Origin of the sequence: Bacillus massilinigeriensis, assembly GCF_900111815.1 — a bacterium.
Lineage (GTDB): Bacteria > Bacillota > Bacilli > Bacillales > Cytobacillaceae > Mesobacillus_C > Mesobacillus_C mediterraneensis.
Window position 1 is genome coordinate 2,867,579 of sequence record NZ_LT630004.1, and the last position, 57,671, is coordinate 2,925,249.

Consider the following 57,671-nt stretch of genomic DNA (forward strand, 5'->3'; position numbering starts at 1 on the left):
TGGTCCTATCAAACTCATATCTCCTTTTAGTACATTAAGGAATTGGAGTACTTCATCAAGAGATGTTTTTCTTAAGAAATGCCCAACTTTTGTTACTCGAGGATCATTATCACTGTTAAATGTTGAAGAATCTTCATTTCTCAAATCTGGTGCGTTAACATGCATAGACCTAAATTTGTACATCTTGAATGCTTTACCATTTCGGCCACGCCTTTTCGCATTGTAGAAAATCGGCCCACGATCTTCTAAATAAATAAATGGCGCAATAACCAAAATCAATAGTACCACAAAGGGTAGTGCTACTAATGCAACTAATATATCCAAAAATCTTTTAATGAATTTTTTATACATTTTTTTCCTCCCGATTTAATAATGTTAATAATAAAGAAAGGATTAACTGTATAGCTTCTAATTCGTTTAATATGCAAAAGATTTAATCTCCTCTTTTTTTACAGTTAAATAGATGTTATATAAATTTCTATTGTTTAATTTCAAAATTCTATGTTTAAAGACTTTGTTTAACATATAATCCTTCAAGCATAATTTTTTTAAAGTTCTCAACCACATATTTTACATCTTCATCACTCAATAGAGTATGAAGAGGAAGCGTGACTTCATTTGCATATTGCTTATAAGCATTTGGGTAATCGTGAATATCAAATCCTAAATTCTTATACGCCGTAAACATTGGTAAAGGCTTGTAATGGACGTTACACGCAACTCCAGCTTCAGCCATTTTAACAACAATTTCATTTCTCTGGTTTTCACTAATTCCAGGTATTCTAACTAAATAAAGATGACCTGAAGAAGAAAAATTTTCTCCGTAATGTTGCAAGCTTATGATGCCTAATGGTAAGAGAGCTCTATCATACGTCTCAATAATCTCTTTTCTTCTTTGCAACAGTCCTTCATATCTATCTAACTGGATTAGGCCTATACTAGCCATAATATCCGTCATATTGCATTTATAGGCAGGATAAACAATATCATATTCCCATGCGCCTTTTTGAACTTTAGCAAGTGCATCTTTTGATTGACCATGAAGGCTGTACAGCATAAATTGCTTATAAAGCCATTCATCATCTAATCCTTGGTTATTACGCCATACAACAGCTCCCCCTTCAGCTGTTGTGAGGTTCTTTACAGCATGGAAAGAAAAGCAAGTGAAATCAGCAACTTGTCCACATTTCATACCATTTCTAATAGCCCCAAATGCATGCGCTCCATCAGTCATAACAATTACTCTATTAAATAACGACTGAAGATCGTTTTTGGGGTTGAATATTTTCTTTTTGCTTTCTACTATTTCATATATAGTATCGTAATCACACATCTTTCCTGCAATATCTACAGGTATTATCACTTTAGTCTTTTCAGTTATTGCTTCTGCTAATTTGGAGTAATCCATTTCAAATGAATCGGGTGCGGTATCAACAAGGACAATTTTTGCTCCCACATGTTCTATTATGGAAGCAGATGCAGTATAAGTATATGCGGAAGTAATTACCTCATCACCGGGACCTATTCCCAAGATACGAAGAGTGAGTTCCATAGCTGCAGTAGCAGAATTTAAGCAAACAGCTCTATTGATTCCAACATACTGGGCTATCTTCTTTTCAAATGCTTTTGTTCTAGGGCCTGTTGTAATCCAGCCGGATTTTAATGCTTTAACCACCTCCTGTATTTCTGTCTCAGATATATCGGGTGGGGAAAATGGGATAGTTCTACCTGCTGTATCGATCATTTAACCTTCCTCGCTTTACGGTTTATTTACACACAAATTTTTAATTTTAGTAGTTTAGTACTTAACTGGATAACGGTAATCCCTCCAACTAACTACTAATCCACTAAATATTAATAACAAAATTCAGCTCCTTTTTTATGAAGTAAATTCATAAAAAAGGAGCTAGTAAAGCCATTATTTTGATTTGACTCTTTTCGAATTTAAAATATCATCAAGGTAAGCCATTAACTCATCCTTAATTTCCGCATTTTGCAAGGCAAACTCTATCGTTGTCTTTACAAAGCCAAATTTCTCTCCTACATCATATCGCTGTCCTTCAAAGTCATAAGCGAAGACGCGTTGAATTTGATTTAGTTTTTGGATTGCATCAGTTAGTTGGATTTCACCGCCGGCACCTTTTTCCTGCTGATCAAGGAACATAAATATTTCCGGAGTCAGGATATACCTGCCCATGATCGCGAGGTTAGAAGGGGCCGTCCCTTTTGCTGGTTTTTCGACAAAGTTTTCCACTTGATACTTCCGGCCTTCCTGCACGGACGGTTCGACTATACCATAACGGTGGGTCTCATCATCCGGCACAGTTTGTACGCCGATTACGGACGACCGAGTTTCTTCGTATACATGAATGAGTTGTTTCAAACAAGGAGTTTCACTTTGGACAATATCATCGCCTAACAGCACTGCAAACGGCTCGTCACCGATGAAGTTCCTTGCACACCATACTGCATGGCCAAGACCCTTTGGCTGTTTCTGACGAATATAATGAATATCGGCAAGATTAGAAGAGTAACGCACTTTCTCGAGAAGATCCAATTTGCCTTTTTCTTCTAGACTCTGCTCCAACTCTGACGCAAAGTCAAAGTGGTCTTCAATCGCCCGCTTGCCTTTGCCCGTTACAATGATAATATCTTCAATTCCTGACTGAACTGCCTCTTCTACTATATATTGAATCGTAGGCTTGTCCACGATTGGGAGCATCTCTTTCGGCATTGCTTTTGTCGCCGGCAGGAACCTTGTCCCAAGCCCTGCTGCAGGTATGATAGCTTTACGGATTTTCTTCAATTTCTCTACCTCCCAATATTAATCTGCCACCAAAAGCATGTCATTTTCTCTTTTGTTCGCAAGGTTAATGACATACGTCTTTAATTGTTCCTGTGTAAAGTGTTCAAATTGATTTATTAAATATTCTACTTCTCTGTCCTGGTCATGCATTGCCTTACCGATAAAAATGCTCGGATAGATTGGCTCTGGATGAACTTCTCTTTCATTGAGGAGCTCTTCAAACATTTTTTCCCCTGGTCGGATTCCCGTGTAATGAATTCCGATTTCCTCAATGGAATATCCCGAAAGCCTAATCAAGTTTTTCGCTAAGTCGACGATCTTGACTGGCTCTCCCATATCAAGGACAAAGACTTCTCCTCCGCGTGCCAGCGATCCCGCCTGGATGACGAGCCGCGATGCTTCTGGAATCGTCATGAAGTAGCGGGTCATTTCCGGATGGGTAACCGTTACCGGTCCACCGGCCTTGATTTGTTTTTTGAAAAGCGGGATGACGCTCCCTCGGCTTCCAAGGACATTTCCGAACCGGACTGCCACAAATTTTGTTTTGCTTTCCTGATCCAGCTTTTGGATGACCATTTCTGCAACTCGCTTTGTCGAGCCCATCACATTCGTTGGATTTACTGCTTTATCGGAAGAAATCATCACAAATGTCTTTACACCAAACGTATCCGCAGCTTCTGCAACGTTTTTTGTTCCGAACACGTTGTTCTTGACTGCTTCTCTCGGATTGCACTCCATCAGCGGCACATGCTTATGAGCTGCAGCATGGTACACAACATCCGGCCTGTGCGCGTTCATCACTTCAAAAATGCGATTGCGGTCTTGGATATCTCCAATAACCGGCACGATATCGATTACATTTCCATAAGAATTCCGAAGCTCCATATCAATTAAATAGATGGAGTTTTCTCCATGCCCTAAAAGGACAATCTTTCCCGGATTGAATTCGCAGATCTGACGGCAAATTTCTGATCCAATGGAACCGCCGGCTCCTGTCACCATCACTGTTTTACCGGATACGTATTCGGATATTCCTTCAATATCAAGTTCAACTTGTTCGCGTCCTAACAGGTCTTCCACTTGAACGTCCCTGAAGGCACTAACCGAAACGCGGCCAAGCATGACGTCTTCGATCTTTGGCATGATCTGCGTTTTCACTTTTATCTCGGAACATTCCTTGAAAATGCGGTTTAATTCCTTCGTATTTAGAGAAGGGATAGCGATGACAATCAAATCAATATTAAACTTTCTTGCACATGCACCGATATCTTGGGTTGCTCCAGCTACGGGGATACCATGAATCTGAAGCCTTTGTTTATACTTGTCATCATCAATGTAAGCGACAGGTTTCAATCCCAGTTCCGGATTATTATGGAGCTGCCTTGCGACTAAAGAGCCGCCTTGACCGGCGCCAATGATTAGCACTTTCTTCATTTCTTTAGTCGGTTTCATATATTGATCTCTATATGCTCTCCAAGAAAACCTGGAGCCACCAATCATGAGAAGCAGCAGCATCCAGATAGAAGCCATTCCTCTTGCGTACAATTCAAGATCCGCGAAATATTGAAATACAGCTGTTCCAATGACTGATAGCGTTACTGTTTTAATGATTCCAAGAAGTTCTCCAATGCTGGCATATTCCCAAGCCTTATTATAAAGCAGGAACACCGACGCCAAAACTTGGTAGCATCCAATCATCACGAGCGCGCTTATTACAATATCCCTTTCGTAAAAAGATATTATGGACGGATGCAGCACTTTATAGCTTAAATAGACTGCAGACCATATAAAAAGCGAATCTAAAGCTGCTAGGAACAGTAGCCTGTAACGAAATCTCATTTCTTTCCCCCTGTAATTATTTCCTGGTTTTTGGTAAAAATAAATATCTAACGAAAATCTACGTCTTGACATCCATTTTCGTTAGATATTTATAAATAATCTCGCATATTTATAGACTATTTCGTAGGATAAAAATGGGCATCTAACCCGCCCTCACATCACGCTATTGACAACTAGTACGTGTCTAAGGACTGCATGTCGCATCCCACAGCATGATCGAGTGCCTCCATGGGTAACGGACAGGAGGCATCGCCGGCCAGAAACGGATCTGACACCTATTTATTTACCGTTCTCCATCTCTATTTCTAAAATAAACCAAGAAACTTCTTTTTCTTCACTCTTTCAGGGATTTCTTTATAAACATTGCTGCCTTCAGCAAGCAGTTCGGCGTTTTCTTTCAATAGATAGACCATGTCAGATCCATAGCTGCTTTCGATAACCTCGAAGGCCTCTCGCATGCGGAAACTTCGCTTTTCGAGATCGTGTACATCGGATGCAATGAAGTGGACAAGGTTCGCTTCCAGTAATTGCGCTGAGAACGCCTTTACTCTTTTGCCAAACTTCCCTGCAATGGACGTGGCTGTGAGCTGAGCCAAGGCTCCCTTTTCTACTAGATTATAAAGAATGTCTGGTCTTTCCTGAATCTCTGCATTCCGCTCTGGATGCACGATAATCGGTATGAGTCCCTTTACCTGCAAATCGAATAGCAGCCTTTCTGTATAACGCGGCACATGGCCGGCTGGCAGTTCTAGAAAAAGGTACGAGGTGCCGTTCAGCGTCATGATTTCGCCTTTCTCATAATCTTCGACAATCTCTCCATAGATCGCTGTTTCTTGACCAGGAAGTACCTTTAAAGGGATACCTTCTTTTTTCAGTACCTCGTCCAGCATCTCGACAGCTGAAGCGATTTTTTGCTTTGAATTTTCATAACGATTGTTTCGATGATGGGGTGTCGCAATGATAGCAGAAATTCCTTCCTTCACTGCAGCCCTTGCCAACAATAGGCTGTCTTCCACCGTTTTGGCACCATCATCGATTCCTGGTAGTATATGAGAATGTATGTCGATCACAGACTTATCCTCTTTCCAATAAAATGTATATTTACTAGTTCTTTCGTTTTAATCACCATAATATAGTAACACCTACCCATAGAGTGGTAAAGGGTGTATTTCGTCTATTTTTGTCGAATCGCGTCGATCATTTATTGTTGTAGTAATAATAATAATCTGTACTTTTAATACTTTTGTTGTTAAGCACTGCGCCCAGCAGCTTAGCCTTGGCATTTGCAAGGATTTCCTTCGCCTTTTTAGCACCCTCGATATCGGTCTTTCCGCTTGATGTGACAAGAATAGAGCCGTCTGCTTTGTTCGCAAGGATTTGCGGATCTGCCACAACAAGTACTGGAGGCGTATCGAATATGATAATATCAAACATCGACTTCGCTTCTTCCAGTAATGCATCCATGCTCTCTGAGCCTAGCACTTCAGAGGGATTTGGCGGAATAGGACCGCTGGAAAGAATGAAAAGATTTTGAACATCGGTTTTCCTGTAGGCATCATCAAGAGTCGTCTGCTTCGTCAAAACAGAGGTTAAACCAAAAGTATTTGGTACATTAAAGGTGAAATGAGCTGTAGGCTTTCTTAAATCGCCATCTACCATCAGCACTTTATTGCCTGCTTGGGCAAAAGCAACAGCAAGATTAGCGGCTGTTGTCGATTTTCCTTCTCCTGGCCCCGCTGAGGTGACAAGAATGACTTTAATCTCACGATCCACCGAAGCGTATTGGATGTTTGTCCTGATGGTGCGATATTGTTCTGATACAGGGGATTTAGGGTCGTATGCTGTAATGAGTATTCTCCGCTGTCCACCCATAGATTTTGGATGTTTCTTCTTTCTAAGCCCCAAGCTGCTCGCCCCTTCCGCGTTTAACTTTCATATCCATTTTTGATCCTTCCATTACAGAGATAGAACCAAGAATCGGCAGACCAATCAGGTTTTCAATATCTTGTTCATTTTTAATCGTCGTATCAAAGTACTCGAGCAAGAAGGCTAGTCCCACTCCTGCCATCAACCCGACAACAAGCGCAATCGCAATATTCATATATGGCTTTGGCGCGATCGGTGTCTTGCTTTCTTCAAGAGAAGCTTTGTTCATGACTTGAACATTATTAAGCTTCATCAAATCAGCAATCTTCTTCTCCGATACAGAAGCTATTGTATTGGCAATTTCCATCGCTTTTTTTGGATCTTCATCCTTTACGGAAATGGTAAGGATTTGTGTTTCATTTTGACTTTCTACTGACACCTTTCCTTTCAACTCGGAAACAGACATATCGAGATTCATTTGTTCAATCACCGGCTTGAGGACGGCTGTATTTTTAATAATCCCGCTATACGTATTGATGAGCTGGATATTTGTCTGAATGACATTCGAATTGTACATCGCCTCTTGATTTCCATCCTTTTGGTTCACGATGATATCTGCACTAGACTGGTAAACAGGATTTAATACAAAAAAGCTCACAACGGCACTTGCAGTCACTGCTGTAAGCGTAATGGCAATAATGAGAGCCAAGCGCTTCTTTAAGGTAGCCAGCAAGTCTTTAAGGCTAATAGTTTCTTCCATATAATCTTTGATCCTCCATCTATAAAGTAACAATCTCTTGGTATTATAGCATAAACTATTGTAAAAATTGTCTACTCTTGTCATAATTTTAACATAGAAGAATATATCCCTAATTTTAATTAAACAAAAATCCCAGAGAAATGGAATAGGTAATTTGTCGATTATTTTGTCCAAAAGGAGAAGCCACCATGAAAAAACTGTCTATCGTACTACTTTTCATTATTTGCATATCAACACTGATCTTAGGAACAATGGAATGGAAACAAAAAACAAACAGTTCTTCCATTCCAGCTGCAAGTAAAAAAGTGGGTTCAAAAGCTGTGTCCACTATTGATAGCGATGCATTGGTAAATTATGCCGCCAACTGGCCCCAACCAGCACTAGACGGTTTTTCCAAATCGTTAAAAACGAAGAAGCCTTTCGTCATTCTCCTTGCCGGCTCACCTGCCCTTGGAAAGGAAGAGGGATGGGCATCGTCAGTAAGCAAGAATCTTAAAGAGACTTACGAATCTGCTGTTGTGGTGGAAACCCGCGAGTATGATATGACATCTTCCGAGTTTCTATCCCAGAATAAAGCGGACGAGCTTGCTTCATTAAAACCAGATATGACGATTTTAGAGCCGCTCACCCTCAAGGACAATGGTATTGTCCGGATTGAAGAATCTCACAGCAATATTGACGCAATAAGGGAGAAACTTCAGGAAGCAAATCCGGGAAGCACGTTGATTCTTCAACCGCCAAATCCGCTATTTGATGCGAGCTATTATCCTTTCCAAGTGGAAGCATTGAAAAAGTACGCAACTGAGAATAACATTCCATACATTGATCATTGGGCAGCATGGCCTGAAATGAAAAATGAAGAACTAAAAGAGTATATTGAAGAAGATGGTAGTTTACCAAGCTCTGAAGGTCATAAATTATGGGCGCAATATTTGACAGACTACCTCATTTCAAAATAACAATATAACAAGGAAAGGAGCCCCGCAAAATGCGATGGCTCCTTTCCTATTCGCCGCTAAGACTACATTGATCCTACCAATAAAGTCATTACAGTCGTAATTACTATCGTTAATAGAATAAAAGAGAAATACATCAATACTTTTTTCTGTTTTCTCTTCCTTTCTTTTGCCTCTGGAGTAAGATAAGCATAGTTTGACATCATTTTTTCTCCTCTCATGATGGCAGCTGGCTGGCTTTGCGCTTCGGCAGAGGCCCCTATAGCTTTGCGTCACCATTTTTCAATGATTTTGCCTTAAAAATCCTTAGGCTTTATATCGACAAATTGGAAGATTTCTTTATCATAAATTTGACAGAAAGTTGTACATTTCCCAAGATTTACGAGTGTATTGTTTTTCTCTTATTTTATCCCGCCTTTGCATATCATTTATAAGAATTTTATTACAGGAACTTTAGACTTGCTATGCTCCAAAACTCCCCTTCTTAATAGTTGCGGCTTTGTAACCAATAGCCTTTATACCCCAAACGCGCCGTCCCTAAACCAATTTTTATTGTAAATTTTTTTACCAAAACAAACAAAAACAGCACCCGCGCCTTTTTTAGCAGAGGGTGCTGTTCATTGTTAACATTATTCGTTGTCATTCATTATGTTTCGCAAGCCGGATTCTAATTCTTCCATGACACGGTCGAATGTAATATTATTGTCCGACGTGCCTGTTTCATACACTTTCCTCATCATATCGTAAAATTGGTCTTGGTCAAACCCCATCTTCCCCTGATAGTGTTCCATTGACAAAATCCTCCCTGAATCACCAATATATACATTTTAATGCACTTTTTTTGAATTGTAAATACCATTCCAGCTAAACAATTGAACTATATGTGTCGATATAAAGAAAAGCAGGCTTATTTGCTGCACCCAAATTATATGGTTCTATTTGCCTATCTGATAATGATTTAATAGTACCATAAATTCATTGAAAAGGAGCGTGATTGTCACATTATGAAGAAGAAAGTCACATCCTTGGCCGCATTCGCCATTCTTTCTTCCGCCGCATTCGCCGCCAGCACTGCCAGTGCTTCTACCGATAAATATATCGTTCAAAAAGGCGACACCCTTAGTCATATTGCGAAAAAATTCCATACAAACGTAAGCAACTTGAAGCGCCTGAATGGCCTCTCCAATGATTTAATTTATGTACGCCAAACATTAAAGGTCACTGGTAAAGCGCCTTCTGGGCAGAAGCCCACCCGTCAATCAAGAAGCGGGAGCAGCAGCAAAGTTTATACTGTTGCAAAAGGAGACACGCTTGGCAAGATTGCCGGTAAGTATCGCGTGACCGTCCGGCAGCTGATGGAGTGGAACAGACTCCGGAATACTGTCATTTATCCTGGCCAAAGACTTTCGGTTTCCGGAAGAGGGTCTGCTGCGTCTAATTCGAATCCAAGCCCGCCAGCAAGACCTGTGACCCCTCCTGTTAACGCAAAGGTGCATATCGTTGTAAAAGGCGATACGCTCGGAAAGATCGCGGGCAAGTATCGCATAACCGTCCGGCAGCTGATGGAATGGAACAGGCTGAACAACCACATTATTTTTCCTGGTCAAAGGCTTTCTGTCACTGGAAAGAGCTCCGAATCAGCGGCTCCAGCGCCAAAGCCGCCAGTTCCTCCTGCAGCACCTCCAGCAGGAACAGCCACTTACAAAGTAAAGGCTGGCGACAGCCTTAGCCGTATTGCCATCCAGTTCAATGTCACAGTTGGCGAATTAAAAGCATGGAACGGGCTGAAAAGCAATACCATCTATGTCGGGCAAACATTGAAAGTTTCAGCTGCCGGCGCCGTTGTTCCACAGCCGAACAAGCCTTCCCAGCCAGCAGGCGGAAATGTTGGAGCAGCTGCGATTTCTCATGCGAAAGCCGTTATGGGCACACCGTACGTTTGGGGCGGCAGCCAGCCAGGCGGGTTCGATTGCAGCGGGCTAATTTACTATGCATTCAGCAAAGCCGGGAAAAACATCGGCCGATTGTCTGCAGCAGGCTATTATAACCGCAGCTACTATGTAAACTCCCCGCAGCCTGGTGACCTTGTATTTTTCGAGAATACTTATAAACCAGGAATCTCGCATATCGGCATCTATCTCGGCAATAACGAGTTCATTCATGCCAACACCGGAATCGGCGTAGCAGTTTCGAGCTTGAACTCTTCCTACTATAAAAGGCATTTCGAAGGATTTAAGCGATTCTATTAATTTCTTACTTTTATCCTGAGTGCGGAGAAGTAAACATGGAAAGTCTGGCCAGTTTTTTGGGCCAGGCTATTTTTTTAGGTTTGGAGAGTTTTTTAGAAGACGAAAATGGAACAAGGAAATATTGGAGATTACAAGGATTAATCTTTTAAGATATAGTTGAAATGGGAGTATTTTTCCTGTTATGATAGCCCACATTTTAATCAACATTAAATCCAGTCTTACACTATGATTGATTTTATAAAAGTAAATAAATCCGCTTAAAGGAACGTTTGTTAAAGAGGAAAGGACATAACATATCCGTTACAAAAAATATGTTGTGTCCTTTAATCTTTCTGCCTATTCAATTTAACTACTGTTAATATAGTGAATGAGATTCATAAGGGAACGTCTTCGTTTTACTGGACATCCCTCCCTATCTTTTCGAAAATCCGACCAGGATGTATTTGATAATGGACTTTTTCCGCTCTTCTTTGAATGCTTTTTTCTCGACTTTTTTTGCCTTGAATGGTGTGAAGAAGGTGTCTCCCGCCTTTTTGATATTGTCAGGGTTCTTCGCAACGTACTCTTTCTTTTTCACGCCGCGTTCTGCCTCTGCCCTCCCATTCAGTTCGAGACCCAGCTTCAGCTTGCGCTTCTCAATTCTTCCCGTTTCGTTCAGGACATAAGCATAGCTTTTCTTGCCTTTTTTCTCGACGGCCTCCGCGGATAGCGTCGCTGCATCAAGAACCTTTTCGGTCACGACTGCAACACCCACATGCGCGCCCTTCACGAGCTTTTCGTTTTCCTCACTTAGCTCGATTTCATAAGGGAACCGGCTTTTCTTTTTCACAGAAGGATTGCTTTCCGGGTAAGAAGAAATCTTTGTCAGCGTACCAGGGAGCTTCTCTTTAAAAAGAGGGGAAGTCACTATCACTTCCATGCCCTCCTCGACCTTCTGCAGCTCGCTTTCCGCGAAGGTTCCCTCCACTTTCGGTTTGTCGGAAATGATGGTCATAATCGGATTCTTAAGGTCGTAGTTCACGTCCTTCACGACTCCAGCTACCTCGCTGTTAATGCCGAGCCCGTCGCCGCTCGTGCTATCCTCGAGCACCTCGGCATACTTCTGGATTTCTTCTTGGATGCGGGCCTTATCCGTCTCTTTGTCATAAATCTCTTTTTCGATCGAAGCACTCACGACTTCACTCGAATTCGACGACGGCATTCCTGTTGTTCCATCGCCTGTTACGGCAGTCGATCCGCCGGATTGGGTAGAGACAGATTTTAAGTAGTTCAGCTGCTGAATTTGCTCCTCTATCAAGGCAACCTCACGCTCGAGCTTGCTCTTTTCGTTTTCCGCCTTCAGCCGCTCTGCGTCTCCCTCATCGGACGCATACTGGTACAGCGGCGTTCCCTCGTCCACCTTATCGCCTTTTTTTACAAGAAATTCCTTGAAACCGCCAGGCTTTTCGCTATAGTACACATGATGCTCTTCAAATGGCGTCACCACACCCTCGCTGGCGAAAGTCGATTTCATCTGTTCCGACTTTACTTTTTCCCACGAAGCAAGATAGGAAGAGCGGTGTACTTTGTCGTTACTTTTCAGCGCCAGGTACATATTGCATGAAACGAAGAGCACCCCCGCCGCCAGCATAATCGCCGTCTTTTTGTTCAACATCCCCGCCCCCTCTACACTAGCTTCTCAAACTTAATGATAGAAAATAATGCTGACAAGAGCCAAAGCGCGATATTTAGCCCCACGACCATTGTGAGGACCGACGTTCTGCTTCGGCCTGTGAAAATTTTTACATAGCGGTACTGCACAGCCATGATCCACAGCTTGAACAGTGTGACGCAGGCCAGAAAAGAAATGATAAAACTATTGTTTGTGAGATACTGGCCAAGAATACCGAGTGAAAAAGGCGACGAAATATCCGGCAGTCCAAATGAGACTGCAAGGATTACTTCGACAATTTTTTCCACAAGCAAGATGGCCAGCACAAGGAACTGCAAATAAAGGAACTTATTGAGGCTGACATTGCTGAGCGACCAGAAATACAGGGCCGGGACGAGCAAGATACACGTTCCATAAAAAAGTCCCCACAGTGCCTGCCCGACGATAAACAGGGCTTTATGCATTTCGTACTCCGCTCCCGATACGCTTGTCAGCTTTCGCGACAGGTACTCTGAACCCACGCCAAACCAGGCTGACGCAGCAAAAACGATGGTGCTCGCAAGTACCATCAGCGCCGCATTCCACCATAGCCCCCTTATCCTTTCACTGTCCCGAATAATCGTTGATTGGTATTTCGGATTCTTGAGGCCCTCCAACAGCATCATGTTTATCTTCCCCCACGTTGTCTCTATGTTTTGATGCCTCTATTTTAGCAAAAAAAGAATCCAGGCAATTGTAATTTGTATGCAAAGATTGTAGATGGTGCCTGAGGGCATACTTCACTTACAGAATAATTCCGTAAAAGTGGTGTGAAATCCTGCTTTTTTTCGGGGAATCTGTCTAGCTTTCCTGTTTTTTGGGTGTGGGGGCGAATGCACGTATGCCGCACATTGGGAAATAACATGATTCGACGATGAATTCGAATGACTCGAGCCTCTTTTCGAACGATGCAACCAACCATTTGTCGAATTCGACATTGATTATTTAGAAAGGCGATTTTGTAAAAATTAACAAATTCAACACTTACCGAAGACTCTCCTGTTCCCCTCCAAAAAGCATTTCCTGATTTCACTTTTCCGATCTTGCGTTATAATAAAAGAATATGGTTTTTTACTTGTTGTTTTTTCCAATAATGTCTTATATATAGGAACAAAGTGGGCGCCCGTAGAAGTGGGGCCTTGGATGAGGAGGAATGGCATCTTGAGTATGATACCGGAAAACATGCATGGACAGCTGCTTGAGACGAGCCGGAAGCTGATTGAGCTTTTGCGGCCGGAGTCAGAGGAGGATGTGCGGATCGTTCAGAAAGGGCTGATGCTGTACCAGCAGGGGATGGTGCGGAACAGGAAGCTTGTGGGCGGATCGATATGGGCGACGGTGCAGGACGTGACTCCTGTGCGCATCTATATTTCGCTGAGCGCTCCTGCCGACAGCAGCTGTACTTGTCCTGAGGAAGCCTTTTGCCGCCACCGGATGGCAGCGTTTCTCCATGCATACAGTGAAATCGGCAGCCCAACAAACTGGGTGGAGGACTGGTGCGGACCGCTCCGCGAGCGGGCAGCAGCTGGGAAGGCCGGATTGCAGCGGGCAAAGGAACTGATGAAAACAGGGGGGATCCCTGCTCTTGACTATGACAGCTGGACCCAATCGTTTCAGGAGACTTTTCGCTCCGTTCTGTCCTCCTATGGCAGGCCAACCCCATATATCATCTCGCAGCTCGTGCAAGTCTACTTCCGGCAGGTAGAAGCGTCGATCCCCTTCAAATCGGAGTACAGCGAGCTGTACGAGCTAGTAAGCGCGATTGAAGCGTTCCACTTGTTGACGGACTTAGGCGAGGAACAAGGCTTTGCGAATGAGATGGTGGAACGATTTTACGGCTATGTGTTCGACAATCTTGAGGATAAAATCGAGGAATCGGCCTACCATTTGGCACAGCGCAGCATGCCTTTTGAGTTCGATCCATTCCTGGAACGCCTCGCAGAAGACTCCGGGCGGTTTCTGCTGCATCCAGACTTATTCAGCCATGCATGCATTAACATTTACCGCTCTCTATGGTCAACTCTATTCCGCAAGACAAGCTGGCGCGAGAAGGAACGGGATAGATTAGAAAAACTGATGGAAGGGAAAACTGGTTTTCCCGAAGAACTGGCGCTCGCCCATCATTATTTTTTGCAGCGGCGTGACCAGGAAGCTATCGAAGTCATCCGGAAAGCGGAACAGCCAGCGCTGCACTACCTTTTATACTGGCTGAAAGAACTGAAGATTTCCGATACGAAAAGGATGGGTCCCTACATCGAATATCTTGTCCAGCAGAACAAATCCTACATGAACAACTTGCACGACTTCATTGCGGTTCGCTTCTATGTGAGCCACGCCTTTTCCCTCGTCTCCTACTATTGCAACGAGACGGGCCGGGTCGAGCTGCTTGAGCGGATGCTCGTCCAATCGCTTCCTTACAGCTTCAATGAATATGAATACTATGTTTTTGAAAAAGGCGATTTCGAGAAATGGGTAGAATTGTACAGCTATGCGAATTTCGATGAGCAGGCATTACCCACTGATAAGCTGAAAATTTTGCAAAAAGAAAATCCTGCTGCGATGCTGCCGATTTTGCATCGGGCAGTCGATGTTCTTATCTCTCAAAAAAATCGCTCAAGCTACCGTCTGGCTGTGCGCCATTTGAAAAAGCTGCGCACTGTTTATAAAAAGCTGAAGCGCGTCTCGGAATGGGAAAAATTCTTCGGAATGCTTCTAACAAGAAACAAGCGGCTGCGTGCCTTCCATGAAGAATGCGTCCGCGGCAAGCTGATTCATGCGGAATAATCTCAACAGGAAGGAGCATGCATCCATGTATAAGCTGAACGAAACGGAAATTCATTTGCATCCTCAGGGCAACGGGAGTTATTTCCTATACGCGCAGGATAACCGAGGACTCGTCTTGGATCCGATGCGCTGGAAACACCTCCTCTTCAACCGGCATCAGGAGAGTTTTTATGGAACGATGCTGGAGGTGAGCAGCCATCAAGGCATTCCAGGCATCGTGTTAAGCGGCTGGCAGCTTGTCACGCTTTTTGCCGAGGAAAGCTTCAACCGCATGGTGGACTGGCAATGGAACGACCTTTCAGAGCTCTGCCTTGCCTCCTCCCATGCGATTCATGGAGCCATCCTTGAAAAAGACTGGCATCCCGACTTTTCATCGCTGGAGGATGGCGATTTCCGCTGGATTTTGCCGCAGCAGATTCTCGATGAGTTTCATGAAGATTTCTGGAACGACACCATTCGGGAATACGGCGAGGATTGGCCTGTGGAGAAATTCGTTTCTGATTTGTTTCACGATGCGCTCGAAGCTTATTTTCATGAGAACGAAAGCTTGAAATACCTTTTTGGCGAAAAAATGGAGCTTCTTCACAACAAGTCGCTGTCCGCATCGCAGCTGCGTGCGTATTTTGACGAAGCGCGCTGGCTCGAGTGGATTGGGATTAAGGAAGATCCTGCGCCATTCACGCTTGGACTTCGCCTTGAGGAACCGTTGGATGATGATGGCGATTGGGAGCTAAGGCTTTTCCTCCGCGGGAAAAAACGGCCGGATATGCTGATCGAGGCACGCGACTATGCGTCGTATCCTGCAGGTTGGGAGAGCTTTTTAGAAAAAATAGAAAATGAAGAGGCGAGACTCACTGCAGTTTTTCCATGGTTGGAAAGCGAGGAGCCTGGACGCCTCCGTTCTGAGCTGACGGAAGAAGACGCGTGGTTATTTTTAACAGAAGCAAGCGAAACGCTGATGTCGCTCGGCATTGAAATCTTGCTGCCATCATGGTGGGAAGCTGTCAAAAACGCGAATCTTCGGGTGAAGGCGAAACTGAAGACAAGCGGCTATCGCAGGTCGTTCGTCGGGCTGAACGCGCTCGTCGATTATGACTGGCGATTCTCGATGAACGGTGTCGATTTAACAGAGGAAGAATTCCAGCGGCTTGTCGAGGAAAAAAGACGGCTCGTGTATTTGCGCGGGAAGTGGATTAAGCTTGACCACGGCTTCATCCGCCAGATTCAAAGTTTGATGGTGAAAGCTGACAAAGAAGGCTTGCATATCCGCGACCTCTTGCAGCAGGAGCTTACGGAGAAAGAGGCGGAAGCAGGCGAAGCAACGGACGATCCGCGCGCGTTTGCAAAAATCCAAATCGAGCTCAACCGCCATTGGAAGCAGATGATCCGCCAGCTGAAGGAGACGAAGGAAATTCCGGATGTGCCGCTGCCTCAAGGGTTGAAGGGCGAGCTGCGTCCATACCAGAAGCTCGGCATGAACTGGATGCTGTTTTTGCGGAAGTACGGCTTTGGCGCGGTGCTTGCTGATGATATGGGGCTTGGCAAGACCGTCCAGCTTCTCTCTTACCTTCTTAGCGTAAAAGAGAACGAGGATGAGAGTGAGGGTGCACCTTCGCTTATCATCTGCCCGACATCGGTGCTCGGCAACTGGCAAAAAGAGATCGAGCGATTTGCACCGAGCATGAACGTATATCTCCATTACGGGCAATCGCGGGCGAAAGGCGAAAAACTCGCAGAAATCGTGAAGAACAGTGACATTGTGCTTACATCATACGGGTTGACACATCTCGATTCCGAGGAACTGGAGCAGGTGGAATGGAGCACTGTGGCGATCGATGAGGCGCAAAATATTAAAAATGCGGAAACGAAGCAGTCGCGTGCAGTACGGAAGCTGAAGGGCCGCCACCATATCGCGCTAACCGGGACGCCGATGGAAAACCGTTTGTCGGAGCTATGGTCGATTTTTGACTTCACAAACAAAGGCTACCTTGGCAGCGGCGGGCAGTTCCAAAAGAAATTTGTCCTTCCGATTGAAAAAGACGGCGACAAGAGCAAAATTTCTGAGCTGCAGGGGCTGATTCGTCCATTCTTGCTGCGGCGGACGAAGAAGGACAAGGAAGTAGCGCTGAATCTGCCAGACAAGCTGGAGCAGAAGGAATACTGCCCGCTTTCCGCGGAGCAGGCGTCGCTTTATGAGCAGCTCGTCAAGGACACCTTCGCGAAAATAGAGGAACTATCGGCGTTCGAGCGGAAAGGCTTGATACTGCAGATGCTTGGCAAGCTAAAGCAGCTTTGCAACCACCCTGCTCTCTATTTAAAAGAGGAGCAGCCGGATGGGCTCGTCTCGCGCTCTGCCAAGATGGAGAAGCTTATCGACCTGACGGGCAGTGTTCTCGAGCAGGAAGAAAGCTGCATTATTTTTACCCAATATATCGGAATGGGTGAAATGATCCGCAATGCGCTGTTGGAGGCATACGGCGTCGAGGTGCCATTCCTGCATGGCAGCATGCCGAAAGCAAAGCGCGATAGCTTGATCAGCGACTTCCAAGAGCGGAAATTCCCGATCTTCCTGCTGTCGCTGAAAGCGGGTGGCACCGGACTCAACCTGACAGCAGCCAACCACGTCATCCATTACGACCGCTGGTGGAATCCCGCTGTCGAGAACCAAGCCACCGACCGCGCTTACCGAATCGGCCAGGACCGCTTCGTCCATGTGCACAAGCTCATCAGCACAGGCACGCTCGAAGAAAAAATCGACGACATGCTCGAGAAGAAGCAGTCGCTCAACGACCAAATCATCCAAAGCGAAAACTGGATCACCGAACTCTCCACCGCCGACTTGCACGCGCTCGTGAATCTGGCTTAAAGGCGGGTTTGGGTTATATAGAATATAAGGTCGCCGGGACAGGAGTTGTCTCGGCGGTTTTTTGTGTGGGGTGAGTTGGAGGTGAGGGCGAGTCATGGTGGGGGCGCGTGGGGGAATGCTGTTGGTTGCGAGCAATTAACATGGAAGGCGCGCGGGGACTGCGTTTGGTTGCGAGCAATTAACATGGAAGGCGCGCGGGGACTGCGTTTGGTTGACCGCCTAGGGAGAAGTCATCATGGAAACCGCGCAGGGACTGCGTTTGGTAAATCGCACCGAGAGCGATTCTCATGCAAAGGGCGGCGGGACAGCGGTTGGTTGATTCTTGCGCAAAGTTGGTTGATTTCTTTTCGAATGTGGTTGATTCCGCGCCAAGGTTGGTTGATAACTCGCCAAGGTTGAGCGATTCTTCCTCAAACTTGGTTGATTACACTCTCCAGCAGCGAGAACTCCCACCCTTGAGTGCCTGCAAAACATCAAAAATTGTCGCTTGCAGTTGATCAAGCGACTATTTTAATGGATAAGTGCTTCGGCGGGTGGAGATTGTCATAGGGAAGGAGCCGGGAGCCCATCCCCTTTCATCAGAAACAGCGTCGGGACTGCGTTTGGTTGATTCTTGCGCAAAGTTGGTTGATTTCTCTTGGATTGTGGTTGATTACGCGCCAAGGTTGGGTGATAACTCGCCAAGGTTGAGCGATTCTTCACCAAACTTGGTTGATTACGCTCTCCAGCAGCGAGAACTCCCACCCTTGAGTGCCTGCAAAACATCAAAAATTGTCGCTTGCAGTTGAGAAAGCGACTTTTTTAATGGATTGGTGCTTCAGCGGGTGGAGATTGTCATAGGGAAGGAGCCGGGAGCCTATCCACTTTCGTCAGAAACCGCGCCAGAACTGCTGTTGGTTGATTCTTGCGCAAAGTTGGTTGATTTCTCTTCGAATGTGGTTGATTCCGCGCCAAGGTTGGGCGATTCTTCCCCAAACTTGGTTGATTACGCTCTCCAGCAGCGAGAACTCCCACCCTTGAGTGCCTGCAAAACATAAAAAATTGTCGCTTGCAGTTGATCAAGCGACTTTTTTAATGGATTGGTGCTTCGGCAGATGGAGATTGTCATAGGGAAGGAGCCGGGAGCCCATCCCCTTTCATCAGAAACTGCGCCAGAACTGCTGTTGGTTGATTCTTGCGCAAAGTTGGTTGATTTCTCTCGAGATGTGGTTGATTCCGCGCCAAGGTTGGTTGATAACTCGGCAAGGTTGAGCGATTCTTCCCCAAACTTGGTTGATTCCGCTCTCCAGCAGCGAGAACTCCCACCCTTGAGTGCCTGCAAAACATAAAAAATTGTCGCTTGGAGTTAATCAAGCGACTTTTTTAATGGATTGGTGCTTCAGCGGGTGGAGATTGTCATAGGGAAGGAGCCGAGAGCCTATCCACTATCATCAGAAACCGCGCCAGGGCGGCGTTTGGTTGATTCTTGGGCAAAGTTGGTTGATTTCTCTTCGAATGTGGTTGATTCCGCGCCAAGGTTGGTTGATAACTCGCCAAGGTTGAGCGATTCTTCCCCAAACTTGGTTGATTCCGCTCTCCAGCAGCGAGAACTCCCACCCTTGAGTGCCTGCAAAACATAAAAAATTGTCGCTTGCAGTTGGGAAAGCGACTTTTTTTATGGAAAAGTGCTTCGGCGGATGGAGATTCTCATAGCGTGGCACCCGATACCCCATCCTTTTTCTCCAGAAACCGCGCCAGGGCGGCGTTTGGTTGATTCTTGCGCAAAGTTGGTTGATTTCTCTTCGAATGTGGTTGATTCCGCGGCAAGGTTGGGTGATAACTCGCCAAGGTTGAGCGATTCTTCCTCAAACTTGGTTGATTACGCTCTCCAGCAGCGAGAACTCCCACCCTTGAGTGCCTGCAAAACATAAAAAATTGTCGCTTGCAGTTGGGAAAGCGACTTTTTTTATGGAAAAGTGCTTCGGCGGATGGAGATTATCATAGGGAAGGAGCCGGGAGCCTATCCACTTTCGTCAGAAACCGCGCCGGGGCGGCGTTTGGTTGATTCTTGCGCAAGTTGGTTGATTTCTCTTCGAATGTGGTTGATTCCGCGCCAAGGTTGGGTGATAACTCGCCAAGGTTGAGCGATTCTTCCTCAAACTTGGTTGATTACGCTCTCCAGCAGTGAGAACTCCCACCCTTGTTGCCTGCAAAATATAAAAAATTGTCGCTTGGAGTTAACCCCAGCGACATTTTTTACTTTTTACGGCATAAACAGGATTGCATCTGCAATCGGACGCTCACCCGCTTTGTCGGACGGATGGTTCACTACGTTATTGCCGATTGTCATGGTGGTCGAGCCGCCGCCGTCAAGGTTTAGCGCATTGACTGCCCCTAAGGATTTCATTAGGAGGGCACTTTCCTTAAAGTTCGTACCAACGCTCAGTCCCGGAGCCCGGCCATCAACGGTAACAAATAACAGCGTTCCATCGGCCTTCACCCCTGTGAGGGTTCTTGGGTTGCGGCGCTCTCCAAATCGATAATAAAATTCCGGGTCCTCTACACGATGAAACCCTTCTGCCATCGCAGGAATGGTATTATTTCCGTTATCTATCAAACGGGGACCGCCATTAATGATGCCTGAAACTTGTTCGAGTGGCAGCGGCTCTCCATCCGCAAATACTTCGTTTTTCACCGTCAATTTCATGCCTACTTGGGCGTGGAGTTCAAGCCACTGCGCTGCCTCTCCTGTACCGCTTAGGACACTGCCGTTTTTAGGAATTGTCACACCTCGCTGTTTCCGAAGCTCTACTACTTCCCCGTACTCATTGAGGACAGCCTCAACACCTTCTCCTGCATCAGTTCTCTTCCCAAAAATCGGGGAGAAATGAACGAGTTCACTATCATCCTTACATGTAAAGTCATGCTTTATATTTTCGGTCGGTGTATCTCCGCCAACACCGCCGCAACTCCTGATTAATTTTGGCCTTCGGTTCAATCCATCCACTTCGCGTACGTCTCCATCTGAGGAAATAGCTGTATGGGCGGAAGTGATGGAAGCGATGCGGACATCTGTTTTATCAGCAGGAATAATCAAGCTCGAACGACCGTTCAGCGCCTCACTGACGAGCTTTCCATTTATGACAGTGATACCGGTAGGATCACCTGGAACTCCATCACGGCTTCCCATTACAAAGTAGCCTCCATTAATCGCTGCCAACGCTTTATAACGGGTAGACATGGAAGAAAGCTTTTCTCTGTCTTGGATTCTGTCATTCGCCAAAACAGGTAACATCGTTCCATTAAACGTGCGCGGATCCACTTCAAGCACATTGATGACCCATGGACCTGTTGTCGGCTGTCCATCTTCCCCTGTAAAAACAGTGCGATGGCCTTTATATCCACTCGCTGTTAATTGTTGCTGAAGCTTTTTTGCCTCTTCTTCCGTCTCAAACTTTCCAATGCGGACCAGATATCCAAGCGGTCCCTTTACCTTATCATCCGGAGCCCGGTTGGCTATACGATGAACCGTCGGGTTATAGCCTTCTGATTTCAGCTTTTTCGCTAATTCCTTTGCCTGATCGTGAGTTTCAGTAAAGTCGACATCCACTGTGAAAAAATCCCTTTCAAACGGCAAGCCTCTGGTGATTTTCGTGTGAGTCATTCCTGGAGCAATGCTTTGTGTTGTTCGTTGCTCTCTTAAAAAAGGAAATCCAAGCGGCAAACCTTTCTTTTGGGAAGGCAATGCAATCTTTTGTCCTGAATCGGCACTGACTGACCTCTCCGATACAACTGGCACAGCAAATATTGCGGACGCTAGACTGACAGATGCAATGACAGGGGCAAGGATTTTTTTCAGGGATGGACTCATTTTTTCACTCCTTCAATGAATGGGGTTCTACTGACCACACCATTCCTCTATGTGGTAGTATTAATACTAATTAGCTTAAGTATAGGAAACAGTTATAAACCGCTTGTTAATTCCCCTTAGTGAAGATGTTAATAATTATTGTGAATTGTAAATGTTAACCATAAGAAGGTTTTCATAGATTTTCTTGAAAGCTTAAGGAAATTTAGATAGAGAATGGATGCGAGAGAATCATGTGACTTAGGAAGAAAGTGTTTCTGGACTTGACTGCCGGAACTGCATCTGTCACATAGAAAACGCGCCAGAACTGCTGTTGGTTGATTCTTGCGCAAAGTTGGTTGATTTCTCTCGTGTTGTGGTTGATTCCGCGCCAAGGTTGGTTGATAACTCGCCAAGGTTGAGCGATTCTTCCTCAAACTTGGTTGATTCCGCTCTCCAGCAGCGAGAACTCCCACCCTTGAGTGCCTGCAGAACATAAAAAATTGTCGCTTGCAGTTGATCAAGCGACTTTTTTAATGGATTGGTGCTTCGGCGGATGGAGATTGTCATAGGGAAGGAGCCGGGAGCCTATCCACTTTCGTCAGAAACCGCGCCGGGGCGGCGTTTGGTTGATTCTTGCNTCCTCTATGTGGTAGTATTAATACTAATTAGCTTAAGTATAGGAAACAGTTATAAACCGCTTGTTAATTCCCCTTAGTGAAGATGTTAATAATTATTGTGAATTGTAAATGTTAACCATAAGAAGGTTTTCATAGATTTTCTTGAAAGCTTAAGGAAATTTAGATAGAGAATGGATGCGAGAGAATCATGTGACTTAGGAAGAAAGTGTTTCTGGACTTGACTGCCGGAACTGCATCTGTCACATAGAAAACGCGCCAGAACTGCTGTTGGTTGATTCTTGCGCAAAGTTGGTTGATTTCTCTCGTGTTGTGGTTGATTCCGCGCCAAGGTTGGTTGATAACTCGCCAAGGTTGAGCGATTCTTCCTCAAACTTGGTTGATTCCGCTCTCCAGCAGCGAGAACTCCCACCCTTGAGTGCCTGCAGAACATAAAAAATTGTCGCTTGCAGTTGATCAAGCGACTTTTTTAATGGATTGGTGCTTCGGCGGATGGAGATTGTCATAGGGAAGGAGCCGGGAGCCTATCCACTTTCGTCAGAAACCGCGCCGGGGCGGCGTTTGGTTGATTCTTGCGCAAAGTTGGTTGATTTCTCTTCGAATGTGGTTGATTCCGCGGCAAGGTTGGGTGATAACTCGCCAAGGTTGAGCGATTCTTCCCCAAACTTGGTTGATTACGCTCTCCAGCAGCGAGAACTCCCACCCTTGAGTGCCTGCAAAACATAAAAATTGTCGCTTGCAGTTGATCTAGCGACTTTTTTAATGGAAAAGTGCTTCGGCGGGTGGAGATTGTCATAGGGAAGGAGCCGGGAGCCTATCCACTATCATCAGAAACCGCGTCAGGGCGGCGTTTGGTTGATTCTTGCGCAAAGTTGGTTGATTTCTCTCGAAATGTGGTTGATTCCGCGCCAAGGTTGGTTGATAACTCGCCAAGGTTGAGCGATTCTTCTTCAAACTTGGTTGATTACGCTCTCCAGCAGCGAGAACTCCCACCCTTGAGTGCCTGCAAAACATAAAAAATTGTCGCTTGCAGTTGATCAAGCGACTTTTTTAATGGAAAAGTGCTTCGGCGGATGAAGATTTCATAGGGAAGGAGCCGGGAGCCTATCCACTTTCATCAGAAACCGCGCCGGAGTGGCGTTTGGTTGATTCTTGCGCAAAGTTGGTTGATTTCTTTTCGAATGTGGTTGATTCCGCGCCAAGGTTGGTTGATAACTCGCCAAGGTTGAGCGATTCTTCCCCAAACTTGGTTGATTACGCTCTCCAGCAGCGAGAACTCCCACCCTAAACTCTGCGAGGTTGAGAGATTCTTCCCTAAACCTGGTTGATTACGACTGCCAGCACCACGCCAAACATTATTAAACGTCCCAATAGATTAAAGTGCAAAATTCGACATTATTTTCCCAATAAAAAAGCAGACGGGGCTAAGTGCCCTGCCTGCTAAGTAAAAGGGGGTTTATTGGACGCCTACAGCATTGAATGCTGCATTGACGGTCTCCACCTCAGGTGATGTGGTGCCATAAAGATCCTTCGCCGCTTGAACAGCTCCTGCTTTTGCCTGACTGAAGTTAGTAGAAGCAGTGTAGTAAACAGTGTTCGCACGGTAGAAGATAGCTCCCATTTTATCGTTGCCAATGCCCTTGACAGTGACGCCATAGTGCGTTCCGCCTTGGCTCATCAAGTGGGCAGCTTTGTTGATGATACCGCTGTTCGTATGAACACCGCCATTATCTTCAGAGCCAGTATATCGCTTAGAGTAATGGTCCGGATCGCCGTATTTTGCCGGATCGCTCATGGAGCGAAGTGCATCCCCGCTTTTTTGAGGAGTGTACACATCTTCACCCATATCGAAGTCAGGATTGCGATTGTCGTAGTATTCGACAAGTGTTCCAAAAATATCGGAAAGTGCTTCGTTGAGAGCACCGGATTCATTTTGATAGATGAGATCAGAAGTATTATCCGTTACCGCATGCGAAATTTCATGGGCGATGATATCAAGGCTTCCGGAAAGTGGAGCAAAGTTTGTACCGTCTCCATCACCGTATACCATCTGCGAACCATTCCAGAATGCATTGTTGTAGTTCTTAGAATAGTGGACTGTCGACTTCAATGCAGCACCGCGGTTGTCATACGAGTTGCGGTTAAAAACATTTTTAAAATAATCATATGTGATACCAGCGTAGTAGTGCGCGTCTACAGCTGCTTTATCGTATGCAGCGCTAAATTTATTGTCTGCATCTGCCCATAGGCTTCCAGGAAGTCTTGTCATATTTTTTGCATCGTAAGTGAAGACGCCGCCACCGCGTGTATTATCCCGCAAATAGTAGGTTCCACCCGACAATACTGTGTTCAGCTGTTTCGTATCACCAAGGACACCGGTTCCTGTTCCAACAGTATTCGTGCTTGTTGTACCACCTTTTACCTTTTTCGCTGTATCAATCGCATTGAACTTGTGGAGAACTTTACCTGTTTCCGCTTCAATGAAATATTCATAGTTTCCTGGCTCAGGGCTTAAGAAATTGAGATTCACATGGTATGCATAGACTGCCTTGTCACCAGAAGGATAAACGACGAGCTCTGCTTTTGCTGGCTGCTCATACACCGGTTTGAATCCGAGATCAGCTTCCGCAAGGGCGATCGCCTCCTTCAGTGACTTCTTCTTTGCAAGTTTTTTCAGTCCTTTTTTATCAAGATTGGAAACTACTGTTCCGCTCACTGCATGGAGGACGCCCTGCTTGTCCACTCTTGCAGCCTGTTCAGATCCCCAAACAGGAACTCCGTTATAGACTTGCTGCAAACGAACGACAGATCCGCCAAGATCGTCTTTTTCCTGGGAAAGTACTTTGAAAGATTGATAGGCTGATTGGGAACCCAATTTGTATTCCGCTTTATTCTGTTGCAAGAAATCAAGAACGATATCTTTCGCACCCTTTGCAGAAGGGTTGGACAGTTTCCCTGCAACGAATGCAGGTGACCCGTTCTTATTCAGTAATTTTGAAGGGCCTTCCTTCGCAGCGGCGGAAGCATCCACCCCAGCAAACCCTCCAGCCAGTAAACCTACAGATAATCCAAGAGCAACAACTTTTTTCTTCAACTTTACTCCTCCTCCGAAAAATGAAATTATAAAAAAAATAAGAGAGTAACTTAGTTATACACAAAATTCTCAATTTTTTCACTATTAATCTACTATTTTGATGTTGGGAAAGTTTTTTCGACAAAAAAGAACAAAGCATCAAAGAGTGAGATGCTCTGAAAATAGTTTAATTGTCTAATTTTGTCTAAATAGAAGTGTAATTGAAATATTTTGCAGCCTAAATGAAAAAAACCAGCATCGCTGCTGGCGAAAATGGGGAAATGGAAGAGGGGAAGGGATTCTCTCTCTGGAAGGTACGTTTTCATTGCTTCGACCGAGCAGCGGTGGTTCCTAGTTCGCGATAAACGAGTATACGCGCCTGCTGCGGGATTCATCGACTGCTACTTCCAGCTGGCGGACTCTCACTGTCAGCTGGTCGAGTCTTTCATTTGTTCTGCCGGTCATTTTTATGAGGCTGACTAGCAGCTTTTCGAGCCTGTCATCTTCACTGGTGCACTGGTTCAAGAGGGGATCCCTCCACTTCAGGAGTTGCTGGTTTTAGATTTGAGGGCTTTTTCGTGCTAAGGAATTGGACGTGCTCTGCGACTACTTCGGTCACATACACGCGCTTTCCCTCGCTGTTTTCGTAATGGCGGGTCTGCAGTCGGCCCGTTACTCCAACGACCGATCCTTTGTTGCAGTAATTAGCGGTGTTTTCTGCGGTTTTTCTCCAGAGGATGCAATGGACAAAGTCAGCATCCGTTTCACCATTGGCATTGCGGTAATGGCGGGTAACGGCGAGTGTGATATTGGTGACAGTCCTCCCATCAGGAGTGTACTTCAGCTCTGGATCCCGAGTCAGCCGCCCAACGAGAACCACTTGGTTAATCAATGCTTCAGCTCCTTTCACCTTGATGGTTCCATGATAATCCCATGGCCATTAGAAGTAAAATTGCGGAAAAAGCGATTCTTGAGGGGCTTTCAAGAAGCAAGTCTTACTATTTTGCGAAAAAAAAACGATTCTGGATGGAGGTTTGTTTGGAAAAATCTATTTTTGATATTGCCTAGAGATTTTTTCGACAAATTCTGCATATACCCGATTCGCTTTCTTTTTTCCCGCTGTGTTATAATTTGGGAAACAAGAAGTCAGGAGGGTCCTACATGAAAACATTTAGACTCGTTTCCCTGCAGCTTGCCGATGATGACAGCTTGATCGATATCGAGTTCAAGGCAGGCTTGATCATTAACAAGGAAGATGACCAGGGCACCTGGCTAATCGAAGCGTTTGTCGAAAAGCAATACATCCCTGTCTTCGAGGAAGCCTGCAGTGAAAACAAGGATATCATCACACAGGTTGTCATCACGAAGAAGGAAAACGACCCGGCTGCCTTCAAGGTAAAAGTATGCAGCGTTAAAGCCATCAACGACCACGCTTGCGTCCTCATGCGAGGCAAGCTGACAAGACTTCGCAGCGATTATCCGGCCCAGCTCCTCGAGCATCTTATGGAACTTGGCTACACTGACAGCCAGCTCGTCGACGAATTCAGAAAAAACATCGTCACCCGGCCAAAACTCGTCTTGCCGAAAAAAGAATAGCGGAAGTACGGTTCGCCTGCCCGATGGAGGGCGGGCTTTTTTGTTTGGGTTATCATGATAACTTGCTTCCCGTTGGACAACCCGGTACCTTAAGGATGCGTCAGCAAAGAAAGCAAAATAGCAGGCAATTTCGCCTGCCATTTCTTATTTGTCGCGGTTGTTCTTGTCGTTAAGGTCGCGGTCGTCCTCTACTGGCTCTTCGCCTGGATCGTTATCGTCTTTCATCATGTCTCCGTCGTCGTCGGTGTTGATGTCGCCGTTACGGTCACCATTGTTGATGATGCCGTCGTCGTTGAGGTCACGGCCATCATTATTTTTAGTGTCCATGTTGTCATCATTGTCCATATCGTTGTTGTCATTGTCCATATCGTTGTTGTCATTGTTATCGTTATTGTTGTCATTATTGTCAGCTGGATTGTTGATATCCACATCGCCTTCTGGCGGAGGATCTTTCTCATCATTATTGTTGCAGCCGACTAGCATTGCTGAGAGCATTAAACTGCTAAGCAGCAAGGACAGCTTCTTTTTCATCGTAAAAAAACCCCTTTCCTATTTTTGTCGGGACCTTCTCGGTCTGACATTAGCTTGCCCAGGAAAGGGGAAAAACATATACATTATTTCAGCGCAAACGTAATTTCGGTTTCGGCAGCGATTTCTCCGTCAACCGTAGCAACGGCTTTGCCTTTTCCAATTGGTCCTTTAAACCTAATCATTTCCACTTCTAGGCGGAGCTGATCGCCTGGCTTCACTTGTCGCTTGAAACGGCAGTTGTCGATGCCGGCGAAAAATGCAAGCTTGCCGCGGTTTTTTTCAGGCTTCAGCATGGCCACTGCACCGACCTGAGCAAGAGCTTCCAAGATGAGAACACCTGGCATGACTGGGTAATCTGGAAAATGACCGTTGAAAAACTCTTCATTAGCCGTCACATTTTTAATGCCAACCGCACGTTTTCCTTCTTCGACTTCCAATATTTTATCGATAAGCAAGAATGGGTAACGATGGGGGATAATTTCTTTAATTTGAGTGATATCAAGCATTGTAATTAGTACCTCCTCATAATATTAGGTGTTAACTTCATTGTACTGTAAAGCAGGGGGGAAAAGAAAGAAAAAACAAAAAACCCGGACATTCAAAATGCCGGGTTTTACTCTTTATGAATAAGATCCGTTATGTGCGTCCACGTTTCGGAATCAAAAGTGTCGCCGGCTTTTCCGTCGCCAAGGACACTGTAGCCTACGACAAGACCAATGGATGTGCTAACGAAAAAGAGAAAAAGGACAATGACAATTCGCAGCCAAATGGGAATGAGGCGGACTCTTAGGCTTGGTCGTCCTTCTGTCTGCTCCGCCTTTTTACTATCCTCCACTACGGCTTTTTTCGCGGCACCCTCTCGGTATATTTCATTTAATCCCATTAATCTCTTCCCTTCTTAACGTATTCCGTTAACAAGCCCATCCATTTGATCGGCCATATTGATCGAGCGCGACTGGAACTGGTAGCTCCGCTGAGTATTGATCAAATCGGTCATTTCCTTGCTGAGATCCACATTGGATTGCTCTAACGCTCCCTGCTGGATACTAATTGCGCCTCTTTCGCCGCCAGCCAAGTTTGTAAATATATCTTCCTCGTTAAGGCCGAGGCCGGCAAAATTATCTGGCAGACCAAATAGATTTCCGCCCTTCTGTTCAAGAAGCTGCGGTTTTTTGACAAGTACGACGCCAAGATTGGCAGATTGCGTACTGCCATCGGCATTATTGGCTGTGATCGTTCCGGTATTTGATATTGTAAATTTGGCCGGATTGCCGGTGAATGTGATTGGCGAGCCTCCTTCGTCCAGTACCGGGTGGCCATCGCTGTTCACGAGCATCGTTTCATTGTCCGAAAGCGGGCTAAGGTAAAATGCACCGTTCCGAGTAAGGCGCACATTCGTACTGCCATCGCTTTCTTCTACAAGGACGCGGAACATCTGCCCTTCAGCCGTTAGTGCTGCATCAAGGGATCGGTCCGTTGTTTTTATGCTGCCGAGCGCCATGGAGATTTGCGATTGTGCCAGCCTGGCGCCGTTTCCTTGACGGATGTTAAATGGCGTCAGCCTGTTTGCTTCGAGCTTATCATGCGGCTGGTTGCGGAACTCCTGGGCAACAAGTTCGGTGAAAGTTGCATCGCGCCGCTTATATCCGTTTGTATCGCTATTAGCGATATTATTGCTGATGATATCCATCTGCTTTTGCAGCTGGGAAAGCGTATTGGTGGCGGTAATCATCGTTCTGTTCATGTCGATCCCTCATTTTCGCCGGAGGACCGGCCGTTTTTGCGGGCTGCCTGTAACTGTGGCTCCCTATACTTTATCGGCGGAAGTGACGGTGATTTTTATTATATGAGAAAAAAACAAGCGAATTTCATTATAGCTTCCCAATTTCGTTCGCTGCTTTATCCATGCTTCGATCATATGCCTGAAGAATCTTCTGGTTCGCCTCGAAGGCGCGGTAAGCGGACATCATGTCTGTCATTGTCCTGGAGACGTCAACATTCGACGCTTCAACAGCACCCTGCTGAAGCCGGAAAGCAACCCCTGCCGCTGCGCGGGCATCAGGCAGCGTACCACCGTCCTCTGTCCGGAATAGGCCGTTGCCTTCGCGGATCATTTTGTTTGGATTGGAAGCGTAGGCAATAGCCAGCTGAGAGGATCCGCCCGCTTCATCTGTGATGGTTCCCGTTTCATTGATCTTAAAGTTTTCGCTGGAGAGTTTGACAGGATTTCCGCCTTCTCCAAGGACGATTTCGCCAGATGCTGTTGTCAGAAGTCCCGCTCCATCAAGGGTGAAATTGCCATTTCTTGTGTAGCGAATGGAACCGTCACTTTGACGGACAGTAAAAAACACGGTGCCGGGAGTTCCGGATTCTTCATCTGTTGGCATCATGACATCAAACAAAGCGACATCTGTTTTTTTGCCTGTATCGCGAATATCCCCTTGAAGGAATTTCGGGATGGCTTCCTGCATGTAGACACCTGCATGAAGTGAGCCGATTGGTTTCGTTTTCGGAGGGCCAAAACCGTCATGGTCGACCCTGTTGAACAGCATTTCTGGAAATGCCCTTACAGCTGATTGATCCGCCTTAAAGCCTGGTGTGTTAGAATTGGACATATTGTTCGTCAACATTTCCGTGCGCCGCTGCTGGGCAAGCATGCCGGATGCGGCTGTATAAAAACCTCTTAGCATTGATTTAGCACCTCTAAAGGTAGATTGAATTTTTTTTGCAATTACTGATTATATTCTATTATAAGAAAAAATCTCCGAAGAAACATCAGTATTTTGGAGAAAATTGTTGTTTTATTGGTTTATTTTTTGATAATAGGGGTATTTTAGACAAAAAATCCGGTTGGCTGCCATATACACGCTGGCAGCAACCGGATGTTTGTTGCGATTATATGATTTTTCTGTTCGAGATTTTGTCAATGTTATCGAGCATAATGCCGGTTCCGATGGCTACGCAGTCCATAGGATTTTCGGCTACGAGAACAGGGACCTTCAACTCTTCGGCTAGGAGCGTGTCCATTCCGTGAAGGAGTGCACCGCCTCCTGTTATGATGACTCCGCGGTCGATAATGTCCGCAGACAGTTCCGGCGGCGTTTTTTCCAGAACGCTCTTGGCAGCCTGTACAATGACGGAGACAGATTCATGAAGTGCCGCTTCAATCTCTTCGGAGCGAACGGAAATTGTCCTTGGCAGACCTGACACCATGTCACGTCCGCGAATTTCCATTTCTTCGCTGCGTGAGCCTGGGAAGACGGTTCCGATGTTAATTTTAATGTTCTCGGATGTACGTTCACCAATGAGAAGTTTGTATTCGCGTTTGATGTAATTGAGGATTTCTGCATCGAATTTGTCGCCGGCCATTTTGATGGAAGCGGATGTGACGATATCGCCCATTGAAAGAACTGCGATGTCTGTTGTACCGCCGCCGATGTCTACGACCATGTTGCCGCTAGGCTGGAAGATATCCATGCCTGCGCCAATGGCTGCGACTTTTGGCTCTTCTTCGAGATAGACTTTCTTACCGCCACTTTTTTCAGCAGCTTCTCTGATTGCTTTTTGCTCGACGCTCGTGATGTTTGTCGGGCAGCAAATGAGGATGCGCGGCTTTGAAAGGAAGCCTTTCACATCTAGTTTGTTGATGAAGTGTTTCAGCATCGATTCTGTCACATCGAAGTCTGCGATGACACCATCCTGCAACGGACGGATTGCGACGATATTTCCTGGGGTACGACCCACCATTCGGCGTGCTTCTTCCCCTACGGCCAATACTTTGTTTGTGTTCTTGTCAATTGCCACGACTGATGGTTCATTCAGCACAATTCCGCGGCCTTTCACGTGGATCAGCACGTTGGCAGTACCAAGGTCAATCCCAATATCCCTAGCTAACATCCTATCTTTTCCTCCTTGAAAAATCGCTGGCTGCGGCTGGTTGATCCCGCCAGGACAGACAAGGACCAGTTTGAATAATAAGATGCCGCTGCTTAAAGCGAACCATATATACCTAATTGTTTATTCTATCATAAATTTGCACAAATAGTAAATGAAACCTACGAAAATTGGCACTCACTTACTTACTGGACGGTGCCTGACCCCCGGCGCGGTGATGCTGTACATAATTAAAGCAAGGTAACTCCCTTGAGCTTTGCTCAAGGGGGGCGACCTTGCTTTCTTGTTTCAACGCTTTAAAGCGCCGGGGGTCAGGCACCAATTCAATGGCACCACTTCAATGGCACCACTTCTGGCCTACTGTACACGCTCTTCTTCCCGCTTTTCTTCCTGCTCTTCTTTGCTGTATTTCTGCTTCGTTGCTTCCCCACCGCGCAGATGGCGGATCGATTTATGGTAATCAAGGATTTCCTTCACTTCACTTGCCAGTTCCGGGTTGATTTCAGGCAGTCGTTCCGTCAGGTCTTTATGGACTGTACTTTTGGACACGCCAAACTCCTTCGCGATCACGCGAACCGTTTTTCTCGTCTCCACGATATACTTTCCAATCTTGATGGTTCTCTCTTTGATGTAATCGTGCACACCACTCGCCCTCCCTAAATTGGATGTGAGAAGTGTGAAATGAGACTCGCTATCTCGTCGTCAATTCCTGTAATCCACACTGTCACAAACGCGCCAGTGCGGCAGAAGGCTAAGCCTTCCGGATGCTGCAGGGACTAATCATATCTCCGGCTGGATTCCCACTTCTTCAAACGACCCCTCACCTCAAACACTCTCTTTGTCAGGTTTGTAGATAGTGTATTAGCTTGGTTGAGGATATATGCACAATTTATCCAATCAGGACATGGTATCGAAAGAGTTTTTAGAAAATTGAAAACAAAGAGTCTGTTATTTCTCTCCAAAATCACTCATGAAAATCGCAGTCAATGGGGGATAAAGCTAAACAATGATTGCAATCCACCCCTTTATTTAACAATTTTCACCCGTACCCATATTTTCCTTTTTTCACTCGCAAAAAAAGCCAGCGATCCTAAAATCGCTGGCCATAAAATTACTTATTCTCTTCAAATACATTTTTCACTTTAGTGACGACCGCTTTTGAACCGCCTTTTTCCTGAACGTTGTCGATCATCATTGTGACAAGAAGGTCTGGCGATTCTGCGTTGTAGCCGACAAACCAGCCTAGTTCTCGCCCTTTCTCTCCTTGTTTTGCCTTAATCTCCGCAGTCCCTGTCTTGCCTGCAAGCGGGTACCCAGGGATGACAGCAGCATGCGCGGTCCCTTTAGGATCAGAAACGATTTTCTCCAGCATGGCCGTCATCGTCTCCGCTTCCTCTGGGGTAATTATGCTCTCTTTCCACACTTGGCCTATTTCTTCATCCGCCTGCAGGATGGGCTTAATTAAGTTCCCTTTGTTCACGAATGGCGTGTAGGCGGCCGCCAAATGCAGGACGTTCATTTCAATCTGCCCTTGCCCGTAGCCTGAATCCGCAAGCGTGATCTCTTTGTCCACAGCCCCGATTGTGGATGGCTCAAGCGGGTAGAGGTAATCATCGAGTTCTTTTCCAAAGCCAAAATCCTCTAAACCTTTCTTAAAAGCACCGCTGCCAGTCTCGAGGGCTACTCGTGCAAAATAAATATTGTCCGAATACAGCAGCGCTTTTTGCATATCGATGCGCCCTTTGACATCGGATACGCGAGTAATTTTATAGTTGCCCCATGAATTGTCAGGCTGCCACCTTTTTTCATTAATCTCGTACGCTGTGTCGAGGCTAATTTTATCAGCTGTGAGTCCAACAGCTGCAGTGATTGGCTTCATGACAGAACCTGGCGCAAACGTGAGCTTGAAACGGTTCAACGCCGGATTATTTTTATCATTGTCCATCGCTTCTCGCTGGGATGCTGTAAACCCAAGCGTTGCAGCATTCGGGTCGTAGCCTGGTGCGCTTACTAGTGCTAGTGTTTCCCCTGTCAGCGGATTGATCGCTGCAGCCGCACCGGCCTCACCCTTCATTTTGTCATAAATGCTCTTCTGCACGCCGACATCAACGGTGAGCTTAACTTCTTCGCCATCTTTCACCGGCTTTTCCGCAAGCACCTTCTCGGTTCCATCCTTTTTCCTGATGGCTATCTTGACCCCGTTCTCGCCTCTTAATCGTTTTTCGAGGACTTGTTCCAGGCCGCGCTTGCCGATCACGTCGCTTGCGCCATAGCCCTTGCCTTCTAGCTTCTTCAACTCATCCGCGGTAACTGGACCAACATGGCCAACCATATGGGAAAAAGCTTCTCCGAAAGGATACTCACGGACATTGACTTTCTGGCTTGTGACACCGTCTAGCGCGAACAATTTTTCCTGCAGCTCAAGGCTGTCCTTTGATATTTTTTTCAGCGGGACGAGCAGTTCCGGCTTGACCCACGCAGCGTTGAGCTGCTTGTTGATTTGTTCTTCCGTCATTTCGAGCAGCTTCGCGAGCTCCTGTATGGTCTCTTCCTTCTTGTCTCCCATTTCGCCCGGGATGACGCCAATTTCAAGCGCATAGCCGTTCGCTGCGACCATATCGCCATTCCGGTCCATAATGGCACCGCGGTTGGCCGGGATGGTCTGGAAGCTGATTTTGTCTTCCTTCCCTAGCTCGGGAAAAATATAAGTCGTATTCCAGTCGATAAACCAGTTCTCTTCGTCCCCATGCTTCTCTTTCAGAAGCTCTGCCGTATGGTCAAAGCTTATCGGCCCAGCGGCGCTGTCCATTTTTGCAGAAATAGGCAAGCTCGCTTTCTTGTCATGTTCCTTCTCTTTCTCCGGTTTCTTGAATTGGACATCAAGTTTCTTGATCTCTAAATCTTGATACAATTTATCATAACGTTGTACAAACTCTTTTTTTGTAATTGATTTTTGCGCATTGTTGGAAAGATACTCATACATCTCATCGAACTTCTTTGCATTCCAAAGCTTCACATACTGTGAAAGTCTATCTTCCGGTGTTGCCTCTTTCGTGCAGCCGGTAAAGAATGCAGCCAGCATCAGCATTGTAATCATAAGGACTGCTTTTTTCATGGATTTGCCCTCCTCCTCCTGACTGATTTTAACATATTTAATGAAGAACATACTAATAATAAACCAAGGAGGCGTGTTAGTGTGAATCTATGTGTGACTGGTGAATGCACGTGGAACGGCGGAATCCTTGCCGGCAGTAAAAAGCTTGAAAATTCCGGGAATAGGAAGATGATTGCCTGCGTGTTCTGCAAGCGAAGCGGCGGTAACTATTCCACTAAAAATCTTTAAAAAAGGTTTAACGCGCTTTCTTCAGGTGAAGCTGTTCATACTGATGGCTTCCAAAATCTTAAAAATTGTATTTTGATATTGTTTCTTTTTGATTCGGACAAAAACGCTTAAAAAGGTGGTTTTTTGATGGGAAAAAGGAATGTTTTTGGATGGTAGAGGTTTTTTTGGGGTTACACATCGACTTTCCCTCTATGAAAATGGCTCTGATGATAGTTATCAACGGTAAATCACCAGCTATCAACGGTAAAGAGCGATTTATCTACGGTAATTGCTCATTTATCAACGGTAAACCTCGATTTATCTACAGTAGATCCCTCACCAATTCCATTGAATACATTTTTTAACAAGAAAAACCCACCAAATTGGCGGGCGTGTTCTGCAAGCGAAGCGGCGGTAACTATTCCACTGAAAATCTTTAAAAAAGGTTTCACGCGCTTGCTTCAGGTGAAGCTGTTCATACTGATGGCTTCCAAAATCTTAAAAATTGTATTTTGATATTGTTTCTTTTTGATTCGGACAAAAACGCTTAAAAAGGTGGTTTTTTGATGGGAAAAAGGAATGTTTTTGGATGGTAGAGGGTTTTTTGGGGTTACACATCGACTTTCCCTCTATGAAAATGGCTCTGATTGATAGATATTAACGGTAAATCACCAGTTATCAACGGTAAAGAGCGATTTATCTACGGTAATTGCTCATTTATCAACGGTAAACCTCGATTTATCTTCAGTAGATCCCTCACCAATTCCATTTAATACATTTTTTAACAAGAAAAACCCACCAAATTGGCGGGCTTTTTGCCTTTGACTCTATGAATTGATCGATTGCTTAGAATCGCTGGAAGGCTTGTTTTCCTCTTTCAAGCTTCCTGATCCTTCTTCAGGCTTGGATTTGTCTTCAAGCTTGCTGTCCTGAGACTTTTGCTCTTTCTTGGTGCTGTCTTCTTTCTTCATGTCGTTCTCTTGCTTCGTTTCGTCGCCAGGTTTTCTGTCATCACCAGATTTAGCATCATCTTTAGAACCTTCACCTGGTGTTGCACCTTCACCAGTTTTTGCATCATCACCTGACTCACCGGAGGAATTGCCTTCTCCAGCATTCGTGCCTTCACCTGTACCTTCTTCCGTCTTGGAATCCTTGCCGGAATTTTCAGCAGGCTTCACGCTTGTTTCCTGTAAGGCAGTCATTGGCTTCTGGAAGAATTCTTCCGGGTTCACCGCAACACCGTCTTTGCGAATCTCAAAGTGTACATGGGTACCGGCTTTTTCATTGAACATGCTGCGGCCCGCAGTAGCAAGAGCTTGACCTTGATCTACTTCGTCTCCTGCTTTGACTTTGATATTTTTAACCGATTGATACTGTGTTACAATTCCTTTATCATGCTCGATTTCAATCACGTTTCCAAGGAATGCGTCTTCCTTCACGCTTTTTACCGTACCGCTAACCGATGCTACTACTACGAATTCCTTGCCGTTTTTCAGTGCAATATCGATGCCGTTGTTCGGATGGTACTGGTTATTATAGACAACCAGGGCAGCTTCCTGCTCTTCTTTTTTGCTGTCATTATCATAGAACTTCGTTGTAATGACCGCTTTTTCAGGGTCAGAAATCGGCATCATGAAATTTTCCAATGCCTTGTTTACTTCAATGGCAGGGGCTTCTTTACCTTTTTTACCAGGAACGTCCGTCGCTTCATAGTCGAATTTGTCACTTTTCGTACCGCTGTTTTGGTACCAAACTACACCAGACAGAATGATTGCTGCACTCGCCAGATAGATTGCCGGATAAGCCCAGCGCTTCTTTAAAAATCGTTTTACGCTTGTGTCCTGAGAAGATTTTTTTTCTTCCTCTCTCATTTTCATCACCTCAGCAACCAGTTTGAACAGATAGAAAAAAATATATACATAGAGCCAAAAATTTTTTGACTGCTTATTTTTCGACAAAGGTAAAATTATTATGCATTTTTTGAAATGGAGTTTTTACAGATGAAAATTATTGTTTGGGTTTTGCGTTTCCTGCCGCTCGTTTATATGGCGGCAATCTGGTATATGTCAGGCCAGCCGGACAACCTCGTCATCGAGCTGCCTGACCACGGAGTTGACCGTTTCTTCAAAGAATCGCTTCATCTTGTTGAGTTCGGCATCCTCTATGGTCTGCTGTTTCTAGCGGCGCTTACCTTCAGCGGATTCCGGCCTCTGTGGAGCTATGTGTTCATGGGTGTGAGCATTCTGTATGGCTTGCTTGATGAGTTCCACCAAAGCTTCGTGCCGTACCGTTCGGCGACCGCAATCGATTTTGTGAAGGACGTTATCGGCGTGCTTGTATTCTCTCATTTCCTCCACCATGCTCACTTCAGCGGGAAGTTCTCACGGCTGGGAAGGCTGCTTGATAGGGTGGATAGCTTGGCTCGGAAGTAGGGGGTGGGGGGCTGGCAGCGTGCCCGCGGCATCTATGCATATCGCTCAGCAGTACTAGATGGATGCCGACCCTCCCCAAACTCCGTCATAATTTTGTCATAATGTTTGTGATGAACCGGCAGGATTTCAGCATTTTTTTCCGTATTATTCTATTAAAAATGTAAGGAGAGATGCTGATGATTGTAAAACCTCGTTATTTGCCCATGCGGCTCCATGTCAATAGCGCGCTTGCACAGCGGCTCGCCAAAAATCACCCCATACTTCCCTCCCTTGATAACAGTTCTTCGCGAGTTGAAGCCGGCTTTCAAGGGGAAGTGGAGACAGACTTTCAGCTACAATTCCTGAATGACAAAGAGCACCATATTTTCCGCGATTTGCGCTTGCCCCACTCTTTACACCCCTTTCAGCTTGATTGCCTCATTTTGTCTACAAAGGCCATTATCCACCTTGAAGTAAAAAACTTTACGGGAACCCTTTTTTTCGATGAAAAATTTAAGCAATTCTATCAAACGGCTAATGCTGTGGAGAAAGGCTTCCAGCATCCGCTTACCCAGCTTCGGCGACAGAGCGCCCAGCTGAAGGAGTGGCTCGACTCTCATGGTTTCCCCTCTATACCCGTAATATCGCAGCTTGTCATAAGCAACTCCTCGGCAGTTGTGAAAACAAATGATTTTAGCATAAGAAGGCTTGTTTGTAAGGCAGATCAACTAAAAACACAGCTTGAGACTTTGATTGGCAAGGATACACCTGAAGTTTTGAAGGAAAAAGAACTGCGGAAACTATCCCGACTTTTGTTAAAAGAGCATACTATAATGATTTCTGACATACTCGCGCACTATCATATTTCATATGACGAATTGATAAAGGGAGTCCAATGTCCCTCATGTGAAAAATATAAGATGGAGCGGAAGAATCGGACGTGGGTGTGCCCACATTGCCTGTTTCATTCGCGTGATGCCCATATTAGAGCCTTGCTGGATTATTTTTTATTAGTAAAGCCTGAGATTACAAATCGAGGGTTCAGGGAATTTACCTGTCTTTCTTCAGCAAGAACCGCGACTGAGTTGCTGAGCAGGTTGAACCTACCTCATACTGGTGAAAATAAATGGAGAGTTTATTATGCTCCTCCTGATGTACAGGCTATACTGGAGGAAAAGTGGAAAAACTCCCGTAATCGATTGCGTTCATTTATTAGAAGGTAACGTTTTTGAGGAAGGGAAAAAGAAGTTTCAGCAAGTTAAAGAGATATTTCTTCGCTTTTTTACGAGATTTTGCTAGTGCGGAGACGGCTTTTGTTTGTTTGAGGATGTTTTTTGATAGTTGGAAGAGCAAACTTAATGTTATGTTAAAAATTTTGTTAGGATTATGGTTGTGTAATCGATTACACAAGGAGTTTTTTGATCTCTTAAATAGCTGCCNTAAAAATTTTGTTAGGATTATGGTTGTGTAATCGATTACACAAGGAGTTTTTTGATCTCTTAAATAGCTGCCTCACAGGATATCTACGGTAATTGGCGTTTTATCTACGGTAAATCCCGATTTATCTACAGGTAATGAATCCTTTATCTACGGTAAACAGTGATTTATCTACGGTAGCTCTATGTGACAAGACCCAGAACAGGATAATTATGTAAAACATCATGATACAGGACTATCCACTTATTCTGGTCATACCCCCACCCCTTTAAAATTGTCATTTTGATTTGTTTTGTTCTGGTATACAGAGAGATTTCGGGTAATCGGGCAAGTTAAAGAGATATTTCTTCGCCTTTTTACGGGATTTTGCTAGTGCGGAGACGGTTTTTGTTTGTTTGAGGATGTTTTTTGATAGTTTGAAGGGCAAACTTAATGTTATGTTAAAAATTTTGTTAGGATTATGGTTGTGTAATCGATTACACAAAGAGTTTTTTGATCTCTTAAATAGCTGCCTCACAGGATATCTACGGTAATTGGCATTTTATCTACGGTAAATCCCGTTTTATCTACAGGTAATGGATCCTTTATCTACGGTAAATCCCGATTTATCTACAGGTAATGAATCCTTTATCTACGGTAAACAGTGATTTATCTACGGTAGCTCTATGTGACAAGACCCAGAACAGGATAATTATGTAAAACATCATGATACAGGGCTATCCACTTATTCTGGTCATACCCCCACCCCTTTAAAATTGTCATTTTGATTTGTTTTGTTCTGGTATACAGAGAGATTTCGGGTAACGGGCAAGTTAAAGAGATATTTCTTCGCCTTTTTACGGGATTTTGCTAGTGCGGAGACGGTTTTTGTTTGTTTGAGGATGTTTTTTGATAGTTTGAAGAGCAAACTTAATGTTATGGTAAAAATTTTGTTAGGATTATGGTTGTGTAATCGATTACACAAGGAGTTTTTTGATCTCTTAAATAGCTGCCTCACAGGATATCTACGGTAATTGGCGTTTTATCTACGGTAAATCCCGATTTATCTACAGGTAATGAATCCTTTATCTACGGTAAACAGTGATTTATCTACGGTAGCTATGTGATACGATCCAGATCAGGATAATTATGTAAAACATCATGATACAGGACTATCCACTTATTCTGGTCATACGCCCACCCCTTTAAAATTGTCATTTTGATTTGTTTTGTTCTGGTATACAGAGAGATTTCGGGTAACGGGCAAGTTAAAGAGATATTTCTTCGCCTTTTTACGGGATTTAGCTAGTGCGGAGACGGTTTTTGTTTGTTTGTGGATGTTTTTTGATAGTTTGAAGGGCAAACTTAATGTTATGTTAAAAATTTTGTTAGGATTATGGTTGTGTAATCGATTACACAAGGAGTTTTTTGATCTCTTAAATAGCTGTCTCACAGGATATCTACGGTAATTGGCGTTTTATCTACGGTAAATCCCGATTTATCTACAGGTAATGAATCCTTTATCTACGGTAAACAGTGATTTATCTACGGTAGCTATGTGATACGATCCAGATCAGGATAATTATGTAAAACATCATGATACAGGACTATCCACTTATTCTGGTCATACGCCCACCCCTTTAAAATTGTCATTTTGATTTGTTTTGTTCTGGTATACAGAGAGATTTCGGGTAACGGGACTGGTTTTAGAGAATGTCAGCCTTTATGGCCCGCTGGATTGCCCGCTGCGCCCTGGCTGCAAGCATACGTCTAGTCCCCAAACTCTATCACAGTGAACAAGCAGCCCGCCCAGTATGGGCGGGCTGCTTGTTCACTTCACCTCACTACCGCACCGGGGGTCAGGCACGCTGCATCACTTCCCCTCACTACCGCATTTCGCCCGGCCCTTTACTCTTTACTTTCTAGCCATGACTTTGTTGAGGAGGCCGTCAGCGGAGGTGATTTGGACTCCTTTGTAGTAGTGGAGGACGATATCTTTGTAGCTTTTGCCCTCGGCTGCCATTCCGTTGGCACCGTATTGGCTCATTCCAACGCCATGACCGAAGCCCTTCGTGTCGATGATAATGTTGCCGTCCTTTAGCGACCAAGTGAAGTCGCTCGATTTCAATCCGAGCTTATCGCGCACTTCTTTGCCGGTAAATGTCTTGCCGGCAATCTCCAGCTTCCCGACCCGCTTTCCTGTCGTCCGAGCCGTCACGCTGCCGAGCGACTTGCCGCTATTAAGCTTGATCCCAAGCTTGCGCTCAAATTCCCCGAGCGGCAGAACTGTCTGGGTGGCAAATTTCGGTGATTTCTTATCCCAAGGGCTCTCCACACTGCGCAAATACGGGAAAGAGTTCGGCCAATAGTCTTCCGAGTTCTCGGTGTACCCATTGCTTGTTGAAAAAAAGGTTGCTTCAATCGGCGCATCATTAAATGTTAAAATTTGTCCATCCGTCTCCTTCACCGCATCCGCCACTTTCTTCATCTTCCGCTCATACTCCGATCCCCATTGCTGCTTCAGCTCATCTTTGTTCTTGAATACCTGGTGCGTCACCGTGTCCGAGACTTGCGCCCCATCCGGCAGCCCCGTCTTATCCGGGTTCATCAGCTGCTTTACATAGTACGTCCGAGCCGTCAAAGCCTGTGCCTTTAGCGCTTCTGTTTCAAAATCAACCGGCATTTCCGCCGCTACTACCCCGATGAGGTACTGGTCCAGCGTCATTTTCTCAAGAGAAGATTTCGCCATGCGGAACACAGTCACTTCCACACCAGAGTCGGATGAGGGGCCGGTACTCACCTGCTTACTGCTATTATCAGGCTTTACCATTTCCCCAAGCTTCCCTGTAACCTTCTCCTCTTTAAAAGGCAGGACAAGGATAGAAGGAACAAGAAGAGTGACGGCGAATAGAATGATAGATAGAACGATGAGTGGTTTGAGTTTCAGCATTGATAAAGCCTCCATTTAAAAATTAAAACGGATATTCCGTCTCAATCTATCCTATGGACATGGACAAGCAAATATTACTGTACATTCACCCAGGAAAACCGGATTTCCGGCCAGAAGCAATTCAATCAAGCTCCTACATTATATTAGTAAAAAAATGGATGTCAGTCAATATCGTCCCATCGCCCTCCTTGCACCGCTGGAAAAAATCAAAAACCGCAGAATTACGCTAAGGAAAGCATAATTCTCCGGTTTTTAGAGTAAATTTTCTTATTCACTTTAAGCATTCATGTCAGAGACAAACTTTTCCTCGATGAAGACTTCGTCTGCTTCTTTCACCCTTTCGATGTCAGCGCCAAGCGATGCAAGCTTTTCGTGGAAGCCGACATATCCGCGGTCAAGATGCTTGAGTTCTGTGACACGCGTTACTCCATCTGCAACAAGGCCAGTTAAAATCAATGCCGCTGCAGCACGCAAGTCTGTAGCCGCTACTTCTGCCCCTTGAAGACCGGATGGTCCGTTGATAATAACAGAACGTCCATCAATTTTGATGTCTGCATTCATGCGGCGGAATTCTTCTACATGCATGAAGCGGTTTTCGAACACTGTTTCGGTGATCATGCTGGTACCATTGGCACGCAGCAGCAATGCCATCATTTGGGATTGCATGTCAGTCGGGAATCCTGGGTGCGGCATCGTCTTGATATCGACACCTTTCATCACTTCAGGACCAATGACTCTCAAGCCTTCTTCCTCTTCCTCGAAAATAACGCCCATTTCCTGCATTTTTGCAATAACGGCAGAAAGGTGTTCCGGGACAGCGCCCTTCACCAATACATTTCCCCCTGTAATTGCAGCAGCAACCATGAATGTTCCTGCTTCCACGCGGTCAGGGATGATCGCATGGTCCGCTCCGAAAAGGATGTCAACACCCTCGATGCGGATGGTACCTGTTCCGGCGCCCCTTACCTTTGCTCCCATTTTGTTCAGGAAGTTGGCAAGATCAACGATTTCCGGCTCTTTCGCAGCGTTTTCGAGCGTTGTTGTACCCTTCGCAAGCACTGCAGCCATCATGATATTTTCCGTAGCACCAACGCTAGGGAAGTCGAGATATATTTTCGCGCCATGCAGCCCTTCAGCTGCCTCTGCTTCGATAAATCCATTTCCAACTTTAACTGTCGCACCCATAGCTTCAAAGCCTTTTAAGTGCTGGTCTATCGGACGGGATCCGATTGCACAGCCTCCTGGCAACGCCACGCGGGCACGGCCATTTCTAGCTAGCAATGATCCCATGACAAGGACGGAAGCACGCATTTTGCGGACATATTCAAATGGTGCTTCGATTTCTAACTCTCTTGATGCGTCTACAACAACTGTATTATTTTTAAACTCCACATCGGCGTTTAAAGATCGTAGTACCTGGTTGATCGTATATACATCGGAGAGAGTTGGCACATCACGAATCACGCTTTTTCCATCACTTGCTAATAATGTTGCAGCGAGTACAGGCAAGACGGCATTTTTTGCTCCTTCTACTTTAACAGTGCCGCTGAGCCTCTTTCCGCCGCGGACGATGATTTTTTCCAAGTGTATTCCCCTCCGCGTCCAATTTCTCTATATTAATATTCAATCGTAATGATGGGTGTGCCAACTACAACGGTAGTCTTCCCGCCCATATCATTTGTTTTCCTGAGTCCAAGCTGCAAATTCATCTTATGTTCATGCGTCAACGATGTGTCGAACAAAGGCGAAAAAGCAGATGCAGAAAGGAAGGTTTTCTCGTCCAGCCCCTCCAGTTCTCCGGCTTTAAATGCCTTTAACATTTCGTTCTTTAAAATAGGCAAAGACTTATTCATCTTATCATTGGTTTCGCCTTTCACACAAGCAAAAACTTTTGCATTTTCTCGAAAAATGTCAAATATTCTGCCGTTCACCTTTGTTTCCACAAAGTTTTCCGCCTGGGCATCCCACGAATGACCTCTGACCTCATACATGATATACGTATGTACTTTGCCTTTCATGTCCGTCGGAATGATTTTTATCCGCTCACTCCGTCCTGAAGAATTCAGCTTTGCCGTAACGGCAACACCTTCTTCCTTCCATGTCCAGCCCGGAAACTTCTCTTTCAATCCGGAAACCACCCGAGCAAAATCCTCGTTTGTTTTAACATCTTCCATGTTTTCCCTTGCGTATAATGACCAGCCATTGATCATAATATGTTCGTCCTCAAGGACTGAAGCCATCATGGAAAGTTCTTGTCCTGATTGTGCTACAGTCGTTCTATTCCCAGCCTGGAATACAGTGAAACCAATCATGGCAAAAATTGATATGGACAGCAATATTTTTCTCATCTCCGCAACCCCTCCCCTTAATACCATTTTTACCATAGTGAGGGAGACCATACTTGGGAAATGTCGTCACTTTTTGACATAAGATTTGCACAGCAACTGGTCCGGGTGTTTAAAAAGTTTGCGATATTTATCACATACTAATGCACGAACACAAAGACAATCATACTCAATATAACACGTTTTGAAAACATGTATGAAGACCTAATTTTTTACCAAATTGCCATTTGAAAAAAAGATTCATAGTTTCATTGGAATATTGCAGGCAATTGGCGGGATAGAAACAGGTAATCAAGGAAAAAATTGCTGACAGCTGACCCTAACGCCACAGACAGGAATACATAAAGAATCCTTGCTTGGAATACGCGGTTAGGCTTGAGCAGCTTCTCGAACTGGATCGCCTGAAGCGTCCACCATGCAATTGCGATAAAGATAAGGTGCGAGATAATTCCAAGCAGCGCATTTGCATCAAATTCGTTGATCATCTTCTTTCCCCTTCCATTGTCTTACATCAGGCATTTTAGCCAGTTAGAAGACATGAACTACCATTAGTATAGACGAAAACAGACGATAAAAGTTTCATTTATCAATAAAAAAGAGTTCGACAAAATTGCCGAACTCTTTCTCTCTATAAAACCCCTATGTTTTCATGATCCGCGCAGGCTCCCCCAAGCCGGCAGGACCATCTTTCAGTCACTATTCCCCAGCTATCCCCATAACCGGGAAACAGCTATTTCTTCCTCCTGAACTAAGCCAGGAAGTCAAGAAACGCTTTGAAATTACTTTCCAAAAATCCGTACGCCAGCTGCGGCATGATTCCGAATAAAATCGTTGCGGCTGCAGATACGATGATTGCAACAGCTGTCCCAGGCTGAATCGCAATTTTTTCATGATGCGCAGCAGGCCGGAAGAATATTTGCGTCATGATGCCAAAATAATAGAAGTACGAGACAACTGTTGTCGCAATCATGATCGATACGAGTACATAATGTGCCGGACTCACCATGAGGGCGCCGATGAATATCTGGATTTTACCGATAAATCCAGCCGTACCCGGAATCCCTGCAAGCGAGAGCAAAAAGATTGCCATCGCTACCGCAAGAAGCGGCGAGCGGCGGTAAAGCCCTGCAAAATGGCTGATGTCTTCTGTCCCTTCCTTCATCGTAAGGAGCTGAATGATCGCAAATGCCCCCACATTCATGAATAAGTACGCAAGCAGATAAAACCAGATGGCTTCGAACATGACGAACGACATTGCCGAGAAAGCAACGAGAATGTAGCCTGCATGCGCGATGCTCGAATAAGCGAAAAGCCTTTTAATGCTGCGTTGCCTCAGTGCAATGACGTTCCCGATAATCATCGTCGCTCCTGCAAGGAAGCCGATGTAATCCTGGTTCGCGAACAGAAACGTTTGCGAATACTCGCCATCCACTGGCAGCGCTGTAAAGACGGTAAACATGATGCGAATTAAAATCACAAAGCCCGCAGTCTTCGAAACAACGCTTAGGAATGCGGTAACCGGGGTCGGCGCCCCTTCGTATACATCCGGCGCCCACATATGGAACGGCGCTGACGCAAGCTTGAAAGACAGACCGACGAAAATCATCAGGAAAGCAAGGCCAAGAATGTACACTTGCTGCGAATCATCCACATTCAATAAGGCAGCGGCAATTTGCCGCAAGTTCGTCGAACCTGTCATGCCAAATACATAGCTCATTCCGAACAGCGTAATTGCAGTGGAAATTCCCCCATTGATGACATACTTCATTGCCGATTCATTCGATGCAGTGTTTTTCTTCCTTATTCCTGCAAGGATATAGGAGGAAATCGAGAGCAGTTCTAGACCGATGAACAATGTAATCAAATCGCCGCTTGATGACATCATCATCGCGCCGAGAAGCGCTGTTAAAAACAAGTAGAAAAACTCGCCCCTATACTCTTCCATTCCTTCGTTTGGCTTATAATCGATTGCCAGCAGCATCACGAGGCCTGCACCTGTAAGAAGGAGCAGCTTGAACGCCTTGCCGAAGGAATCCAGCCGGAAAGTTTCCAACAGGATGGAGCCTGTTTCATTGTCGAGCAGGAATACGAGACTGACGATTGCAGCGACAATTCCTGCAAGCCCGAATAGACCGAGTACTTGCCGGTTTATTTTTTTCGGAAGGAACAAATCCAGCACTGCCAGAATAGTTGCCGTTCCAAGGATTAGGAATTCCGGAGCCATCAAGCCCCAGTCAAATGAAAGCAATTTGTCCATATCCATCTCTCATCAACCCCCTAACCCTAGCAAGACAGACTTTAACGGTTCGCTCAGCACGGTTGGATACACGCCGATCAGCACGATAAGACATGTTAGCACGACAACAGGTGCCCATTCGTAGGAACGAAGGTCTCTGATTCCTGGGAATTCCCGATCCACCTTGCCGTAAGTGATTGCAAGGACTGCACGGAGCAAGTAGACTGCTGTCATGATTATGCCGAGTGTGCCGACAGCGGCGAGCCATGGCCACACTTTGAACAGACCGAGGAATGCCATGAATTCCGACACGAAGCCTGACATGCCAGGCAGTCCGAGCGATGCCATTGCCGCAGCAAGCAGGAAGCCGGAAGCGACAGGCATTCCCTTGGCCATTCCGCCAAGCTTGGAAATATCGGATGTATGCGTCCGCTCGTAAATAATGCCAACAAGGAAGAACAATAGCGCTGAAATCAAACCGTGCGATACGACCTGGAACATTGCCCCCTGTACACCGGCCTCATTCCATGCACCTAGGCCGATCAGCACGATTCCCATATGGGAAATGGATGAGTAGGCCAAGACCATTTTGAAGTCCTTCTGAATAAAGGCTAGGAACGCGCCGTACAGAAGGTTGACGACTCCGAGAACCGCAATCCAGAAGGCAATCTCCTTGAATTGGTCCGGGAAGATCCCTATCCCAAAACGGATAAGACCGAATGCTCCGATTTTCAGCAAGATTCCTGAGTGCAGCATGACGATGGATGGCGGAGCTTCCACATGCACGCGCAGCATCCAGCTGTGAAGCGGGAAGATCGGCAGCTTGATGCCAAAAGCCATGATCAGCGCGATCAGCAAGCCGTATTTCAATGGCCCTGACATTGGTGCAGCAAGCTCTGAATTCGCCACATTCACGAGCGTTTTCAGTGCTTCGATATTCGTCGTACCAGTGCGCGCGAACAGCACCATAATAACGATGAGCAAGATTGCCGAGCCCAACCCGTTGTAGATCAGGAAGCTGTATGCTGCCTTTTCTTTTTCAAAAAAGCCCCACTTCCCAATCAGGAAGAACATCGGAATCAGCGTCATTTCAAAGAAAACAAAGAATAGAATCAAGTTTTGCGCCGTAAAGACGCCTAGCATCCCGATCTCCAAGAGAAGGAAAAGCATGAAATAACCTTTCCATTCCTTTTTAATATGAAAGGATGCAATCGCCGCAAGCGTGGACAGGATGGCAGTGAGCACGACCATCATCAGCGCGAAACCGTCGATGCCAAGCTCATATTGGACCGTGAAGAACGCTCCCCCTGTCTCCGGGCTGTTTCCGAAGCGAATCCAGTTTGCCTTCTCGGAAAAATCAGCGAGGTCCTTCCCGCCGAGGTAGGAAGCATATGCCATCAGCGCAAGCAATGCTGACGGAAGCGTAGCGAGAAAGCCTAAAAGCTTGATGCTCCTCTCTCCTTCTTTCGGCATGAATGCAAGCAAGAGAATCCCGATCAGCGGAGAGAATACTAGCAAACTTAAATAATAGGTTTCATTCATTATAGGTAACCCCCTGTCAGGGCAAAGATGAGCATCAGAACAGCAAGACCGGCAAACGCAATCGCGCCGTATGTCTGCACTTGGCCGCTCTGGATTTTCGATCCTGTTTTTCCGAGGGTCTGCACAAGCGCCGCAACCGTCTTCATGATGCCTTCGACAAGGAAGAGCTCAATAAATCGAAGGAACAGGCTGACTGCTTTTGCGCCGTAAACAAACGTATAATGATAAAGTTCATCAATGTAGTACTTATTCTTAAGCACATTATAGGTAAGCGGTACCGACGTAATCAGCCCATCACGGCTAATCGCCCGTTTGCCATAGATAAGATAGGCAAGCAGAATTCCTGCAAGCGATACTGAAGTTGCCACGATCATAATCCATGCAGGTCCTTCCACATGTCCATGGCCTAGAGCGCTGTTGCCTTCCACAAGCCAGTCACCAAGGAACGTGCCGAACCATGGAGTATTCACATAACCTGCGAATATTGCCAGGATGCCAAGAACCGCCATCGGCCAAACCATCGAGCCAGGCGACTCGTGGACTGCTTTATGATGGCTGCGCGCTTCTCCCATGAACACCATGAAGAAGAGCCGGAACATGTAAAAAGCAGTGAAAAATGCCGCAATGACAGCAAGCCAGAATAGCGTCGTGTTTCCGTGTTCCCATGCAGCAATGAGGATCTCATCCTTGCTGAAAAATCCGGAGAACAGCGGAACACCGCTGATTGCCAGCGTTCCAATTAAGAAAAGCGGACCCGTAAAGCGCAGCTTTTTCCACAAGCCGCCCATTTTTTCGATATCCTGAGTATGAACGGCATGAATGACGCTGCCTGCAGCAAGGAAGAGCAATGCCTTGAAGAAAGCGTGGGTCATCAGGTGGAACACCCCTGCCACATAGCCGGCAGAGCCAAGCGCAAGCATCATATAGCCTAGCTGGCTTACAGTTGAGTAAGCAAGCACTCGCTTGATATCTGTCTGAACAAGCCCGATGCTTGCAGCGAATATCGCTGTAAATGCACCGATGATTGCGACGGTCATCATCGCCGCCTCACTTGCCGCAAACAGCGGGAACGTTGCAGCTACAAGATAAACACCTGCCGCTACCATCGTTGCAGCGTGAATCAACGCAGAAACAGGCGTCGGTCCTTCCATCGCATCCGGCAGCCATGTGTGCAGCGGAAACTGACCAGATTTACCGACCGCTCCGACAAAGATCAAAATGGCTGTCAAGGTAATCATCGTCCCGGAAAGCTCCCCGCCTCGGACCGCAGCGAAGATTTCGTCGTATTCGAAGCTGCCAGTCTCCCAGAATAAGAGAATCATCCCAATCAGAAGGCCGACATCCCCGATGCGCGTCATGATGAAAGCCTTCATTGCCGCATGCTTCGCGCTTTCCTTGTAAAAATAAAATCCAATCAACAGGAACGAACCGAGTCCGACTAGCTCCCAGAATATATACGTCTGGAGGAGGTTCGGCGACAGTACGAGGCCGAGCATGGAAAACGTAAACAAGCCCAGATAAGCATAATAGACCGGAAAGCGCTCATCTCCATGCATATAGCCCTTGGAATAAATATGTACCAAAAAGCTGACGAGCGAAACGATGACGAGCATCAGTGCATTTAATTGATTTACTTCAAAACCCGCTGTTAATTGAAGGTCCCCTATCGTGAGCCATACGGCTTCCGCTTTAAAAGTCGGTCCGGACAGGCGTTCTATCAGCACGTAGACAGACAGAGCGAGGGACGCAAGCGTGAGCAGGATGCCTGCAGCAGCACTTGCCTCCTTTAGCCGCCTGCCGGCTAAAAGAAGAACAAGGAACGATAGCAGCGGGAATAGCGGAATGAGCCATGCAATCTCCATCTATATCACAATCCCCTTTTTATGACGCAGCAATTTTTCTATTTTTCCGCGTCTTAGTGGGCCCGCTTGAAGCGGGGCTATTAGTCTGTTTGCCTTTCGTTGCGCAAAGGAAGAGACCTTGGCGGTGCGAATTGCCCGCCTTTAATGCTTCAGCTGATTCATTTCGTCAATATTGACCGTCTTTCTGTTGCGGTAAAGCGCGATGAGAATCGCAAGTCCCACTGCAGCCTCCGCTGCGGCAACGGCAATGGCAAACAGCGCGAACACTTGGCCGTTAATCGACGGGGCAGGTCCATATTTGCTGAAGGTAACAAGATTGATATTGACCGCGTTCAGCATCAATTCAATCGAAATGAGCACAATGACGGTATTCCGCTTTGTCAGCGCGCCGTACAGCCCGATGCAAAAAAGAATCAGCGCAAGGGCGAGGAAGGCCGAAACAGGTATATTGCTCATTTTTTATCCTCCCCCTTCCCGCCATCATCTTTCCGGGCAAGAATAATCGCACCGACAAGCGCCACAAGAAGGACGACCGACGTTAATTCAAATGGAATGATGTAGTCGGAGTAGAGTGCGAGTCCAATCTGCTCCGTATTTTTTACATGAAGCTCACTAGGCTCCGAGGCAAAGTCCAGATCATAAATGCCGATATAAACTGCTGCCCCAAACGCAAGCACTCCGAGGAACATAAATACCTTTCTCCATCCTATTCCCTTTGCTTCGCTCTCGTCGTTATGCTTCGTGAGCATGATGCCGAAAAGCATGATGATGGTGATGGCTCCAGAATAAATCAAAATTTGCACAGCTGCCAGGAACTCGGCGGAAAGCAGGACATAAATCCCTGCAATGCTGACGAATGTAAAGACGATCGCGACGACCATATGGACGACCTTCGTTAAATTCAGCAGCAGAACGCCTCCCATGATGGCGGCTAGCGCAAGTGCGATGAATGCAATGAATTCTCCCGATAGCATCATGCCTTATTCACCTTCCGTATGTTCTCGTCGTTTTCATCGAGCCACTGGAGGTTCTTGAACAGTTCATCCCGGCTGTATTCGGCGAGTTCAAAATTATTGGTCATGACAATCGCTTCCGTCGGGCATACCTCCGTACATAGATCACAGAGGATACAAATCTCGAAATTGATGTCATACGTATCAATGATTTTCCCTTTTTTCGTCGGATCCGGGTGCTTTTTACCCGTCAGCTGGATGCAATCTGTCGGGCAGATATTCGCACACTGATTGCAGACGATGCATTTTTCCGGATAGAATTTTTGAATCCCGCGGAATCTGTCGGGAAGCGGAAGCGGTTCCTCCGGGTAATTGTATGTCACTTTTTCCCGGGTCAGGTTCTTTAAGGTATAGGATAACCCTTTTAACAATCCCAGCACGTATATTCACCCCTTGTAAAAAGTCTCGGGCACTGTTTTTTAAAAAGCATTCAGCAGTTCCTTCAGCAATGCCGTCAGGAAGATATTGGCGAGGGCAACCGGCAGCAACACTTTCCAGCCAAACTCCATGAGCTGGTCGGCGCGGACACGTGGGAACGTAACCCTGAACCATATTAAAAGAAAGACGACAACGCTGAATTTCAGTGCAAACCACACCGCGCCAGGAATGAACCCGAGGAACGGAAGCGGCAGCCATCCGCCTAAGAACAGGACGGTGATGAGCGATGCCATTGCAAAGAAATAAACGTACTCCGCAAGCATAAAGAATGCCCAGCGGAAACCCGAGTATTCGACGTGGAAGCCTGCGACAAGCTCCGACTCCGCTTCAGGAAGGTCGAATGGGGCACGGTTCAGCTCAGCGACCGATGCAATCAGGAATACAATGAACGCGATTGGCTGCAGGATAATGAACCAGCCGTCTTTCTGAGCCTCAACGATTTCGTTCAAGTTGAGACTTCCCGAAAGCAGGATGATGCCAAGAACGGACATGACGAGCGGGATTTCATACGAAATCATCTGCGCGGCTGCCCGCATCCCTCCGAGAAGGGAGTATTTATTGTTCGAAGCCCAGCTTCCCGTAACAATTCCTATTGTAGTAAGGCCGGAAACAGCGATATAATACAGCAGTCCAACACCGATGTCGGCAAACTGCAGCGAGTCGGTGAACGGGATGGTCGCAACAACCATGAAGGCCGGTGCAAATGCAATCGCTGGCGCCAGAATGAACAGCGGCCTGTCAGCAAGCTTCGGTATTGTGTCTTCTTTTAACAGCAGCTTGAGGACGTCTGCAACAGTCTGGAGCAGTCCCCAGCGTCCGCCTACCTGATTCGGGCCGTGGCGCAGCTGCATGAATCCCATGACTTTCCGCTCAGCAAGGATGGCATATGTAACGAATCCAAGGATGACGAACAAGAATACGGTAGCGAGCAAAAAGAAAATCCCGAAGTTTGCCAGGCTAGGGCTGGAGTACAGCAGGTCTTGTATCATTATCCGTCTACCTCCCCTAGGACGATGTCAATCGCCCCAAGAATAGCAATAAGATTTGCGATGTTCTCGCCGACCAACAGCTTTGGCAGAATTTGCAGGTTATAAAAGGACGGACGGCGGAACTTCAGCCGATACGGTTCTTTTTTCCCGTCGCTAGCGATATAGCAGCCGATTTCCCCGCGCGGCGACTCGATTCGGACAAAAGCTTCGCCCTTCGGAGCCTTGATGATCTTCGGCACTTTTGCCATAATCTCGCCTGCTCGCGGGAATTGCTCGACAGCCTGCTCGATGATTTTCAGCGACTCTTCAATTTCCGCGAGTCTGCATTCGTAGCGGGCCCAAGCATCCCCGCCTTCGCGGCTGATGACATCAAAGTCAAACCGGTCGTAAATCGAATATGGCTCGTCTTTTCGCAGATCCCATTTTATCCCGGTACAGCGGGCATTTGCGCCACTCAATGAGTACTGCAGTGCATCTTCTTTTGTATACCTGCCGACGCCTTTCACCCGGTTGATAAAAATTTCATTCCCTGTTACGAGCTGGTGGTAGCCCTTCAACTGCTCTCTCATGTAAGGAACAAATTCCGCTACTTTTTCGATCCAGCCTTCCGGAGCATCCCATTTCACCCCGCCGACCCGCATATAGTTGAAGGTCAGGCGAGCGCCAGATAATTCGTTGAGCAGATTAATAATCATTTCCCGTTCGCGGAAAGCATACAGGAATGGGCTTACTGCTCCAATATCAAGCAAGTATGTTCCCCACCAGACAAGGTGGCTGGCGACCCTGTTGAGCTCCATTGCTAGGACCCGGAGATACTCGGCTCGATCAGGCACCTGGATTCCCATCATTGTCTCGACAGCATGGCAGATGACGTAATTATTTGTCATCGAGGAGATATAGTCCATCCTGTCTGTATACGGAATAATTTGCGTATATTGCAGATTCTCCGCTAATTTTTCTGTCCCGCGGTGCAGGTACCCGATCACAGGTTTCGCTTCCGTGATAATTTCCCCGTCAATCTTGACGACTAGTCGAAATACACCATGGGTACTCGGATGCTGCGGGCCGACGTTCAAGAGCATTTCTTCCGTGCGAATCACCGGCTACACCTCCACATCATACGGTTCATAATCTTTTCTCATCGGATATCCTACCCAGTCTTCCCCCAGCAGGATCCGGTGGAGATTCGGGTGTCCGGTGAAGGTAATGCCAAGCAAGTCATACGCTTCGCATTCCGGCCATTCCGCCCCTGCCCATAGCGGCTGGAGCGACTCAATCACAGGCTCGCTTCGGTCAAGCTTGACCTTGAGGGCAAGTGGCTGGCGGTTTTTATATGAATATAAGTGCACATAGATTTCCATATGCGTTTCAAAGTCAGTGCCATGCAGTTCAGAAAGGTAATCAAAGCCTAGCCGTTCATTGTACTTCAGGAACTGCGCGACTTTATAGTAAGCTTCCTTCTTCACAACGATGGTCGGAACATCCTTTGAAAGACTGTTAATATACGAATCTTCCAGCACCTCGCTGCCGAGATGCTCCCCGATAATCTTGACATATTTATCAAGAAGAGGCTGGTTTGGCGACGGTACTTTCTCCTCTCCATGCTCCTCTGCAGCTTTTCCTGCGGAAGCTGCTTTTGCCTTCGCGGCTGCGGCTGCGGCAGCTTTCGACTTCGCGGCTGCAATCGCTTTCGCTTTCTCATCGCCCGAGCAAGCGCTTCCAGCGGCTTTCGACTTCGCGGCAGCTGCGGCCTTTGCTTTCGCTGCTGCAGCGGCTTTTTTCTTCGCTAAGTCGTCTGCTTCCCCAGCTGGCGGCGTTTCTGAGTCTGACTCTTTCGCTTTCATTTTCGCGAGTGCGGCAGCCTTTGCTTTCGCTGCTGCAGCGGCTTTTTTCTTCGCTAAGTCGTCTGCTTCCTCAGCTGGCGGCGTTTCTGAGTCTGACTCTTTCGCTTTCATTTTCGCGAGTGCGGCAGCCTTTGCTTTCGCTGCTGCAGCGGCTTTTTTCTTCGCTAAGTCGTCTGCTTCCTCAGCTGGCGGCGTTTCGGTATCTGCTTCTTTCGCTTTCATTTTCGCGAGTGCAGCAGCCTTTGCTTTCGCGGCTGCAGCGGCTTTTTTCTTCGCTAAGTCGTCTGCTTCCCCAGCTGGCGGCGTTTCTGAGTCTGACTCTTTCGCTTTCATTTTCGCGAGTGCGGCAGCCTTTGCTTTCGCTGCTGCAGCGGCTTTTTTCTTCGCTAAGTCGTCTGCTTCCCCAGCTGGCGGCGTTTCTGAGTCTGACTCTTTCGCTTTCATTTTCGCGAGTGCGGCAGCCTTTGCTTTCGCTGCTGCTTCTCTCTTCATTTGTTCTAAATCCTTCTCCCCGCTCATCGATTAGATCACCTGCTTCCCGGTCTTCGCCTCGTAACGGATTTTTTCTTTCAATTTATTAATCCCGTAAATCAATGCTGCCGGATTAGGAGGGCAGCCTGGGATATACACGTCAACAGGTACGATTTGGTCGACACCTTTGACAACAGAATACGACTTCACATATGGACCTCCAGCCGTTGCACACGAGCCCATCGCGATGACCCACTTCGGTTCAGGCATTTGGTCGTACAGCCTGCGCACAATCGGAGCCATTTTTTTCGTAACAGTTCCAGAGACAATCATCACATCGGACTGACGCGGCGACGTCCTGAAAAAAGAACCGAAACGGTCAAGGTCGTAATGTGATGAACCGACGCCCATCATTTCGATCGCACAACAAGCAAGCCCGAAAGTCATCGGCCATAGGGAGTTGCTTCGAGCCCATGCCTTAACCTGTTCGAGCGTTGCTAAAAACACATTCCTGCGAAGCTCTTCCATCTCTTCCGGTGATATGTTCTCCAGTTTCAAATCCATTTAAGCACCTTCTTCTTCCAGGCATAGATGAGTCCGATGAGCAGCATCACTACGAAAATAAGCATTTCTACCAATGCAAAGATGCCAAGCTTCTCATAGGCAACAGCCCAAGGATATAAAAATACTGTTTCAACATCGAAAATAACAAACATCAGAGCAAAAATATAATAGCGCACATTGAATTGAACCCTTGAATCATGGAACGGCTCAATCCCGCTTTCGTAGGTGGTATACTTTGATTCCAGCGGCTTATAAGGCCGGAGGAGCTTACCAAAGAATAAAGCAACCACAGGCAGCAAAACTCCGAGACATAGGAACACAAAGACTATTAAATAGTTATTTTGATATAAATTCAAAAGTTCCATGCCCATCCCTCCATTGTTAGGAAATATTCACACAATACAATTATGTAACCGATACCAATTATATCATTGTTACAAATGTGTGTCGATAAACCCTCCGGTTTCTGATGAATTTTATTAAAATATTTAGATAGTTCTCTAATAGTTGAAAAACATTGTCATTTAGAGGGTTTAAGAACACTATTGTTATGCTGTAAAAAGGAACATCCTCTACCATAACTAGTCTGAAACACAAGGATTTATGCAGGATAAATATAGAGGGTTTATGTCTAGGGGATTAGGACCTGAGAGTCAGATCGCTGGACAAGACTGGGTGGTGCTCGATACTTTTTTTAGCCTTCTGTATCGGCGATTGGTTGGTTTTATTCAACATTGTCGCTTTGCTGCTAGCCTCCGGAGCGCCCGTTCCCCGTTCCAGCCCGCCACAACGGCGTTTGGTTGATTTCCGGCTGAAGTTGGTTGATTTCTCTTCTGCTTTGGTTGATTTTTGCACAAAACTGGCTGATTTCCTCCTCTTTCTGGTTGATAACTCAAAATGGTTGGTTGATTTCATTCAAAATCGTCGCTTCGATGCAAGCTTCTGGCGCGCTCGAACCCCGTTCCAGACCGCCACACCGGCGGTTGGTTGATTTTCGGCTGAAGTTGGTTGATTTCTCTTCTGCTTTGGTTGATTCTTGCACCAAGCTGGTTGATTTTCTCCTCTGTTTGGTTGATAACTCAAAACGGTTGGTTGATTTCATTCAAAATCGTCGCTTTGCTGCTAGCCTCCGGAGCGCCCGTTCCCCGTTCCAGACCGCCACAACGGAGTTTGGTTGATTTCCGGCTGAAGTTGGTTGATTTCTCTTCTGCTTTGGTTGATTGTTGCACAAAGCTGGTTGATTTCCTCCTCTGTTTGATTGATAACTCAAAATGGCTGGTTGGTTGGTTTTATTCAAAATTGTCGCTTCGATGCAAACTTCCAGCACGCTCGAACCCCGTTCCAGACCGCCACAACGGCGTTTGGTTGATTTCCGGCTGAAGTTGGTTGATTTCTCTTCTGCTTTGGTTGATTTTTGCACAAAGCTGGTTGGTTTCCTCCTCTGTTTGATTGATAACTCAAAACGGTTGGTTGATTTCATTCAAAATCGTGCTTCGATGCAAACTTCCGGCGCTCCCGAACCCCGTTCCAGCCCGCCACAACGGCGTTTGGTTGATTTCCGGCTGAAGTTGGTTGATTTCTCTTCTGCTTTGGTTGATTTTTGCACAAAACTGGCTGATTTCCTCCTCTTTCTGGTTGATAACTCAAAATGGTTGGTTGATTTCATTCAAAATCGTCGCTTCGATGCAAACTTCCGGCGCGCTCGAACCCCGTTCCAGACCTTCAAAACGGCGTTTGGTTGATTTCTCTTCTGCTTTGGTTGATTTTTGCACCAAGCTGGTTGATTTTTGCACCAAGCTGGTTGATTTTTGCACCAAGCTGGTTGATTTTTGCACCAAACTGGCTGTTTTTCGCCCCCGAGCTTAGTTGATAACTCAAATAAGCCTGCTGTTTTCGCCCCCGAGCTTTGTTGATAACTCTAGATAGCTGGGTGATCCCCCTAAAAATCGCCGCTTCCACAGCAAACTTTCTGCACGCTCTACCCACGTTCCAGCCCGCACGCCTGACCCACAACTGAACACCTGCACCATCCCCCTCACCCCAACAAAAAAACACCCGCCTCCATGGCAGGTGCTCCAATTGCTCTTTCATTCTATTATATTTTAAACTGGTCGACGGTTTGGTCGAGGTCCTTTGCAAGATCGTCGAGAGCAGCGGTGAGTTCGGCGACAGTTTGGAAGGATTCTTCCTGCATGTCGGTCGAAGCAGCGACTTCGCGGGAAATATTTGCTGTTTCCTTTGCCAAGTGGGAGAATTCTTCGAGAGAAGCAGTAATTTCCTGGGAGCTCGCCGACATTTGTTCCGTGATGGCGGAAACGTCGGTGATCTCGTGGCTCACTGATTCAACCGCACTCATGATGGAGCTGAATCTTTCTCCGGTCTGACTGATGGCCTGGCTGCCGCTTTCGACTTCTTCCGTACCCTTTATCATCATGGCAACGGCTTCTTCAATTCTGATGCGGAATCTGTTCAGCAAATCGGTTATTTGCGCAGTTGATTTCTTTGACTCTTCAGAGAGCTTCCGAACCTCTTGTGCAACAACAGCAAATCCCTTTCCATGCTCGCCTGCGCGTGCCGCCTCAATCGCTGCATTCAACGCAAGGAGATTCGTCTGGTCCGCGATACCCTTGATCATTTCGACGCTTGTCCCGATTGACTTCGCCTGTTCGCCAAGCTCCCCGATCATTGCCGCGGATTCGTTGACAGTTGATTTTACCCCATCAATTTGGCTGATGACCGCGTTGAGCCCCTCCAATCCGCTGCGAACCTGCTGACTCGCATCGTTGGACTGCTCGCTTACCCCGGCTGCTGCCTCGGCAATCCGCTGGACACCAATGGCCATTTCATCGATCGCACGAGCGGTTTCCTCTGTCCTGACAAGCTGGGTGTCCGTC

At 46.2% G+C, this 57,671-nt stretch carries 53 protein-coding genes and 1 riboswitch (2 of these 54 running past the window's edge); of the genes, 10 read left to right on the forward strand and 43 right to left on the reverse strand.

From position 1 onward, the window contains the following. The 7 genes from BQ5796_RS14860 to BQ5796_RS14890 form a co-directional block, all read right to left on the reverse strand. Window positions 1–351, reverse strand: partial view of a sugar transferase gene (locus tag BQ5796_RS14860; protein ID WP_071460924.1) — the 5' portion only. The gene continues 279 nt to the left of window position 1, outside the view; only the first 351 of its 630 coding nucleotides appear in the window; its start codon is at window positions 349–351; its stop codon lies beyond the left edge, outside the window. A gap of 154 nt (window positions 352–505) precedes the next feature. Then, window positions 506–1,744, reverse strand: a complete 1,239-nt coding sequence (locus BQ5796_RS14865) for a DegT/DnrJ/EryC1/StrS family aminotransferase (RefSeq protein ID WP_071460925.1) — start codon at window positions 1,742–1,744, stop codon at window positions 506–508. Between the two features lie 174 nt (window positions 1,745–1,918). Beyond that, a complete protein-coding gene (gene galU, locus BQ5796_RS14870; protein ID WP_071460926.1) occupies window positions 1,919–2,806 on the reverse strand; it encodes a UTP--glucose-1-phosphate uridylyltransferase GalU in 888 nt (295 codons plus the stop codon). Window positions 2,807–2,824: 18 nt separating this feature from the next. Then, window positions 2,825–4,645, reverse strand: coding sequence for a polysaccharide biosynthesis protein (locus BQ5796_RS14875; RefSeq protein ID WP_071460927.1), 1,821 nt, complete (start codon window positions 4,643–4,645; stop codon window positions 2,825–2,827). A 305-nt stretch (window positions 4,646–4,950) separates the two neighbouring features. Beyond that, window positions 4,951–5,715 (reverse strand): tyrosine-protein phosphatase, encoded by a 765-nt coding sequence (locus tag BQ5796_RS14880; RefSeq protein WP_071460928.1) that lies wholly within the window; start codon window positions 5,713–5,715, stop codon window positions 4,951–4,953. A gap of 127 nt (window positions 5,716–5,842) precedes the next feature. After that, complete coding sequence (locus tag BQ5796_RS14885) at window positions 5,843–6,550, reverse strand: CpsD/CapB family tyrosine-protein kinase (protein ID WP_071460929.1); 708 nt, start codon at window positions 6,548–6,550, stop codon at window positions 5,843–5,845. Next, window positions 6,540–7,271 (reverse strand): YveK family protein, encoded by a 732-nt coding sequence (locus BQ5796_RS14890; RefSeq protein WP_071460930.1) that lies wholly within the window; start codon window positions 7,269–7,271, stop codon window positions 6,540–6,542. Before BQ5796_RS14890 ends, BQ5796_RS14885 begins: the two co-directional genes overlap by 11 nt. A gap of 188 nt (window positions 7,272–7,459) precedes the next feature. Here BQ5796_RS14890 and BQ5796_RS14895 point away from each other — a divergent pair, with 188 nt between their 5' ends. Beyond that, window positions 7,460–8,230 (forward strand): SGNH/GDSL hydrolase family protein, encoded by a 771-nt coding sequence (locus BQ5796_RS14895; RefSeq protein WP_071460931.1) that lies wholly within the window; start codon window positions 7,460–7,462, stop codon window positions 8,228–8,230. A gap of 218 nt (window positions 8,231–8,448) precedes the next feature. Continuing rightward, window positions 8,449–8,533, reverse strand: a riboswitch (cyclic di-GMP riboswitch). Between the two features lie 323 nt (window positions 8,534–8,856). Here the strand turns inward: BQ5796_RS14895 and BQ5796_RS18170 are convergent. Further along, window positions 8,857–9,018 carry a YwzD family small protein gene (locus tag BQ5796_RS18170; protein WP_159431005.1) on the reverse strand — a complete coding sequence of 54 codons (162 nt, stop codon included), beginning with the start codon at window positions 9,016–9,018 and terminating at the stop codon, window positions 8,857–8,859. Window positions 9,019–9,231: 213 nt separating this feature from the next. On the opposite strand from BQ5796_RS18170, the gene BQ5796_RS14900 reads away from it, so the two are divergent. Then, entirely contained in the window at window positions 9,232–10,476 is a 1,245-nt protein-coding gene (locus BQ5796_RS14900) for a C40 family peptidase (protein ID WP_083413143.1), read from the forward strand. 412 nt (window positions 10,477–10,888) lie between these two features. Here the strand turns inward: BQ5796_RS14900 and BQ5796_RS14905 are convergent, their stop codons facing one another. Beyond that, on the reverse strand, window positions 10,889–12,130 hold the full coding sequence (locus tag BQ5796_RS14905; protein ID WP_071460933.1) for an efflux RND transporter periplasmic adaptor subunit: 1,242 nt from the start codon (window positions 12,128–12,130) through the stop codon (window positions 10,889–10,891). An 11-nt stretch (window positions 12,131–12,141) separates the two neighbouring features. Then, window positions 12,142–12,792 carry a hypothetical protein gene (locus BQ5796_RS14910; RefSeq protein ID WP_071460934.1) on the reverse strand — a complete coding sequence of 217 codons (651 nt, stop codon included), beginning with the start codon at window positions 12,790–12,792 and terminating at the stop codon, window positions 12,142–12,144. Between the two features lie 541 nt (window positions 12,793–13,333). On the opposite strand from BQ5796_RS14910, the gene BQ5796_RS14915 reads away from it, so the two are divergent. Beyond that, a complete protein-coding gene (locus tag BQ5796_RS14915) occupies window positions 13,334–14,950 on the forward strand; it encodes an SWIM zinc finger family protein (protein WP_071461325.1) in 1,617 nt (538 codons plus the stop codon). Window positions 14,951–14,975: 25 nt separating this feature from the next. Then, window positions 14,976–17,816 (forward strand): DEAD/DEAH box helicase, encoded by a 2,841-nt coding sequence (locus BQ5796_RS14920; RefSeq protein WP_071460935.1) that lies wholly within the window; start codon window positions 14,976–14,978, stop codon window positions 17,814–17,816. A 1,430-nt stretch (window positions 17,817–19,246) separates the two neighbouring features. On the opposite strand, the gene BQ5796_RS14935 is transcribed toward BQ5796_RS14920, so the two are convergent. The 7 genes from BQ5796_RS14935 to ssb form a co-directional block, all read right to left on the reverse strand. After that, on the reverse strand, window positions 19,247–19,516 hold the full coding sequence (locus tag BQ5796_RS14935; RefSeq protein WP_141769945.1) for a hypothetical protein: 270 nt from the start codon (window positions 19,514–19,516) through the stop codon (window positions 19,247–19,249). A 542-nt stretch (window positions 19,517–20,058) separates the two neighbouring features. After that, a complete protein-coding gene (locus tag BQ5796_RS14940) occupies window positions 20,059–21,666 on the reverse strand; it encodes a phosphodiester glycosidase family protein (RefSeq protein ID WP_083413145.1) in 1,608 nt (535 codons plus the stop codon). A 282-nt stretch (window positions 21,667–21,948) separates the two neighbouring features. Beyond that, entirely contained in the window at window positions 21,949–22,212 is a 264-nt protein-coding gene (locus BQ5796_RS14945) for a hypothetical protein (RefSeq protein ID WP_071460939.1), read from the reverse strand. A 310-nt stretch (window positions 22,213–22,522) separates the two neighbouring features. Then, window positions 22,523–22,786, reverse strand: a complete 264-nt coding sequence (locus BQ5796_RS14950) for a hypothetical protein (protein ID WP_071460939.1) — start codon at window positions 22,784–22,786, stop codon at window positions 22,523–22,525. A gap of 950 nt (window positions 22,787–23,736) precedes the next feature. Next, window positions 23,737–25,374 carry a M4 family metallopeptidase gene (locus BQ5796_RS14955; RefSeq protein ID WP_071460940.1) on the reverse strand — a complete coding sequence of 546 codons (1,638 nt, stop codon included), beginning with the start codon at window positions 25,372–25,374 and terminating at the stop codon, window positions 23,737–23,739. A gap of 330 nt (window positions 25,375–25,704) precedes the next feature. Beyond that, complete coding sequence (locus BQ5796_RS18175; RefSeq protein WP_159431007.1) at window positions 25,705–25,878, reverse strand: hypothetical protein; 174 nt, start codon at window positions 25,876–25,878, stop codon at window positions 25,705–25,707. Beyond that, entirely contained in the window at window positions 25,859–26,245 is a 387-nt protein-coding gene (gene ssb / locus BQ5796_RS14960) for a single-stranded DNA-binding protein (RefSeq protein ID WP_071460941.1), read from the reverse strand. Before ssb ends, BQ5796_RS18175 begins: the two co-directional genes overlap by 20 nt. A 269-nt stretch (window positions 26,246–26,514) precedes the next feature. On the opposite strand from ssb, the gene BQ5796_RS14965 reads away from it, so the two are divergent. Beyond that, window positions 26,515–26,949, forward strand: coding sequence for a YwpF family protein (locus BQ5796_RS14965; RefSeq protein ID WP_071460942.1), 435 nt, complete (start codon window positions 26,515–26,517; stop codon window positions 26,947–26,949). 144 nt (window positions 26,950–27,093) lie between these two features. Here BQ5796_RS14965 and BQ5796_RS14970 read toward each other — a convergent pair whose 3' ends face one another. From BQ5796_RS14970 to BQ5796_RS15005, 8 genes are all read right to left on the reverse strand, one after another. Then, window positions 27,094–27,480 carry a hypothetical protein gene (locus tag BQ5796_RS14970; protein ID WP_071460943.1) on the reverse strand — a complete coding sequence of 129 codons (387 nt, stop codon included), beginning with the start codon at window positions 27,478–27,480 and terminating at the stop codon, window positions 27,094–27,096. A gap of 83 nt (window positions 27,481–27,563) precedes the next feature. Beyond that, on the reverse strand, window positions 27,564–27,986 hold the full coding sequence (gene fabZ / locus BQ5796_RS14975; protein WP_071460944.1) for a 3-hydroxyacyl-ACP dehydratase FabZ: 423 nt from the start codon (window positions 27,984–27,986) through the stop codon (window positions 27,564–27,566). 107 nt (window positions 27,987–28,093) lie between these two features. Continuing rightward, a complete protein-coding gene (locus tag BQ5796_RS14980; protein ID WP_071460945.1) occupies window positions 28,094–28,363 on the reverse strand; it encodes a DNA-directed RNA polymerase subunit beta in 270 nt (89 codons plus the stop codon). Window positions 28,364–28,378: 15 nt separating this feature from the next. Next, window positions 28,379–29,224 carry a flagellar hook-basal body protein gene (locus BQ5796_RS14985; protein WP_071460946.1) on the reverse strand — a complete coding sequence of 282 codons (846 nt, stop codon included), beginning with the start codon at window positions 29,222–29,224 and terminating at the stop codon, window positions 28,379–28,381. Window positions 29,225–29,351: 127 nt separating this feature from the next. Beyond that, on the reverse strand, window positions 29,352–30,170 hold the full coding sequence (locus BQ5796_RS14990) for a flagellar hook-basal body protein (RefSeq protein WP_071460947.1): 819 nt from the start codon (window positions 30,168–30,170) through the stop codon (window positions 29,352–29,354). Between the two features lie 205 nt (window positions 30,171–30,375). Then, the gene (gene mreB, locus BQ5796_RS14995; RefSeq protein ID WP_071460948.1) at window positions 30,376–31,377 is read right to left on the reverse strand and encodes a rod shape-determining protein; all 1,002 of its coding nucleotides are present in this window, start codon (window positions 31,375–31,377) and stop codon (window positions 30,376–30,378) included. A 354-nt stretch (window positions 31,378–31,731) separates the two neighbouring features. After that, window positions 31,732–32,016 carry a sporulation transcriptional regulator SpoIIID gene (gene spoIIID, locus BQ5796_RS15000; protein WP_071460949.1) on the reverse strand — a complete coding sequence of 95 codons (285 nt, stop codon included), beginning with the start codon at window positions 32,014–32,016 and terminating at the stop codon, window positions 31,732–31,734. Window positions 32,017–32,485: 469 nt separating this feature from the next. After that, the gene (locus BQ5796_RS15005) at window positions 32,486–34,489 is read right to left on the reverse strand and encodes a penicillin-binding transpeptidase domain-containing protein (protein ID WP_071460950.1); all 2,004 of its coding nucleotides are present in this window, start codon (window positions 34,487–34,489) and stop codon (window positions 32,486–32,488) included. A gap of 81 nt (window positions 34,490–34,570) precedes the next feature. On the opposite strand from BQ5796_RS15005, the gene BQ5796_RS18180 reads away from it, so the two are divergent. Beyond that, window positions 34,571–34,717, forward strand: coding sequence for a hypothetical protein (locus tag BQ5796_RS18180; RefSeq protein WP_159431008.1), 147 nt, complete (start codon window positions 34,571–34,573; stop codon window positions 34,715–34,717). An 806-nt stretch (window positions 34,718–35,523) separates the two neighbouring features. On the opposite strand, the gene spoIIQ is transcribed toward BQ5796_RS18180, so the two are convergent. After that, window positions 35,524–36,567, reverse strand: a complete 1,044-nt coding sequence (spoIIQ, locus tag BQ5796_RS15010; RefSeq protein ID WP_071460951.1) for a stage II sporulation protein SpoIIQ — start codon at window positions 36,565–36,567, stop codon at window positions 35,524–35,526. Window positions 36,568–36,696: 129 nt separating this feature from the next. On the opposite strand from spoIIQ, the gene BQ5796_RS15015 reads away from it, so the two are divergent. Both BQ5796_RS15015 and BQ5796_RS15020 read left to right on the forward strand, forming a co-directional pair. After that, entirely contained in the window at window positions 36,697–37,128 is a 432-nt protein-coding gene (locus BQ5796_RS15015) for a VanZ family protein (RefSeq protein ID WP_071460952.1), read from the forward strand. Between the two features lie 176 nt (window positions 37,129–37,304). Further along, window positions 37,305–38,330, forward strand: coding sequence for a nuclease-related domain-containing protein (locus BQ5796_RS15020; RefSeq protein ID WP_071460953.1), 1,026 nt, complete (start codon window positions 37,305–37,307; stop codon window positions 38,328–38,330). 2,108 nt (window positions 38,331–40,438) lie between these two features. Here BQ5796_RS15020 and spoIID read toward each other — a convergent pair. The 15 genes from spoIID to BQ5796_RS15100 form a co-directional block, all read right to left on the reverse strand. Beyond that, window positions 40,439–41,473 (reverse strand): stage II sporulation protein D, encoded by a 1,035-nt coding sequence (spoIID, locus tag BQ5796_RS15030; RefSeq protein WP_071460955.1) that lies wholly within the window; start codon window positions 41,471–41,473, stop codon window positions 40,439–40,441. A gap of 276 nt (window positions 41,474–41,749) precedes the next feature. Further along, a complete protein-coding gene (murA, locus tag BQ5796_RS15035; protein WP_071460956.1) occupies window positions 41,750–43,057 on the reverse strand; it encodes a UDP-N-acetylglucosamine 1-carboxyvinyltransferase in 1,308 nt (435 codons plus the stop codon). Window positions 43,058–43,089: 32 nt separating this feature from the next. Next, the gene (locus BQ5796_RS15040) at window positions 43,090–43,821 is read right to left on the reverse strand and encodes a YwmB family TATA-box binding protein (RefSeq protein WP_071460957.1); all 732 of its coding nucleotides are present in this window, start codon (window positions 43,819–43,821) and stop codon (window positions 43,090–43,092) included. Between the two features lie 245 nt (window positions 43,822–44,066). Beyond that, a complete protein-coding gene (locus BQ5796_RS15045) occupies window positions 44,067–44,303 on the reverse strand; it encodes a DUF1146 family protein (protein WP_071460958.1) in 237 nt (78 codons plus the stop codon). A 263-nt stretch (window positions 44,304–44,566) separates the two neighbouring features. Next, on the reverse strand, window positions 44,567–46,081 hold the full coding sequence (gene nuoN, locus BQ5796_RS15050; RefSeq protein ID WP_071460959.1) for an NADH-quinone oxidoreductase subunit NuoN: 1,515 nt from the start codon (window positions 46,079–46,081) through the stop codon (window positions 44,567–44,569). Between the two features lie 6 nt (window positions 46,082–46,087). Further along, window positions 46,088–47,596, reverse strand: a complete 1,509-nt coding sequence (locus BQ5796_RS15055) for an NADH-quinone oxidoreductase subunit M (RefSeq protein WP_071460960.1) — start codon at window positions 47,594–47,596, stop codon at window positions 46,088–46,090. Further along, window positions 47,596–49,458, reverse strand: coding sequence for an NADH-quinone oxidoreductase subunit L (gene nuoL / locus BQ5796_RS15060; protein WP_071460961.1), 1,863 nt, complete (start codon window positions 49,456–49,458; stop codon window positions 47,596–47,598). Before nuoL ends, BQ5796_RS15055 begins: the two co-directional genes overlap by 1 nt. A gap of 141 nt (window positions 49,459–49,599) precedes the next feature. After that, window positions 49,600–49,914, reverse strand: coding sequence for an NADH-quinone oxidoreductase subunit NuoK (gene nuoK, locus BQ5796_RS15065; protein WP_071460962.1), 315 nt, complete (start codon window positions 49,912–49,914; stop codon window positions 49,600–49,602). Continuing rightward, window positions 49,911–50,435, reverse strand: a complete 525-nt coding sequence (locus tag BQ5796_RS15070) for an NADH-quinone oxidoreductase subunit J (RefSeq protein ID WP_071460963.1) — start codon at window positions 50,433–50,435, stop codon at window positions 49,911–49,913. Before BQ5796_RS15070 ends, nuoK begins: the two co-directional genes overlap by 4 nt. Next, window positions 50,432–50,851 carry an NADH-quinone oxidoreductase subunit NuoI gene (gene nuoI / locus BQ5796_RS15075; RefSeq protein WP_071460964.1) on the reverse strand — a complete coding sequence of 140 codons (420 nt, stop codon included), beginning with the start codon at window positions 50,849–50,851 and terminating at the stop codon, window positions 50,432–50,434. Before nuoI ends, BQ5796_RS15070 begins: the two co-directional genes overlap by 4 nt. A gap of 39 nt (window positions 50,852–50,890) precedes the next feature. Further along, window positions 50,891–51,898, reverse strand: coding sequence for an NADH-quinone oxidoreductase subunit NuoH (nuoH, locus tag BQ5796_RS15080; protein ID WP_071460965.1), 1,008 nt, complete (start codon window positions 51,896–51,898; stop codon window positions 50,891–50,893). After that, window positions 51,898–52,998, reverse strand: coding sequence for an NADH-quinone oxidoreductase subunit D (locus tag BQ5796_RS15085; protein ID WP_071460966.1), 1,101 nt, complete (start codon window positions 52,996–52,998; stop codon window positions 51,898–51,900). Before BQ5796_RS15085 ends, nuoH begins: the two co-directional genes overlap by 1 nt. A 3-nt stretch (window positions 52,999–53,001) precedes the next feature. Then, entirely contained in the window at window positions 53,002–54,261 is a 1,260-nt protein-coding gene (locus BQ5796_RS15090; protein WP_071460967.1) for an NADH-quinone oxidoreductase subunit C, read from the reverse strand. Window positions 54,262–54,264: 3 nt separating this feature from the next. Further along, window positions 54,265–54,777: a NuoB/complex I 20 kDa subunit family protein gene (locus BQ5796_RS15095; RefSeq protein WP_071460968.1), complete on the reverse strand. Its 513-nt coding sequence runs from the start codon at window positions 54,775–54,777 to the stop codon at window positions 54,265–54,267. Beyond that, window positions 54,768–55,142: an NADH-quinone oxidoreductase subunit A gene (locus tag BQ5796_RS15100; RefSeq protein ID WP_071460969.1), complete on the reverse strand. Its 375-nt coding sequence runs from the start codon at window positions 55,140–55,142 to the stop codon at window positions 54,768–54,770. The genes BQ5796_RS15095 and BQ5796_RS15100 overlap by 10 nt, the downstream gene beginning before the upstream one ends. A gap of 456 nt (window positions 55,143–55,598) precedes the next feature. On the opposite strand from BQ5796_RS15100, the gene BQ5796_RS17975 reads away from it, so the two are divergent. Both BQ5796_RS17975 and BQ5796_RS17980 read left to right on the forward strand, forming a co-directional pair. Next, complete coding sequence (locus BQ5796_RS17975; RefSeq protein ID WP_141769946.1) at window positions 55,599–55,955, forward strand: hypothetical protein; 357 nt, start codon at window positions 55,599–55,601, stop codon at window positions 55,953–55,955. 93 nt (window positions 55,956–56,048) lie between these two features. Then, window positions 56,049–56,519: a hypothetical protein gene (locus tag BQ5796_RS17980; protein WP_141769947.1), complete on the forward strand. Its 471-nt coding sequence runs from the start codon at window positions 56,049–56,051 to the stop codon at window positions 56,517–56,519. Here the strand turns inward: BQ5796_RS17980 and BQ5796_RS15120 are convergent. Both BQ5796_RS15120 and BQ5796_RS15125 read right to left on the reverse strand, forming a co-directional pair. Then, on the reverse strand, window positions 56,500–56,763 hold the full coding sequence (locus BQ5796_RS15120; protein ID WP_141769948.1) for a hypothetical protein: 264 nt from the start codon (window positions 56,761–56,763) through the stop codon (window positions 56,500–56,502). The genes BQ5796_RS17980 and BQ5796_RS15120 overlap by 20 nt on opposite strands. Before the next feature lie 109 nt (window positions 56,764–56,872). Next, window positions 56,873–57,671, reverse strand: the 3' portion of a protein-coding gene (locus BQ5796_RS15125; RefSeq protein WP_071460974.1) for a methyl-accepting chemotaxis protein. It continues 938 nt past the right edge of the window; the window shows 799 of its 1,737 coding nt (coding positions 939–1,737); the start codon falls outside the window, past its right edge; it ends in the stop codon at window positions 56,873–56,875.

Coding starts and splice junctions, on each gene's coding strand:
- BQ5796_RS14865 (WP_071460925.1), bottom strand. CDS start 1,744: ATGATCGATACAGCAGGTAGAACTATCCCATTTTCCCCACCCGATATA.
- BQ5796_RS14875 (WP_071460927.1), bottom strand. CDS start 4,645: ATGAGATTTCGTTACAGGCTACTGTTCCTAGCAGCTTTAGATTCGCTT.
- BQ5796_RS14890 (WP_071460930.1), bottom strand. CDS start 7,271: ATGGAAGAAACTATTAGCCTTAAAGACTTGCTGGCTACCTTAAAGAAG.
- BQ5796_RS14895 (WP_071460931.1), top strand. CDS start 7,460: ATGAAAAAACTGTCTATCGTACTACTTTTCATTATTTGCATATCAACA.
- BQ5796_RS18170 (WP_159431005.1), bottom strand. CDS start 9,018: ATGGAACACTATCAGGGGAAGATGGGGTTTGACCAAGACCAATTTTAC.
- BQ5796_RS14900 (WP_083413143.1), top strand. CDS start 9,232: ATGAAGAAGAAAGTCACATCCTTGGCCGCATTCGCCATTCTTTCTTCC.
- BQ5796_RS14905 (WP_071460933.1), bottom strand. CDS start 12,130: ATGTTGAACAAAAAGACGGCGATTATGCTGGCGGCGGGGGTGCTCTTC.
- BQ5796_RS14910 (WP_071460934.1), bottom strand. CDS start 12,792: ATGATGCTGTTGGAGGGCCTCAAGAATCCGAAATACCAATCAACGATT.
- BQ5796_RS14915 (WP_071461325.1), top strand. CDS start 13,334: ATGATACCGGAAAACATGCATGGACAGCTGCTTGAGACGAGCCGGAAG.
- BQ5796_RS14920 (WP_071460935.1), top strand. CDS start 14,976: ATGTATAAGCTGAACGAAACGGAAATTCATTTGCATCCTCAGGGCAAC.
- BQ5796_RS14940 (WP_083413145.1), bottom strand. CDS start 21,666: ATGAGTCCATCCCTGAAAAAAATCCTTGCCCCTGTCATTGCATCTGTC.
- BQ5796_RS14945 (WP_071460939.1), bottom strand. CDS start 22,212: ATGACAATCTCCATCCGCCGAAGCACCAATCCATTAAAAAAGTCGCTT.
- BQ5796_RS14950 (WP_071460939.1), bottom strand. CDS start 22,786: ATGACAATCTCCATCCGCCGAAGCACCAATCCATTAAAAAAGTCGCTT.
- BQ5796_RS14965 (WP_071460942.1), top strand. CDS start 26,515: ATGAAAACATTTAGACTCGTTTCCCTGCAGCTTGCCGATGATGACAGC.
- BQ5796_RS14970 (WP_071460943.1), bottom strand. CDS start 27,480: ATGAAAAAGAAGCTGTCCTTGCTGCTTAGCAGTTTAATGCTCTCAGCA.
- fabZ (WP_071460944.1), bottom strand. CDS start 27,986: ATGCTTGATATCACTCAAATTAAAGAAATTATCCCCCATCGTTACCCA.
- BQ5796_RS14980 (WP_071460945.1), bottom strand. CDS start 28,363: ATGGGATTAAATGAAATATACCGAGAGGGTGCCGCGAAAAAAGCCGTA.
- BQ5796_RS14985 (WP_071460946.1), bottom strand. CDS start 29,224: ATGAACAGAACGATGATTACCGCCACCAATACGCTTTCCCAGCTGCAA.
- BQ5796_RS14990 (WP_071460947.1), bottom strand. CDS start 30,170: ATGCTAAGAGGTTTTTATACAGCCGCATCCGGCATGCTTGCCCAGCAG.
- mreB (WP_071460948.1), bottom strand. CDS start 31,377: ATGTTAGCTAGGGATATTGGGATTGACCTTGGTACTGCCAACGTGCTG.
- BQ5796_RS15005 (WP_071460950.1), bottom strand. CDS start 34,489: ATGAAAAAAGCAGTCCTTATGATTACAATGCTGATGCTGGCTGCATTC.
- spoIIQ (WP_071460951.1), bottom strand. CDS start 36,567: ATGAGAGAGGAAGAAAAAAAATCTTCTCAGGACACAAGCGTAAAACGA.
- BQ5796_RS15015 (WP_071460952.1), top strand. CDS start 36,697: ATGAAAATTATTGTTTGGGTTTTGCGTTTCCTGCCGCTCGTTTATATG.
- BQ5796_RS15020 (WP_071460953.1), top strand. CDS start 37,305: ATGATTGTAAAACCTCGTTATTTGCCCATGCGGCTCCATGTCAATAGC.
- spoIID (WP_071460955.1), bottom strand. CDS start 41,473: ATGCTGAAACTCAAACCACTCATCGTTCTATCTATCATTCTATTCGCC.
- BQ5796_RS15040 (WP_071460957.1), bottom strand. CDS start 43,821: ATGAGAAAAATATTGCTGTCCATATCAATTTTTGCCATGATTGGTTTC.
- BQ5796_RS15045 (WP_071460958.1), bottom strand. CDS start 44,303: ATGATCAACGAATTTGATGCAAATGCGCTGCTTGGAATTATCTCGCAC.
- nuoN (WP_071460959.1), bottom strand. CDS start 46,081: ATGGATATGGACAAATTGCTTTCATTTGACTGGGGCTTGATGGCTCCG.
- BQ5796_RS15055 (WP_071460960.1), bottom strand. CDS start 47,596: ATGAATGAAACCTATTATTTAAGTTTGCTAGTATTCTCTCCGCTGATC.
- nuoL (WP_071460961.1), bottom strand. CDS start 49,458: ATGGAGATTGCATGGCTCATTCCGCTATTCCCGCTGCTATCGTTCCTT.
- nuoK (WP_071460962.1), bottom strand. CDS start 49,914: ATGAGCAATATACCTGTTTCGGCCTTCCTCGCCCTTGCGCTGATTCTT.
- BQ5796_RS15070 (WP_071460963.1), bottom strand. CDS start 50,435: ATGATGCTATCGGGAGAATTCATTGCATTCATCGCACTTGCGCTAGCC.
- nuoH (WP_071460965.1), bottom strand. CDS start 51,898: ATGATACAAGACCTGCTGTACTCCAGCCCTAGCCTGGCAAACTTCGGG.
- BQ5796_RS15090 (WP_071460967.1), bottom strand. CDS start 54,261: ATGAGCGGGGAGAAGGATTTAGAACAAATGAAGAGAGAAGCAGCAGCG.
- BQ5796_RS15095 (WP_071460968.1), bottom strand. CDS start 54,777: ATGGATTTGAAACTGGAGAACATATCACCGGAAGAGATGGAAGAGCTT.
- BQ5796_RS15100 (WP_071460969.1), bottom strand. CDS start 55,142: ATGGAACTTTTGAATTTATATCAAAATAACTATTTAATAGTCTTTGTG.
- BQ5796_RS17980 (WP_141769947.1), top strand. CDS start 56,049: ATGGCTGGTTGGTTGGTTTTATTCAAAATTGTCGCTTCGATGCAAACT.